Source organism: Bacillus sp. MYb209, from assembly GCF_002975175.1.
Classification (GTDB): Bacteria; Bacillota; Bacilli; order Bacillales; family Bacillaceae_G; genus Bacillus_A.
In genome coordinates, this window is sequence record NZ_PCNZ01000002.1 from 57,672 (window position 1) to 106,209 (window position 48,538).

A 48,538-nucleotide genomic window follows, 5' to 3' on the forward strand; every position below is an offset into this window, starting at 1 on the left:
ACGAAACAGATGCACAATCAATGTGAGAATATACAATAATAAAATTTGCCAGACTTCGTTTAAGTTTGTATGCTTAAGCGGAGTCTTTTTTCTTTTCGTGAGGCACAAAAAAACAGGGGATTTACAATTGCGAAGAATCTCTGCAATTGCATCTAGATGTATTGTAATATAAAATAGTTGAACAGGAGTTTAATTTGTTATGGAGGTGCTATGTCTAGTATGAATACGAATGAAAGAATTGTGCCCCTCCTACCATTAAGAGGCATTCTCGTATATCCAACGATGGTTCTGCATCTTGATGTAGGACGTGATAAATCGATACAAGCACTAGAGCAGGCGGCAATGGATGAAAATATCATCTTTTTAGCGATGCAAAAAGAAATGAATATCGACGATCCGAAAGAAGATGACATATATAGTGTAGGTACAGTGGCGAAAGTGAAGCAAATGTTAAAATTGCCGAATGGTACGCTTCGTGTCCTTGTAGAAGGTTTACATAGAGCAGAAGTAGTAGAGTTTATCGAAGAAGAAAATGTGGTACAAGTTTCTATTAGAACAGTAACTGAAGAAGTAGAAGATGATTTGGAAGAGAAGGCTCTTATGCGTACGTTACTGGAGCATTTCGAACAATATATTAAAGTTTCGAAAAAAGTTTCAAATGAAACATTTGCAACGGTAGCTGATGTAGAAGAACCCGGAAGACTAGCTGATTTAATTGCTTCTCACTTACCGATTAAAACGAAGCGGAAACAAGAGATTTTAGAGATTGTATCTGTGAAAGAACGACTACATACACTTATTTCAATTATTCAAGATGAACAAGAGTTACTTAGCCTAGAAAAGAAAATTGGACAAAAAGTGAAACATTCAATGGAGCGCACGCAAAAAGAATATTTCTTACGTGAGCAAATGAAGGCGATTCAAACTGAACTTGGTGATAAAGAAGGCAAGGGCGGGGAAGTTGAAGAACTTCGTGAGAAAATTGAACAGTCGGGAATGCCTGAAGAAACAATGAAGGCTGCACTGAAAGAATTAGATCGTTATGAAAAGTTACCTGTAAGTTCTGCTGAGAGTGGTGTCATTCGTAATTATATTGATTGGTTATTAGCTCTCCCGTGGACAACAGCAACAGAGGATATGATTGACCTCGCTCATTCGGAAGAAATTTTAAATAAAGATCATTACGGTCTTGAAAAAGTGAAAGAGCGAGTACTTGAATATTTAGCTGTACAGAAGTTAACGAATTCATTAAAAGGACCAATTCTTTGTCTAGTAGGACCTCCTGGGGTTGGAAAAACTTCGTTAGCACGTTCTATTGCAACATCGTTAAATCGTAATTTTGTACGTGTTTCTCTTGGTGGTGTGCGTGATGAATCTGAAATTCGTGGTCACCGTCGTACATATGTAGGAGCGATGCCAGGACGTATTATTCAAGGTATGAAAAAGGCGAAAACAGTTAATCCAGTCTTCTTATTAGATGAGATTGATAAAATGTCTAACGATTTCAGGGGAGATCCATCAGCGGCGTTACTTGAAGTGTTAGATCCAGAACAAAACCATAACTTCAGTGATCATTACATTGAAGAGCCATATGATTTATCGAAAGTTATGTTCGTTGCAACTGCTAATACACTTGCAAGTGTTCCGGGCCCATTGCTTGACCGTATGGAAATCATTTCGATTGCTGGTTATACAGAACTTGAAAAGGTGCACATTGCTCGTGAGCATTTATTGCCGAAACAATTAAAAGAGCACGGTTTGCGAAAAGGTAATTTGCAAGTGCGTGATGAAGCGCTTCTTGAAATTATTCGTTATTATACACGCGAGGCTGGTGTTCGTACGTTAGAGCGTCAAATTGCAAAAGTTTGTCGTAAAGCAGCAAAAATTATCGTTACAGCAGAACGCAAGCGCATTGTTGTAACAGAGAAAAATATTGTTGATTTACTTGGTAAGCATATATTCCGTTATGGTCAAGCTGAAAAAACAGACCAAGTTGGTATGGCAACAGGTTTAGCTTACACAGCAGCGGGCGGCGATACACTTGCAATTGAAGTGTCTGTAGCGCCAGGAAAAGGGAAATTAATTTTAACAGGGAAACTTGGGGATGTTATGAAAGAATCCGCACAAGCAGCGTTTAGCTATATTCGTTCTCGTGCAGAAGAACTTCATATTGATCCGGATTTCCATGAGAAAAACGATATTCATATTCATGTTCCAGAAGGAGCAGTTCCAAAAGATGGACCGTCAGCAGGTATTACGATGGCAACTGCACTTATTTCTGCACTAACAGGTATTCCTGTAAGTAAAGAAGTTGGTATGACAGGTGAAATTACACTTCGTGGTCGTGTATTACCAATTGGTGGTTTGAAAGAAAAAACATTAAGTGCTCACCGTGCGGGATTAACAAAAATTATTTTACCGGCGGAAAATGAGAAAGATTTAGATGATATTCCAGAGAGCGTAAAAGAAAACCTTACGTTTGTGCTTGCATCTCATTTAGACGAAGTATTGGAGCACGCATTAGTAGGAGTGAAACAATGAAAGTAACAAAAGCAGATATTGTAATTAGTGCCGTTAAACCGGAACAATATCCAGACAGTGATTTACCAGAAATCGCCTTAGCAGGTCGTTCTAATGTCGGGAAGTCTTCCTTTATTAATAAAATTTTAAATCGTAAAAAGTTAGTACGTATTTCTTCTAAACCAGGAAAAACGCAAACGCTGAACTTTTTCTTAATCAATGAAATGATGCATTTTGTTGACGTTCCAGGTTATGGATATGCGAAAGTATCTAAAACGGAGCGCGCGGCATGGGGCAGAATGATTGAGACTTACTTTACAACACGTGAGCAATTAGACGCAGCTGTATTAGTAGTTGATTTACGTCACCAACCAACAAAAGATGACGTGATGATGTATGATTTCTTAAAGCATTATGAAATCCCAACAATTATTATTGCAACGAAAGCCGATAAAATTCCGAAAGGGAAATGGCAAAAGCATTTAAAAGTTGTAAAAGAAACGCTTGCTGTTGAAATTGGGGATGAAATCGTTCTATTCTCTTCTGAAACAGGACTTGGAAAAGAAGAAGCATGGAAAGCAATTCATAAAATGACAAAAACAAAAAACGCGTGACGAATGTCGCGCGTTTTTTTTATTTACTAAAATTTTAGCGTACGTTTAATGTAACTTCAATATTTCCTCTTGTTGCTTTAGAGTAAGGACATACACCGTGAGCGGCTTCTACAAGTTCTTGTGCTTCGGCATGAGAAACACCAGCAACATGTATGTCAAGTACAGCAGATAGTCCGAAACCACCATCTGTATCTTTACCGATAGAAACCTGTGCAGTCACTTCTGTACTTTCCACTTTCACACGTTTTGTACGAATTACAAGTTGCAATGCGCTATCAAAGCAAGCTGCATAACCAGCTGCAAATAATTGTTCTGGATTTGTTGCCTCTCCGCCTGCGCCACCTAGTGCTTTTGGCATTTTTACATCAAGATTTAATATGCCATCATCTGAAACTACCTTACCGTTTCTTCCGCCTGTTGCTGTTACTGAAGCAGTATATAATTTATTCATGTTTATTCCCCTTTTCAATCATTAATTTTTTTCATTGTTCCAATTAATGTGTTTAATTGGATTAATAAAGAATGATATTCTTGCTCTGTAATTCCTAATTTTGTAGCCATCGTTGTCGGTAATGAACAAGCTATTTCTTTTAAATCTTTACCTTGTTCTGTTAATTCAATACAAACTTTTCGCTCGTCTTCTTTTGAACGAACACGTTGTACAAGTTTTAATGATTCCATCCGTTTTAACATAGGTGTTAAAGTACCAGAATCTAAAAATAGACGTTCCCCAATTTCTTTTACTGTTAGTCCGTCTTGTTCCCAGAGTACGAGTAAAGTAATGTACTGGGGATACGTAATGCCCATTTCTTCTAAATAGGGGCGGTAAAAACGGGTAACCTCTCTAGAACAAGCGTAAATAGAAAAACAAAGTTGGTTATCTAGATGCAAAGGATTTTCTTTCATAAGCAACTCCTTGTGTTTTTTAATTTTGCACAATTTAATTTTGTAAAATCAATATAACGAAAAAGAAATACAATGTCAAATGCATTGCATTGAGAAAGTGAATACTATATTTTGGAACAATCATACATATTTTCCTTCATGATGAAAGAAGATAGAAAAGATGATGTTATAATTAATATGGAATAGTTTCCATCACTTGATTATGAGGACTTTTTTTGGTAACGTACAAATAGAGTTGTTATTTTATAATCATTATAAAGTAGAGAGTTCTTTATTAATCTTACTGAAGCTCCTTTATTACATATGGAGAATAAATAAAAAATAATCAGTTGTTCACACGATTGTCAGATTTATAAGAGGAAAGTTGTATTATGATAGTAGATAAAGTGATAAAACGGGTGAAGGGGGACATGCTGCGTGCATATTCTTGTTGTTAGTGTAAATTATCGAACAGCCCCTGTAGAATTTCGTGAGAAACTCACATTTCAGGCAGCAGAGCTAGAGCAAGCAATGACTACATTACAAAACCAAAAGAGCGTGCTAGAAAATGTCATTGTATCAACTTGTAATCGCACTGAGATTTACGCTGTTGTCGATCAATTACACACGGGACGGTATTACATTAAGAAGTTTTTAGCTGATTGGTTTCAGCTTGAAATAGAAGAAGTCGCACCATACTTGTCTATTTTTGAACAAGATGGCGCAATAGATCATTTATTCCGCGTAACGTGTGGTTTAGATTCTATGGTTGTTGGAGAGACACAAATTTTAGGTCAAATAAAAGATAGCTTTTTAGAAGCACAACAAGTAAAAGCGACAGGTACAATTTTTAATGAGTTGTTTAAGCAAGTGGTTACGTTAGCAAAACGTGCGCACTCAGAAACAACGATTGGTGAAAGTGCGATGTCTGTTAGTTATGCTGCTGTTGAGCTCGGAAAGAAAATATTTGGCGATTTAACAGATTGTCATGTACTTATTCTTGGTGCGGGTAAGATGGGTGAACTTGCACTGCAAAACTTATACGGAAGTGGAGCTCGTAAAGTAACAGTTATGAATAGGACGCTTACGAAAGCGGAAGTGATGGCTGAGAAATATATGGGACATGCAAAGCCTTTAAGTGAATTGCAATGTGCATTATTAGAAGCGGATATTTTAATTAGTTCAACGGGTGCATCAGAATATGTCATTACGAAAGAAATGATGACAAAAGTAGAGAGAATGCGCTCTGGTCGTCCGTTATTTATGGTTGATATTGCAGTACCACGTGATATTGATCCTGCGATTGATGAATTAGAAGGCTCTTTCTTATATGATATCGACGATCTGCAAGGTGTAGTTGAAGCAAACCGTGCTGAACGTTTAAAAGAAGCAGAGAAAATTCAATTTATGATTGAAGAGGAAATGGTTTTATTTAAAACGTGGTTAAGTACGCTTGGTGTTGTGCCGTTAATATCGGCTCTTCGTGATAAAGCGCTAGCAATTCAAAGTGATACGATGGAAAGTCTTGAGCGAAAAATACCAAACCTTAGTGATCGTGAGAAAAAAGTAATTAGTAAACATACGAAAAGTATTATTAATCAATTGTTAAAAGACCCAATTTTAGTAGCTAAAGAACTAGCTGTTGAAGAGGGAGCTGGCGAAAAATTAGCTTTATTTGCGAAGATTTTTGATTTAGAAGTGGAAGAAGCGGGAAATACGGAAGAAGTAGAACATAAAAGAGCGTGGACACCATCCGTTCCATCTTTATAACTTGGAAGGATGATCGGATGAGTTTTTTAAATAACAGTATTATTTATCATATTGCAATTATTTTATATGCTTGTAGCATTAGTTTATATTTTATAGATTATTTTCAAAGTAACCGAAAGGCGAACCGATTTGCTTTTTGGTTACTTTCGATTGTATGGGTATTGCAGTCTATCTTTATGTTGCTGAGGGCTACAGATTCAGAAACGAATCCTATTTTAACTTTATTGTCAGGGATTTATTTTTATGTTTGGTTATTGATTACGATGTCATTAGTCATTAATCGATTTATGCGCATTGACTTTTTAGTCTTTTTTACAAATGTTGTAGCATTTGGCGTAAGCGCTTTTTCTATTTTTACACCGCTCGGAAAGATGTCGCCAGTACTTGCAGAGCAATTAGTTTCAGAACTTGTATACGTGCATGTCGGTATGGCGATTATTTCTTATGCAACGTTTACTGTATCGTTTATTTTTTCTATTATGTATTTATTGCAATATCGGCTATTAAAAAAGAAAAAATGGAATGCGAGATTAAGAAGATTAGGAAATTTACCGAAGCTTGAATCTATGTCTTACGGATTAAATTTATTTTCTGTTCCATTTTTCTTATTAGCAATTATATTAGGATGCATATGGGGATATACAAAATTGGATAATTTCCATTGGTATGATACGAAAGTAATCGGGTCTTTTGTCGTTCTATTTGTATATTGTGCAGGCTTATATTTACGAGCGGCAGATGTGTTGCAAGGTAAGAAAATTGTGCAGTGGAATATCGGGGCATTTCTCGTAATGCTAGTTAACATTTTTCTATTAAGCAGTTTATCTAATTTCCACTTTTGGTATTTATAATGAGGAGAGAGAATTATGCGCAAAATTATTGTAGGTTCACGAAAGAGTAAACTAGCATTAACACAAACAAATTGGTTTATCGATCAATTAAAAGCGCTTGGTTTACCATATGAATTTGAAGTGAAAGAAATCGTCACAAAAGGTGATGTTATTTTAGATGTTACTCTTTCAAAAGTAGGCGGAAAAGGTTTATTTGTAAAGGAAATTGAACACGCGTTACTTACGAAAGAAATTGATATGGCTGTACATAGTATGAAAGATATGCCAGCTGTACTTCCAGATGGATTAACGATTGGTTGTACACCAAAGCGCGTTGACCCTCGTGATGCTTTTATTTCTAAAAACGGAGAATCGTTTAAAGACTTAGCAGAAGGCGCGATCTTAGGGACTAGTAGTTTGAGACGTAGTGCACAACTACTAGCTGCGAGACCAGATTTACAAGTGAAATGGATTCGCGGGAATATCGATACACGCTTACGTAAGTTAAAAGATGAAGATTACGATGCAATTATTTTAGCGACAGCTGGATTACAGAGAATGGGCTGGGACGGAGAAGTTATTACAGAACATTTAGATGAAACGTTATGTGTACCAGCCGTAGGACAAGGTGCATTAGCGATTGAATGTCGTGAGGATGATAAGGATTTACTTCAGTTGTTAGCACATATTAATGATGCAGTAACAGAAAGAACAGTGGCTGCTGAACGAGTATTTCTTCATAAACTTGAAGGTGGATGCCAAGTTCCAATCGCTGGATATGCAACTCTTAAAGAAAATGATGCAATCGAATTAACAGCGCTTGTCGGTTCTATGGACGGTTCTGTTTTATTGAAAGAGATAGTAGTAGGCATTGATCCGAAGCAAGTTGGATTAGAGGCTGCGGACCGTTTAATTAAACAAGGAGCAAAAGAGCTCATCCTTGCTGCAAATAAGGAGCAACAATAAATATGGATGCTCTCGCTGGCAAAATAGTATTGATTACACGTGCCCAGCATCAAGCGAAACAAATGAGTGTAGCAGTGAAAGAAAGGAGCGGAATTCCATTGGAAATTCCGCTTTTGCGTATGGAAGGCACATCTCATAGGCAAATTCAACGTATAACAAGGCAACTACATTCGTATGACTGGGTTATTTTTACGAGTAAAAATGGTGTAGCTTTTTTTCTAGATGGTTTGAAAAAGAAAATACCATTAACTATTAAAATCGCTGCGGTAGGCGTGAAAACAAAATTAGAGTTAGAAAAAAGGGGCTATCAAGTTCATTTTGTTCCGACCTCATTTGTTGCAGAAGCATTTGCCGAAGAGTTTCTAAAAGAATTAAGTGGAAACGAGCGTATTTTATTTCCGAAAGGGAATTTAGCAAGAGATGTAATCCCGGTTAAACTTAGGGAGTTTGGTGTTTTTCTAGATGAGCTAATCGTATATGGTACGAAGGTGAATGTAGAGAAAAAACAAGAACTTATAGCAGCATTGAAATTAGGGGAAGTAAATATTATTACATTTACGAGCCCGTCAACTGTTGATAGTTTTGTTCGTTTACTTGAGGGTACAAACTGGAGAGAATGGACGAAAAAATGTACAATTGCTTGTATAGGACCTATTACGGAAAAAGAGGCGAACCTTTATTTTCCACATGTTATTGTGCCGAAAGAGTACACTGTAGAAGCATTACTACAATGCATTTGTGAATCTATAAAGTGAAACTTTAATTAGTGGGGGGGGTTCATCCCCACTAATTATTAGCCTTCACCAATCGGGCGTTTACGGGCAGCAGGGCTTCCACCTAACTTCTTTGCTCCAGCTGAATTTTGAGGTGGATGTTTTACTGCCCGTTAACGCGGGATAAAATAAAAGAATGGGGATAGAAATCTATGAATTCTTTACAATTTAATCGTCATCGTCGTCTAAGACAAAGCGGGGGCATGCGTGCACTTGTGCGTGAAACATTTTTACATACAGAAGATTTTATTTACCCTATTTTTGTATTAGAAGGAGAAAATACTCGTAATGAAGTTCCTTCTATGCCAGGCGTATATCAAATGTCTTTAGATTTATTGCAAGCTGAAATGCAAGAGGTCGTTGATTTAGGTATTCGTTCTGTTATTGTATTTGGTTTACCTGCTGAAAAGGACGAAGTTGGATCATCGGCATATTGTGAGCATGGAATTGTACAGCGTGCAATTAAGCAAATTAAGGATGAGTTCCCAGAGCTAGTAGTAGTTGCAGATACATGTTTATGTCAATTCACAAGCCATGGTCATTGCGGTGTTATTGAAGATGGCGTTATTTTAAATGATGAGTCTCTTGCAGCTCTTGCAAAAACAGCTGTAAGTCAAGCGAAAGCAGGGGCGGACATTATTGCACCATCTAACATGATGGACGGATTCGTAACAGCAATTCGCCATGCATTAGATGAAAATGGTTTCGCGCACGTACCAGTTATGTCGTACGCTGTGAAATATTCATCAGCATTTTACGGACCGTTCCGTGATGCAGCACACGGTGCACCGCAGTTTGGTGACCGTAAAACATATCAAATGGACCCAGCGAACCGTATGGAAGCATTCCGTGAAGCAGAATCAGATGTAATGGAAGGGGCCGACTTCTTAATTGTAAAGCCAGCTCTTTCTTATTTAGATATCGTTCGTGATGTGAAAAATAACTTTAACTTACCAGTCGTTGCTTATAACGTAAGTGGTGAATATTCGATGATTAAAGCAGCAGCGCAAAATGGTTGGATTAATGAAAAAGAAGTTGTACTTGAGAAATTAATTAGTATGAAACGCGCAGGAGCAGACTTGATTATTACGTATCATGCAAAAGATGCAGCAAGATGGTTACAAGAAGGAGGCGCTAAATAATGAAAAAGTTTGATAAGTCGATTGCGGCGTTTGAAGAGGCTCAAGATTTAATGCCTGGAGGCGTAAATAGCCCTGTTCGTGCTTTTAAGTCTGTTGGTATGAATCCGCTGTTTATGGAGCGCGGAAAAGGCTCTAAAGTATATGATATCGATGGGAATGAATACATCGATTACGTATTATCGTGGGGACCTTTAATTCATGGTCATGCGAACGATCGTGTTGTTGAGGCTTTAAAAGCTGTTGCTGAAAAAGGAACAAGCTTTGGTGCACCAACAGAAATTGAAAATAAATTAGCGCAGCTTGTTATCGAGCGTGTACCATCAATTGAGATTGTGCGTATGGTTAACTCTGGAACAGAGGCGACAATGAGTGCACTACGTTTAGCTCGTGGTTACACTGGACGTAACAAAATTTTGAAATTCATTGGTTGTTATCACGGCCATGGTGATTCTTTATTGATTAAAGCAGGTTCGGGTGTAGCGACGCTAGGTTTACCAGATAGTCCTGGTGTACCAGAGGGTGTAGCGAAAAATACGATTACAGTAGCGTACAACGATTTAGAAAGTGTAAAATATGCTTTCGAACAATTCGGTGATGACATCGCTTGTATAATTGTAGAACCAGTGGCAGGGAATATGGGTGTTGTTCCTCCACAACCAGGATTTTTAGAAGGACTTCGTGAAGTGACAGAGCAAAACGGTGCACTACTTATTTTTGATGAAGTAATGACAGGATTCCGTGTTGCTTATAATTGTGGACAAGGTTACTACGGTGTAACTCCTGACTTAACTTGTTTAGGTAAAGTAATCGGTGGTGGTCTACCGGTAGGAGCATACGGTGGTAAGGCAGAGATTATGCGTCAAGTTGCACCAAGCGGACCGATTTATCAAGCTGGAACATTATCGGGTAATCCACTTGCAATGACAGCAGGTTATGAAACGTTAGTGCAGTTAACGCCAGAATCATATGTGGAATTTGAGCGTAAAGCAGAAATGTTAGAAGCTGGACTACGTAAGGCGGCTGAAAAGCATAATATCCCGCATCACATTAATCGTGCAGGTTCTATGATTGGTATTTTCTTTACAGATGAGCAGGTTATTAATTATGATGCAGCAAAATCTTCAAACTTAGAATTCTTTGCAGCTTACTATCGTGAAATGGTAGAACAAGGTGTATTTTTACCACCTTCTCAATTTGAAGGTTTATTCTTATCGACAGCACATAGTGATGCAGATATTGAGGCGACAATTGCGGCGGCCGAAATTGCAATGTCAAAATTAAAAGCATAATTTCTTAGAGAAAATCGCTCTCCATAAGGGGAGTGATTTTTTTTATTCATAAAGTAGGCCGTAGATACATAAATCTGTAATGACATATAGTTTGGGAGGGGGAAAAGAAGTGGCAACAGATCATTCATTACGATTTTCGTTAAAAGAATCTGTTTGGTTCCAAAAGGGACAGGAAGTCGAAGAACTTTTGTCAATTTCGTTAGATCCAGACGTTGAGATAGAAGAGCTCGATCATGAAGTTATCGTGAGAGGGCAATTAGATTTAACGGGAGAGTACGTTGCAAGGCAAGATGATTCAGCTTATTCATTAAGAGAGCTATCACCAGCAAAGGCAATTGATTATGTAGAAACAAGGGAAGACGGGGTTAATGAGCTTGTCCATTCCTTTCCGCTCGAAATATCAATTCCAAGAAATCGAGTGAAAGTAATTGAAGAATTATATGTATCAATCGAGGAATTTGATTATGAATTAAAGGAAACTGGTTGCTTACAACTGTTAGCGGATATATCTATTACAGGTTTATGTGACGAGGAAAGAACCGAGGATGAAGAGGAAGAGACGGTTTATGCCGAGTTGGAAGCTGATTCAGCTGAAGAGGATGAAAGTAGACCTGCGCCGCACGAAGAGGTACCAGCCTATAAAGAATCAGATGGATGGGAAGATTATGCATTTGAACCGTTTCAGCTAGAAGAAAGAAAAGAGCAAGAAATAGAAGAAGAGGCATTAGAAGAACATGAACTTGTGGAGCGTGAAGAGGAGAAAGAAACGACGCCGCAATTTGAATTGTTCGGGCGGAAAAATTTCAAGAAAGAAAAAGCGAAAAAGCAGGAAGAGCCAGAGGAAGAAGCATATTCACAGCGAGATGAAAATGCACTTTATTTAACGAAATTATTTACGAAAGAACCAGAAGAAGAATTTACGAAGTTAAGAATGTACTTCGTACAAGAAGGAGATACAATTGAATCGGTTGCAGAACGTTATGAAACGACTGTACAAAACTTATATCGTGTAAATCAATCAGAAGATATATATTTAACTACAGGGCAAATTATATATATTCCTGTTTCGAAAGCAACGGCGAAATAAGTGAGTGAGTTTTTTCACTCACCTCTTTTCTTTTCCTAGAAGCTATGTTTTGAATAAGAAAGGGTTATTCGTATGGATATTGAATTACGAAATCGCTATGAACCCATTGTGAGGCAATATAGATTGGACACTCAGCATATGGAAGAGCACGGAAGTGTAATGAAAATTTATACGAATCAAGGTCCGTATGCGTTAAAGAAAATACAAGATAGAAAATTAGAGCGGAATAATTTTTTGCACCATATTCAATATTTGAAGGAGAAAGGTTTTTCGAATTATGTACCTATCTATCATACGACGGACGGGAATTATGTTTTAAGTGATGGGACGTATAGTTATTATTTAATGCCTTGGTTAGAACGTGCGGAAGGAAATGGCGAAGATAATGATCAATACCATAAGATGTTTCAAACGCTCGGGACGTTGCATCAAAAAACGGTGAAAGAGGAGACTTATACAGAAGAAGATTTAGAAAAACATTATACAAATATATCCGACCGTTGGGAGAATGATGGTGAGATATTAGAAGAGTTTCTTTTAGAATCTGAAGCGAAGTGGTATATGTCCCCATTTGAATTACAATATTGTACGTATTATCACCATGTTATGAGAGCGCGTGAGTTTGCAACGAAACAATTAAGTGAATGGCATGATGCAATGAAAGAAAAGGAAAAAACACGTACTACTTTCGTTCATGGAAATGTATCGCTTAATCACTTTTTATTTGATTATGAACGAAACGGTTATTTTATTAGTTTAGAAAAGTCTCAGTTTGCTACACCGGTACAGGATATCGTCAGCTTTTATTCAAGGTCTTTGAACACATATCCAATTGCGCGGAGTGACCGCTTTGAATGGTATCAAATGTATCAAAAAAATTTTCCATTTACGAAAGAGGAGCAGCTTCTTATGTTTGCGTATATGACGTACCCGTCGCATTTTATTCGGCAAATTCAGTCGTATACGAAAAGAAGAAAGAGTCGTAATGAAGAAAATGAGCTTCGCGGGGTGAAAATTCTGCAGCAATCGCATTGGCTCATTAGTAATACAGAATATTTCCTTTCGCAATTACAAGCTGCCCAGCAAGGGAACGGATAAAGAAGATAAGTAGGGAGAACCCTGCTTATCTTTTTTTATTAGTTCCATAAAGAGATAAAGGTCGTAGTTTCAAATTTATCTTGACGAATAAGGTTTCGTTTTTTACACTATTGTATATAATAATTAACAATCACATAAATGCATTGAAGGGGAAGAGTATAACATGAAACGTCTTCAGAGAGGGGAACCATTGGCTGGGAGGTTCTCTAGATAGTTATGTTAGAAGGTAGCCCTGGAGCATCTTTTCTGAACGGAATGATTCTTATTAGGAAAAGACGGATTTGTCCGTTATCAAATTAAGAGTATAAGCAAATTCTGAATTTGTTTGTAAATAAAGGTGGTACCGCGATGTCCCTCGTCCTTTTTTGGATGAGGGGCATTTTTTATTTCAAGGAGGGAAAATAATGTCAAACACGGAAAAGAATTTACCAACTAAATATGATCATATGTCCGTTGAGGAAGGCCTTTACAAGTGGTGGCTTGAAGGCAAATATTTCGAAGCAACAGGAGATGAGAAGAAACAACCATATACAATTGTAATTCCACCTCCGAACGTAACTGGTAAGTTACACTTAGGTCATGCTTGGGATACGACGCTTCAAGATATTTTAACTCGTACAAAGCGTATGCAAGGTTACGATGTATTATGGCTTCCAGGAATGGACCATGCCGGTATCGCAACGCAAGCGAAAGTAGAAGGAAAACTTCGTGAAGAAGGTATTTCACGTTACGATCTTGGCCGTGAGAAATTCCTTGAAAAAGCTTGGGAATGGAAAGAAGAATACGCTTCTCACATTCGTCAACAATGGGGGAAAGTTGGTTTAGGACTAGACTATTCTCGTGAACGCTTCACATTAGACGAAGGTTTATCTAACGCTGTTAATAAAGTATTCGTTCAATTATATGAAAAAGGCTTAATTTACCGCGGTGAGTATATCATCAACTGGGATCCAGCAACACGCACAGCTCTTTCTGATATTGAAGTAATTCATAAAGAAGTTCAAGGTGCATTCTACCATATGAACTATCCGTTAACAGACGGTTCTGGTCACATTCGCCTTGCAACTACTCGTCCAGAAACAATGCTTGGTGATACAGCGGTAGCAGTTCATCCAGAAGATGATCGCTACAAACATTTAATCGGAAAAACAGTTACACTTCCAATCGTAGGCCGTGAGATTCCGATTATTGCTGATGAATACGTAGAAAAAGACTTTGGAACAGGCGTTGTAAAAATTACACCAGCTCATGACCCGAATGACTTTGAAGTAGGTAACCGTCATGACTTACCACGTATCTTAGTAATGAACGAAAATGGAACGATGAACGAAAAAGCTGGTAAGTATAACGGTATGGATCGTTTCGAATGCCGTAAAGAGTTAGTGAAAGACTTACAAGAAGCTGGCGTATTAGTAGAAATCGAGCCTCATATGCACTCAGTAGGTCATAGTGAGCGTAGCGGTGCAGTTGTTGAGCCTTATTTATCAACACAATGGTTCGTAAAAATGGCTCCACTTGCTGAAAAAGCAGTAGAGCTTCAACAAAAAGAAGAAGAAAAAGTAACGTTCGTACCAGAGCGTTTTGAAAACACATACTTACGCTGGATGGAAAACATTCATGACTGGTGTATTTCTCGTCAGTTATGGTGGGGACACCGCATTCCAGCTTGGTATCATAAAGAAACTGGTGAAGTATACGTAGGTACAGAAGCGCCAGTAGATCTTGAAAACTGGAATCAAGATAATGACGTGCTTGATACATGGTTTAGTTCAGCATTATGGCCATTCTCAACACTTGGCTGGCCGAATGAAGATGCAGCAGACTTTAAAAAGTTCTATTCAACAGATGCTTTAGTAACTGGTTATGACATCATCTTCTTCTGGGTATCTCGTATGATTTTCCAAGGTTTAGAGTTTACAGGAGAGCGTCCATTTAAAGATGTATTAATTCACGGTTTAGTTCGTGATGAGCAAGGACGTAAAATGAGTAAATCTCTTGGTAACGGTATTGATCCGATGGATGTTATCGAGAAGTACGGTGCAGATGCGATGCGTTACTTCTTATCAACAGGAAGTGCACCAGGTCAAGATTTACGTTTCAGCATGGAAAAAGTAGAATCTACTTGGAACTTCATTAATAAAATTTGGAACGCATCACGTTTCGTATTAATGAACATGGATGACATGAAGTATGAAGAAATCGATTTAACTGGTGAAAAATCAGTTGCGGATAAGTGGATTTTAACTCGCTTAAACGAAACAATCGAAAGCGTAACACGTAACATGGATAAATATGAGTTCGGTGAAGCTGGTCGTTCATTATACAACTTCATTTGGGATGATTTCTGTGACTGGTACATTGAAATGGCGAAACTTCCACTATACGGTGAAGATGAAGCAGCTAAGAAAACAACTCGTTCTATTTTAGCTTACGTATTAGACCAAACAATGCGTCTATTACATCCATTCATGCCATTTGTAACAGAGAAAATTTGGCAGCATTTACCGCATGAAGGCGAGTCTATTACAGTAGCAGCATGGCCAACAGTTCGCGAAGATTTACAAGATAAAGAAGCGGCAGCAGAAATGCACCTTCTAGTTGATATCATTCGCTCTGTTCGTAACATCCGTGCGGAAGTAAATACGCCAATGAGCAAAAAAGTTCAAATGCAAATTAAAGCAAAAGACGAGGTAGTACTAGCTCAGCTTACGAAAAACAGCTCTTACATTGAGCGTTTCTGTAACCCAAGTGAACTAACAATTAAGATTGATTTACAAGCGCCAGAAAAAGCGATGACTGCAATCGTATCAGGTGCAGAGTTATTCTTACCATTAGCTGATCTTATCAATCTTGATGAAGAGAAAGCGCGTCTTGAAAAAGAACTTGAGAAGTTCGATAAAGAAGTAGAACGTGTACAGAAGAAACTTTCAAACCAAGGATTCGTAGCGAAAGCTCCTGCAGAAGTTATTGACGGAGAGCGTGCGAAAGAGCAAGATTATCTAGAAAAACGCGAAGCAGTTCGTCAACGTCTAGCTGATCTTGAAAAATAAAGTGAAACTTTAATCAGTGGGGGTTTTGTTCATCCCCCACTGATTATTAGCCTTCACCAATCGGGCGTTTACGGGAAGCACGACTCCCGCCCAACTTCTTTGCTCTAGCTGAATTTTGAGGTGGGAGTCTTACTGCCCGGCAAATAGCGGGATAAAAATATTTTTCAGAGACTCACTATATTGGTGAGTCTCTTTTCTTTGCGTATAATAGAATTACGAAGTTTGTCTTTTGAAAGGGGAATAGCAAACGTGATACATACATACGAAGAAGCGATAAGCTGGATTCATAGCCGATTGAAATTTGGGATAAAACCAGGACTAGAAAGAATGCAATGGATGTTAGAAGAACTCGGAAATCCAGAGCGTCATATAAAATGTGTTCATCTTGCGGGCACAAATGGAAAAGGTTCAACTTTAACATATATGCGCTACATGCTAGAAGACGCGAAATATAAAGTAGGATCGTTTACATCGCCTTACATAGAAACATTCAATGAACGTATTAGTGTAAACGGAATACCGATTGCAGATGAAGAGATTGCAGAACTTGTAAATATGGTAAAGCCAGTCGTTGAAAAATTAGATGAGACGGACTTAGGAGAAGCGACTGAGTTTGAAATTATTACAGTAATGGCAATTTGTTATTTCGGTAAAGTTAATTTCTGTGATGTTGTTTTATTTGAAACGGGGCTTGGGGGAAGATTTGATTCTACAAATGTTATTCATCCGGTTCTCACGATTATTACGAATATCGGTCACGATCATATGCATATTTTAGGCAATACACTAGGAGAAATTGCATATGAAAAGGCAGGGATTATTAAGTCTGGTGTTCCAGTTATTACTGGTGTGAAAAATGAAGAAGCATTACAAGTAATTCAAAAGGTTGCTAAGGAAAATCATGCAAGCTTATATGAACTTGGAAAACAGTTTACAACACTACATAAACATTCTAATGAAGAGGGGGAACACTTTGATTTTGCTTGTCCATTCGCCTCGTTTGAAAATGTTCGGATTTCAATGAAAGGTATTCATCAAGTAGGCAATGCAGCACTAGCGCTTATGGCAGTAATGTATTTAAAAACATATTTATCATTTTTAATTGATGAAGAGGAAATAAAAGCTGGCTTACAAGAAGCATACTGGATTGGTCGATTTGAAAAGTTACAAAGTAATCCAGATATTATAATAGATGGTGCTCATAATCCAGAAGGTATTGAAAGTCTTGTAAAAACAGTAGAGGCACATTATAAAAAGAAGAATGTAATAGTTTTATTTACTGCTCTTGGTGACAAACAGTTACATAACATGGTAGGGCAATTAGAAAAAGTTGCTGATGAAATAATATTTACAACGTTTGCCTTTGATCGTGCCATTTCTGCTGACAAGCTTGCATCGTATTCGCAACAAGAGTCAAAATTAGTTTTTGAAGATTGGAAAGAGGCAATTGATACAAAGGTTGAAATGATAGGAGAACATGATGTTTTTATCATAACAGGTTCTCTGTATTTCATTTCCGAAGTTAGAAAATATATTCGCGAGAAAAACTAGATAGTCTTTGCTATCTAGTTTTTTGTTCTACAAATGAAGTCAAATGCATACATATAAGATAATAATATAGGGTTATTTGACGAATTCCTCTGACAAATATCTCGTTTTTTTGTGGAATGAATATGATATGATGCGGACAACGACAAGAGGTGAGGTGTGAGTGTATGGACAAGCAATCACGAACGATCTCGGTGAAAGTAAATGGAACAGAAGCGAAGTATGAGGAAAAAAAGAAGGATGAGTTTGACTGGATGGTAGCAGAAAGTGAAAGGTCACAAAATGTTGTGCCTTTTAAAAAAACAAAGACTCTGCCTATGGAACAGTACAGAAAGAAATGGAGCAATACAATAATCGCAATCGTTGCAACTGCAATTATTATTGGTACGGCGTTTGGAATGGGAATGCTGCATGTACTTAAAGGACAAGGGACGACGGGGGGAAGCGAAGTAACAGCTTCGAAGCAGACGGGGAATGAAGAACTAAAGGTGGGTGGAACGGCAGAACAAACACCAACACCGAAAGAGGAAAAACAAAAAGCACAAGTAGGAGCTGCATTAGAACCAATGAAACTATTTTTCGTTCAAGGAGGGCTTTATTCCTCTGAAGAAAAAGGACAGGCTGCTATTGAAGAGTGGAAAAGTAATGGGGGCGTGGCTACTTTGAAACCGAGTGGTGATAAGTATGCGTTAGTTGTTGCTATTACGAGCGATGAACAGGCTGTTAATCAATTAATAGATCAGTATAAGCAAGATGGTGTTTCAGTTTTGAAAAAAAATTGGGATATTACAGATAAAGTATTGCTCAAAAATGATAAAGAAGTAGGAATGTTTTTAGCGAAAGTGCAGCCATTATATACTCATTTAGCAAAATATGTGTCCAGCGTACAAACTAGTGGAAAAAGTAATCCAAAAGATGTAGAAGCGATTCAAAAAGAGTGGAAAGCTATTGAAAAGGAAGGCAAGAGTATGAAGCGTGAAGATGCGAAGAAGCTTTATACGTATACGTCAGTAGCGGTGCAAACGATTAAGGAAGGGAAGAGCGATAAGGAATCTGTAGCTAAATTAAATCAAGTTATTATTGATGGATTACTTTCGTACGAAAAAATGGTTTCACAAAAAGTAAAATAATAAGATAATGAGATGAAGGGGAAAGAAGTACATATACTTCTTTCTTTTCTTTTGAATTTAGAGCAAAGTGCTTTCTGTATGGGCAGCATATAATCGTATTTAAAAAGAACTATTATTTTGTTTAGAGAAAATGATATTTCTAGAATTTGTGGGGAAACTATTCCTTTGATACGATTGATTTGAATTATTCTGCTTCATGTGAGAAGGGAAGGAGAAAATATGAGGGAAATTATTTTAGCTTCAGGATCACCAAGGAGGAAGGAACTGCTTGAATTAGCAGATGTGCCATTTGAAATCGTTGTTAGTGAAGTAGAAGAGACGATTGGTGCATATTCATCACCTTCTGATATTGTTATGTCGCTTGCTTTGCAAAAAGCATCTGCTGTGGCAGAAAACCATAGTGATCACGTTGTACTAGGTGCAGATACAATTGTTACATATGATTCGCGTATTCTTGGAAAGCCGTCTAATGAGGCTGAGGCGAAAGAAATGTTACGATTATTATCGGGGAAAACACACGAAGTATACACAGGTGTTGCAATTATATCGAAAGAAAAAACGGTAACTTTTTATGAACGTACAGAAGTAACATTTTGGGAATTAACAGAAGAGGAAATAGACGTATACGTTGCATCGAAGGAACCACTTGATAAAGCAGGAAGCTATGGAATTCAAGGTAAAGGGTCTATTTTTGTTCAACATATTCAAGGGGACTACTACAGTGTAGTTGGCTTGCCAATTGCGCGTCTTGTCCGTGAATTAAAACAGCTTGATAGCGATGTAACCCATGCGTAAAATTGCATGGGGTTTTCTTTAGGAGAAATCGTAAAAAAAGGGGTGGAGAGATGAACGGTATTCGTGATGTTGTGAGAGAAGAACAGCCACGGGAGCGTTTATTGTTAGAAGGAGCAGGAAGTTTATCGAATCGAGAACTTCTTGCAGTTTTACTCAGAACGGGTTCTAAAGAAGAAACGGTGTTAACGTTATCAGATAATATTCTACATCATTTTGACGGCTTACGAATGTTAAAGGATGCAACGTTAGAAGAGATGATGAGCATTCATGGTGTTGGGATTGCAAAAGCGTCGCAGCTTATGGCTGCTTTTGAATTAGGTAGAAGAATGGTACGTTTAGAATATCAAAATAGATATAGTATTCGAAGTCCAGAAGATTGTGCGAGTTATATGATGGAAGAGATGCGTTTTTTGCAACAGGAGCATTTTGTTTGTTTATATTTGAATACGAAAAATCAAGTTATACATAGGCAAACGATTTTTATTGGAAGTTTAAATACGTCGATTGTGCACCCAAGGGAAGTTGTGCGCCCATAAGGGCATTTAGAAAATCTGCTTTGGCAAAGCAGTAGGGAAATATCATAATCTTTACCCTATCATCAGCCAGCTTATCCGTAAGGGAAACCGAGCGGGGAGTGTAGCATGCTGGCAAAGCCATAAGTTGTCTAGTTACCAAGACACGACTGAATGGCGAGATGAAACTCATAGACAAGGATGAAAGCTGGATTGCTTAAATGATAGCTCAAGGGGGACTACTGGGACCTTCAGCGGGAGGTAACGATAAACGCTGAATAGAATAAGCAGGTTCCTTAAAGGTTTCGAGGAACCTGAAATGATACTATTCTAACCAACTTCTGTATGGAAGTAACGAGCGAAAGTCATATCCGAAACTATGAATGCCTAAGTTTCTAAATGACTAAATGGGGATTGCCTAAGTTGGAACGCCACAAAGGCTATGACAAATGTGTCTTAATATCCAATAAGGCAACGGAACTCTCGTAGTAGTCCGAGGTAGGGAAAGCCTATTACATGGCGAAGGAGAGTAGTTTATCTAGTTTAATGCAAAATTGGGAAGGAGCGTGAGGCTCTATGAGAAATCCAAAAGTAGTATTAAGCAGTCTAACTTCCAAGGCGATTGAAGAAAATTACACATTTAAGCGATTATATCGGAATCTATATAACATTGAATTTTTCTTAGACGCATATGCCAAAATCTATCCTAATAAAGGAAGTAACACCAAAGGTGTAAATGAAGATACTATAGACGGCATGAGTGTAAAAAGAATAGATACTCTTATTGAAAAGCTTAGAAATCAAACATATCAACCTAATCCCGCAAGAAGAACTTATATTCCAAAAAAGAATGGGAAACTAAGACCTTTAGGATTACCAACCTTTGAGGATAAATTAGTTCAAGAAGTAGCTAGAAAAATTCTTGAAAGTATCTACGAACCTGCATTCTCTGAAAACTCACATGCTTTCAGACCAAACAGAAGTTGTCATACGGCTCTTAAGCAAATTAAACATACCTTTACTGGCACTCGCTGGTTTATCGAAGGTGACATAAAGGGATTCTTTGATAATATTGACCATCACACTCTTATCAACATCTTGAGAAGAAGAATCGAGGATGAAAAATTTATCAACTTGATTTGGAAATTTCTACGTGCTGGTTATGTGGAAGACTGGGTATTTCATAAAACATTCAGTGGAACTCCACAAGGTGGTATCATTAGCCCAACTCTCTCTAATATTTACCTTAATGAATTGGATAAATACATTGAAGAATATACATCGATATTCAATAAAGGTGATAAACGCAGACATAATCTAACCTACCATAATCTAGCATCGAAAATAACTTATCATAAACATAAGAATAAACGTGAATGGTCAAATTTAAACAAAGAAACTAGAGCTGTAAGAGCCAATGAATTGAAAGAACTCTACAAAAAGTTAATCAAACATGACAGTAAGGATCTGTTTGACCCGAATTATCGTAGAATGAAATATGTGAGATATGCAGATGATTTTCTTATTGGTGTTATAGCAAGCAAAGAAGAGGTAGAAGAAATCAAGAAGGATTTAACGATTTTTCTAGCTGATAAACTAAAACTTGAACTAAGTGCGGAAAAGACGCTGATTACACATAGCAAAAAGAATGCGAGATTTCTTGGGTATGATATAAGAGTAGCTAGGGATTGGCAAACAATGAAAATGCCTAACGGCACACAAAAAAGGAAATTTAATTTTCAAGCCAAACTCTTTGTACCTCACGAAAAATACATCAAAAAACTCATTGACCTTGGTGCATTAAGCCTCGGGAAAAATAATCAATGGAAACCGATTCATAGACCGTATTTACTCCGTAATGATGACATAGAAATCATAAGACAATACAATGCCGAAATAAGAGGACTGTACAATTATTATCGACTAGCTAGTAATGTGCATGTTCTGCAATCTTTCCGTCAAACCATGAAATACAGCATGATAAAAACTTATGCTAATAAATATAAAAGTACCGTTAGCAAGATAATCAATAAATTTTCTATAAACGGAAACTTTGGTATTCGCTACAAGACGAAAGATGGGCAACGTATTGCATACTTCATAGAACAAAAAATGGAAAATAATACAAAGACTAATAATGAAGAGGTTGATATAGAACCGATTACAGTTCAATTTGGTGGCAAAACAAGTCTCATTGAGCGCCTTTTAGCTGAAAAATGTGAATGGTGTGGTATAGATAATGTTCCATTAGAAATGCACCATGTCAACAAACTTAAGAATCTAAAAGGAAAAAAACGATGGGAACAAACCATGATTGCAAGAAATCGAAAAACAATCGCAATGTGTGTGAAATGCCACTATGACTTACACAATGGGAAGTTAGATTGATAAATGGAAAGCCGTATACTCTGAGAGGAGTACGTACGGTTTGGAGGGGAGTTCTTGGAAACCTGCTTAAGAAACTAAGTAAGGCGCCGGGTTCTTACCCTACTTTAAAGAAGCGTTCCGTCGGGCAGCAGCCTCTATTATATGTCTTCATAACCATCCCTCAGGAGATCCGGCGCCGAGCCGTGAAGATATTGAAGTTACAAAACGATTAGTAGAGTGTGGTCGAATTATCGGAATTGAAGTACTTGATCATATCATAATAGGTGACCATCAGTTCGTGAGTTTAAAGGAAAAAGGTCATATTTAAGACTATTCTTTTTACTTATTTTGTTTTATAATGTGATTTATGAGTTTTTTGTAGAAAATTATCTACAAAAAGGATGCAGATATAAAAAAAACGTACTGTTTTTATAAATATAAAGTAAGAAAAATGAGTCCGTGAAAATAAGAAGGGAAGATAAATGATATGTTTGGATTTGGTGGATTTACTCGCGATCTTGGAATAGACTTAGGAACAGCGAACACGCTTGTATATGTGAAAGGGAAAGGTGTAGTTTTACGTGAACCTTCAGTAGTAGCATTACAAACTGATACGAAACAAATCGTTGCGGTAGGTAGCGATGCAAAACAAATGATTGGTCGTACACCAGGAAACGTAGTGGCACTTCGCCCTATGAAAGATGGTGTAATTGCTGATTACGAAACAACAGCAACAATGATGAAATACTACATTCAACAAGCTCAAAAATCAAATGGATTCTTCTCACGTAAACCATACGTAATGGTATGTGTACCATCTGGTATTACAGCTGTAGAAAGACGTGCGGTAATCGATGCGACTCGTCAAGCTGGTGCTCGTGATGCTTATCCAATCGAAGAGCCATTTGCAGCAGCAATTGGTGCAAACTTACCTGTTTGGGAGCCGACTGGTAGTATGGTTGTTGATATCGGTGGTGGTACAACAGAAGTTGCAATTATTTCTTTAGGTGGTATTGTAACAAGTCAATCAGTTCGTGTTGCTGGTGATGATATGGACGACTCAATCATTCAGTACATTAAGAAGAGCTATAACTTAATGATCGGTGAAAGAACAGCAGAAGCATTAAAATTAGAAATCGGTTCTGCAGGCGAGCCAGAAGGTATCGAGCCTATGGAAATTCGCGGTCGTGATTTAGTAAGTGGTTTACCAAAAACAGTACTAATTCAACCAGAAGAAATTGCAGATGCATTAAAAGATACAGTAGATGCAATTGTAGAATCAGTTAAAAATACGTTAGAAAAAACTCCACCTGAATTAGCAGCGGATATTATGGACCGTGGTATCGTATTAACAGGTGGTGGGGCATTACTACGTAACTTAGATAAAGTGATTAGTGAAGAAACAAATATGCCAGTTCTTGTTGCAGAAAATCCATTAGATTGCGTAGCAATTGGAACGGGTAAAGCATTAGATAATATCGACCTTTTCAAAACTGCTGCTCGATAATATTGCAAAATAAAAATCAATGAAATTAAGAGGGTGTGAACGTGCCACAGTTTTTCTTAAACAAAAGATTAATTGTTTTGTTAGTTAGTATTATTCTTCTCGTGGCATTGATTGGAATCTCATTGAAAGAACGGAACAGTTTATCATGGCCAGAGCAGTTTATAAAAGATACTGTCGGTGTTGTAGAACGTGTATTCCAAAAGCCAGCGAATTATGTTGCCGGATTCTTCGAGAACGTAGAAGATGTAAAGCGCACGTATGAAGAGAATAAAGAATTAAAAGCAAAATTAGATAACTATGCAAAGTTATCAGGTGAAGTAAAGCAATTAGAGGATGATAAAAAGAAATTACAAGAGTTAACTGGTAAAAAAGAGTTGCCTAGCGATTATACTGAAATTCCAGCTACTGTTGTTTCTCGTAATCCAGATAAATGGTACGATTTAATTGGAATTGATAAAGGGGCACAGCAAGGAATTAAAAAAGATATGGCTGTAGTAACTTCACAAGGTTTAGTTGGACGTGTGAAAAGTGTATCGCAGTTTACATCATCAGTAGAGTTGTTAAGTTCTATGAGCCGAACAAATCGTGTTTCTGCTATTGTAAAAGGGCAAGAAAATATCTTTGGTTTAATCGAAGGTTATGACAAAGAAAAACAATTGCTTCTTTTCACAAAGATTGGTTCTGATGCAAAAGTAGCTAAAGATCAACTAGTTGTAACGTCTGGACTTGGGGATATTTTCCCGAAAGGGCTTGTGATCGGAACAATCGTTGATGTTCAGCCAGATCCATACGGTTTAACAAAGACTGCTTATGTAAAACCTGCAGCTGATTTAAATGACGTGGAGCATATTACGGTTGCCAAACGCCATATGCCTTCGGCGCCGTTAGAATAGGAGGGGAAGAAGAGATGATGAAGATTTTAAAAAGAGCAGCTCTTCCTCTTTTGCTCCTTTTTGTTTTTTTATTTGAAAATATGTTCTCTACTGTTGTTCCAACAGACGTCTTTTGGAAAGAGAGTATAGCAGCACCTCATTTCTTTATAATTGTGTTATGTTTTATTACGGTGTACTATAGTCCGGTTCAAGGGATTTACTACGGACTATTATTTGGTTTCTTATTTGATACCGTATACACAGAACTTGTCGGTATATATATATTTGCTTATCCGATTTTAGCTTATTTAGTTTATAGTGTGATGAAGGTATTACAATTGAATTTATTTATTGTCGCTTCTATCGTACTGGCTGGCATTGCAGCATTAGAGTATTATGTGTATGGGTTTTTAACTTTGTTAGGACGTACTCACATGTCAGCATCTGTCTTTTTCACAGATCGTCTCCTTGCTACTTTATTGCTAAATGGAATTTTCCTATTAATAGTTTGTTTCCCACTGAGACGATATTTAGTGCGTCTTTCAAAAGCGATAGAAGAAAAAGAAAAAAGGATTTTCTAATTTTATGTCGAATTGAATCGGTGGGGTGAACTTTAGTGGAAGAAAAAAAGCAACAAAATGTAACGATAAAAGGGACAAAAGATGGAATAACACTTCATTTAGATGATTGCTGTTCATTCTCTGAACTACTAAAAGAATTGGATGAAAAGCTTTCTACACATTACTATGAGGGTGACGGACGTTCTTTAATTGAAGTGCGTGTTAAAGTAGGAAATCGCTATTTAACAGAAGTACAACAAGAAGGGATTCGTACGTTAATTCGCAATAAGAAGAACCTTGTTGTAGAATCAATCGAAAGTGATGTTATAACAAAAGCAGAAGCAATATCTTGGAAAGAAGAAACAGAAATTGTCCCTATTTCCAAAATTGTTCGCTCTGGACAAGTGTTACATGTAAAAGGAAATTTATTATTAATTGGAGATGTTAATCCAGGCGGAACGGTTATCGCTGGGGGGAATATTTTTGTCGTGGGATCATTAAGAGGAATTGCACATGCGGGGTATGATGGAGATTCAGAAGCTGTTATTGCTGCATCTATTATGAACCCTATGCAACTCCGAATTAGTGATGTGACAATGCGGGCTCCGGAAGAGAAAGAAGACGGAGCAGAGGCGGCAGAATGTGCGTACATTAATGAGAACAATCACATTGTTGTCGATCGCCTGCAACTTCTCACTCATCTTAGACCTAATTTAACAAAGTTAGAAAGGGGAATTGTATAGCTGTGGGAGAGGCAATAGTAATTACATCTGGAAAAGGCGGAGTAGGTAAAACTACAACGTCTGCGAACATTGGTACAGCCCTTGCGTTATCTGGAAAAAAAGTGTGTTTAATTGATACAGATATCGGTTTACGCAATTTAGACGTAGTAATGGGGCTGGAAAATCGTATTGTATTTGATCTTGTTGATGTCGTTGAAGGGCGTTGTCGTTTACCTCAGGCTCTTATTAAAGATAAGCGTTTTGATGATCTTTATTTATTACCTGCAGCACAAACGAGCGACAAATCGGCGGTAACACCTGAACAAATGGATGAATTAATACAAGTATTACGTCAAGATTATGATTACATATTAATTGATTGTCCTGCGGGGATTGAGCAGGGATTTAAAAATGCTGTAGCAGGTGCGGATAAAGCAATCGTTGTAACAACACCAGAAGTATCCTCAATGCGTGATGCGGATCGTATTATCGGGCTTTTAGAGAAAGAGGATATTGAACCACCGAAACTTGTCATTAACCGTGTGCGTAGTCATATGCTTCATGAACAGGATATGTTAGATGTTGATGAAATCGTACGTACACTGTCAATCGAGCTTCTTGGGGTTGTCGAGGATGATGATGAAGTTATTCGTGCTACGAATACAGGTGAACCTGTAGCACTGCAACCTAGTGGGAAAGCAGCAATAGCTTATCGTAATATTGCAAGACGCTTATTAGGTGAGAATGTACCATTACAAGCATTTGAACAAGAAAAAGTATCGGTATTTACAAAGATGAAAAATTTCTTTGGAATCCGTTAAAAGCACTTCGCATAAATGCGGAGTGCTTTCTTTTTTCTTCGCATGAATATCTTCCTTCTATAACTCATACATATGTACAAACTGTATATAACTGTTTCTATTTGAATAAGGCTAACGAAAGAAAGGAGACCGTATGAAGAATAGAAGAGTGGAAGAAATTAAAAAGCGGATTGCGAAAAGGAAAGCAGAGCAAGAATTGCTAGAAGAAGAGCGGTATTTTGCGGGAGGAGATTTTGATAGCGAAACGGTCTTTATTGAAGAGGGGGAGAAGGAATTTCATCCTCTATTTCGAAAAGAAGTTTTTCTCTTCAAAGTTTTGCTATCAGCAATATTAGTTCTTTCAGTTGCTATTTTATTTAAGAACGCACCTTCTTCTTTTGATGGTACTAGAGCTGTTACAGAAAAAGTTATGCAAGAAGAATTTCAATTTGCTACTATATCGAAATGGTATGAAAATCAGTTTGGAAAACCTCTCGTGTTCTTTTCTCCAAATGAGAAAAAAGAAGAGGCTATTCAGCAAAAGGATTATGCGATTCCTGCCTCTGGAAAGGTGATGCAAGGATTTCAAAAAAACGGCCAGGGTGTATTTGTTCAAACGGCTACAAATGCAACTGTGGAGTCAGTAAATGAAGGTATAGTTGTTTTTGCGGGCAAGAAAGAGGAACTTGGAAATACAGTTCAAATTCAGCACGCTGATGGCACGGAGTCTTGGTACGGAAATTTAAACGATATGTCAGTGAAGTTATATGATTACGTTTCGAAAAAACAAAAAATCGGAACGGTGAATAGTGACGAAAATAATAAAAACGGTAAATTTTATTTTGCGATGAAAAAGAATGAAAAATTTATTGATCCTATTCAGGTGATTTCATTTGATTAAATATAGAGATGTTTTCACGAAAATTTCTGTGCATCCGTTGTTTTGGGTTATTATTGTCATTGGTATTTTTACGGCGCGTTTTAAAGAGTTACTATTGTTATTTTGTATCGTTCTCATTCATGAACTTGGGCATGCTTTTGCCGCAGCGTATTATAATTGGCGTATTAAACAAATTCAGCTTTTGCCGTTTGGTGGCGTAGTTGAGATGGAGGAACATGGGAATAAATCGTTAAAAGAAGAATTAATTGTCGTTATGGCGGGGCCAATTCAGCATATATGGATGATTGCGGTCGCTTACATTTTGTATCAAGCAGGCTGGGTAACTGATGATTTGTACCATTTCTTTGTATGGAATAATGTCATTATTTTAGGGTTTAATTTATTGCCTATTTGGCCACTTGATGGCGGAAAAGTATTATTTAATGTATTATCATATCGTTTTCCCTATTTACAAGCACATGAAAAGATGATGAAATTGTCATGTGTTTTTTTTAGTGTAATATTAGGATGGCAGTTACTTTGGAATAGTAATAACATTATGATGTGGGTATTACTCGTTTTTCTAGCGATTTCTTTATATCAAGAATGGAAACAAAGACGGTACGCATTTATGCGTTTTTTATTAGAACGTTATTATGGGAATAAAAGAGATATTGAAAAAATAGCACCTATTGAGGTGAAAACGGAAGATCATTTATATACGATTTTCACAAAATTTCGCAGAGGATATAAGCACTCTATTATCGTCCATGGAAAATATAAAGAGCATTACACATTGGACGAAAATGAATTGTTGTATGCGTATTTTGCTGAAAAACGAACAACTTCATCTATTGAAGAATTAATTGGTTAGTGTTGACGACGACACTAACCTTTTATATTGTAAGGAAAAGAAGTGAAAAGTGAGGAAATAATTTTGAAGACGTTATATATTAATTACACTGGTTTGGAAAAGCGTGTTGCGATAGAAGAGAAACAAAAAATTGTCGAGCTTTTATGGAAACGGAATGAAGAGCAGGAGATTGTCGGACATATTTATGTTGGGCGTATCGTAAGAACAATTGCTGGGATGAACGCAGCCTTTGTAAATATCGGATTAGAAAAACATGCATATCTTTCGTATGATGATGTACCATCTTCATATCGCATACATGAAGGGCAGGCGATACTTGTACAAGTTGTGAAAGAGGCAATTGATACGAAAGGGCCAAAATTAACAGCGAATATAGAATTTACCGGAAAATATGTCGTTTACATGCCGTATGATGACATGCGCGCTGTTTCTCGGAAAATAAAAAATAATAAAAGAAGACAACAGTTACTCGAAATTGAAGTAGAAGGAACGGGTGGATACATTTTCCGTTCTGCTTCTGAAAAAGGAGAAATTGAAGAAATACAAGCCGAAATGCAAGGGTTGCAGCAGTTATATGAAGAGTTAAAAAGAAAAGAAGATCAAGGGAAGGCGCCCTTACTACTTCATCAACCAGCGACGTTTTTAGATCGTGTATTTCAGGAGAACCCAATTGAAACGATTGAAAAAGTAGTTGTAGATACGAGAAGTATAGTAAAAGAATTAGAAGAAAAAGTAGGGAAAGAAAGAGTATCCTTTTATAATGAAAAATCTTCGATGTTTAACCATTTTGGAATAGATCGTGAAATCGAGAAAGCACTTCAAAAAATTGTGTGGCTACCAAATGGTGCCTATCTAATTGTAGAACAAATGGAGACGATGACTGTAATTGATGTGAATACAGGTAAATTTACTGGAAAACAAAATTTACAAGATACCGTATTTCGCACAAATGAAATGGCTGCTGAAGAGATTGCTCGTCAATTAAGACTTCGTGATATTGGCGGGATGATATTAATTGATTTTATTAATATGAAAAGACGGGAAGATAAAGAGAAGGTAAGAGAACGCCTCATAGCTGCTATGCAAGATGATCGCACATATACAAGAGTGCTTGGGTTTACAGAGTTAGGTATTTTAGAGATGACGCGAAAACGTAAGAAGCATTCGTTACGTGACGTATTATTAGAAGAATGTGTACCTTGTAAAGCGACGGGGTATGTTATGTCTTATGAAACAATTGCATATGAGCTAGAGAGAGAGTTAATTACATATGGCAATATAGAAGATGAAGCAGTATTAATCGCTGCACCAAAAATTTTGCAAAAACATTTTTTACAAAAAGAATTACAAAAAAATATTCCAGTTGAAATTTATTTCAAAGATGATATTATCGAAAAGTACGCTATTATCCGTTTTGGAAGTAAGAAAGAAATTGTAGAACGGAAAAAATAGTTAGCAGAACATTCATTGACAATAGTCAATGATTCATGGTAACATCTTTATGTTATAGTTTATAGCACCTAAACTGCTATATGCTACAACCGCACAAGACAGGTTCCTTAAAGGCATTTTATGTCTACCTCGTTTTTGGCGAGTCTTAGTAATTAAGAGGAGGTGCAAGTATGTACGCAATTATCGAAACAGGTGGAAAACAAATTAAAGTTGAAGCTGGTCAAGCAATCTACATTGAAAAATTAGATGTTGAAGCTGGTGAAACTGTTACTTTTGACAAAGTTCTTTTCGTTGGTGGCGAAAACGTGAAAGTTGGTAGCCCAGTTGTAGAAGGTGCAACAGTTACTGCGAAAGTTGAAAAACAAGGTCGCGCTAAGAAAATCATCGTTTTCAAATACAAAGCGAAAAAGAACAATCGTAAGAAACAAGGTCATCGTCAACCTTACACTAAGCTAGTAGTTGAAGCTATCAACGCTTAATTCTGGTTAAGATGATTAAGATTACGATAAGTCGCACGAAACTAGGAAGTATCCAATCATTTAAAATGACTGGACATGCCAATTATGCGCCACATGGACAAGACCTTGTCTGTGCTGGAACTACAGCGGTCGTGTTTGGTTCTATAAATGCAGTGGAAGAACTTTGTAAAGTGCAGGCAACTATTGAACTCGGAAGTGATGGCGGATTCTTAACGTATGAATTGCCTAATGATTTAGACGTTCATGCAGCAGAAAAAGCACAGATACTTTTAGAAGGATTGGTTGTTTCGCTTAAGACGATTGAACTTGATTACGGAAAGTATATCCGTTTAATAGAAAAAGTGCAGGAGGTGTAACGTATGTTAAGATTAGATCTTCAGTTTTTCGCATCTAAGAAAGGTGTAGGTAGTACAAAGAACGGTCGTGACTCTCAGTCAAAACGTCTTGGTGCTAAACGCGCAGATGGTCAAACGGTTTCAGGTGGTTCAATTCTTTACCGTCAACGCGGTACAAAAATTTATCCAGGTGTTAACGTTGGTCGTGGTGGCGATGACACTTTATACGCGAAAGTTGACGGCGTAGTACGCTTTGAGCGTCTTGGTCGTGACCGCAAACAAGTGAGCGTATATCCTGTTGCTCAAGAAGCATAAGAACTCACGGAAAACTCTAACCTGAGTGCAGGTTAGAGTTTTTCTATATTAAGGGGTATCTAAATGAATGAAAAATGGACAATTATAGATGCGTTGCGCCATTCAAGACATGATTGGCTCAATCGTTTGCAGATGGTTAAAGGAAATCTTTCCCTTGGAAAAGTGGAAGAGATTCATAGGCTCATCGATCGTTTTGTCCAAGAAGCCAGACAAGAATCCAATCTGATAGGGCTATCAATGCCTTTATTTTCAGAGTGGATTTTAACATATAATTGGAAACAGCAACCGTGCTTATTGGAGTACGAAGTATTAGGAGAATTACATAACTTATCTCATATCGATGAGACTGTATGTACATGGACGAATCAATTTTTCTTAATGCTTCAGCATAGTTTAGACGTATATGTTGAAAATTATGTTTGTATCACAATTGAATGTGACGCGGATAATGCTCGTTTCTTTTTTGATTTTCGTGGAAAGCTAACGAATGTAGAAGAACTACAGAACTGGCTTGCGAACCAAAACAATAAATGGTATTCCATTTCTTATGCAGTACGAGACGAAGAAGTCTCGGTTGTATTACAACTAATCGAAAAAAGTGTGGTGAGATAATGTTTGTAGATCAGGTCAAGATATATGTAAAAGGCGGCGACGGTGGTAACGGAATGGTTGCGTATCGTCGTGAGAAGTATGTTCCAAAAGGTGGCCCAGCAGGTGGCGACGGTGGTAAAGGTGCAGATGTTGTTTTTGTTGTTGAGGAAGGCTTACGTACATTAATGGACTTCCGCTACCAACGTCATTTCAAAGCTGATCGCGGTCAGCACGGAATGAGTAAAGGTCAGCACGGTCGTAAATCTGAAGATTTAATCGTAAAGGTTCCACCAGGAACAATAGTGAAAGATGAAAAAACAGGTCAAATTCTTGCCGATTTAGTAACACATGAACAAACAGCTGTAATCGCAAGAGGTGGCCGTGGTGGCCGTGGTAACTCACGTTTCGCAACAGCAACGAATCCAGCGCCTGAAATCGCTGAGAACGGGGAACCAGGTCAAGAACGTGATGTCATTCTAGAACTTAAAGTGCTAGCAGATGTTGGACTTGTTGGATTCCCAAGTGTAGGTAAATCTACATTATTATCTGTTGTATCATCAGCGCGTCCGAAAATTGCAGAATATCACTTTACAACAATCGTTCCGAATCTTGGTGTTGTTGAAACTAGTGATAACCGCAGTTTCGTTATGGCTGACCTTCCTGGACTAATTGAGGGGGCACATTCCGGTGTCGGACTTGGACACCAATTCTTACGTCATATCGAGCGTACACGTGTTATTGTGCATGTTATTGATATGTCTGGTTTAGAAGGACGTGACCCATATGAAGATTATGTCACAATCAATAATGAACTAAAAGAATACAATATGCGTTTAACTGAGCGTCCACAAGTTGTTGTTGCAAACAAAATGGATATGCCAGATGCAGAAGAAAACTTACAAGGATTTAAAGAGAAAGTGGGAGACGAAGTAAAAATCTTCCCAATCTCAGCTGTAGCGAAACAAGGTGTTCGTGACTTGCTATTTGAAGTAGCGAACTTGTTAGAAACAACACCAGAATTCCCAATGTACGATGATGTAGAAGAATCTGAAGCAAGTGTAATGTACAAATTTGAATCTGAAGCTAATTTTGAAATTACACGCGAAAGTGATGGTACATTTGTCATTTCTGGTTATGACATTGAGAAAACATTCAAGATGACAGACTTCTCACGTGATGAATCTGTACGTCGATTTGCTCGTCAAATGCGTGGTATGGGTATCGATGAAGCCCTTCGTGCACGTGGTGCTCAAGATGGAGATATTGTAAAAATTCTTGAATATCAATTTGAATTTATCGATTAAGACTGCCGAAATATGGCGGTCTTTTTTTTTCGCTATTTGAGTCCAGTAAAGATCCGATTCGCATAGGTGAACCATAAGTCGATATAGGAAAAAATCCCCATTGATTAAAGTTTCAATTTATAATAGAAAAAGAAGTGACTTTAGGAGAATATTTTATGGGGAGAAAAGGAACATGTATAAAATATTAATTGTAGAAGATGATGAAAAAATTGCAGAAATATTAGAGGAGCATTTAGAAAGGTATGGATATCAATCTTTCAGAGTAAGCGATTTACGGCATATAAAAGATGAGTTTGTAAAAGTAAGTCCTCATCTTGTGTTACTTGATATTAATTTACCATACTTTGATGGCTTCTACTGGTGCCGCCAAATCCGCATTGTATCGAATGCGCCAATTATTTTCGTTTCTGCAAGGACAGGGGAAATGGATCAAGTGATGGCGATTGAGAATGGCGGGGATGATTATATTACAAAGCCGTTCCATTTAGATATCGTAATGGCAAAGGTGAAGAGTGCACTTCGCCGCGGGTATGGTGAGTATGCTTTGGCCGCGGAAAGTGATTGTTTAGGTGTTAATGGATTGTTATTATTTCCATCACAGCACACAGTAGAGTGGAAAGGGCAACAAACTGAACTTACAAAAAATGAATTTTATTTATTAGAATGTTTAATGAAACAAGCGAATCAATACGTGACACGTGAAGAGCTGTTAGAGGCCTTATGGGATGAAGTAGCTTTTGTTGATGATAATACATTAACTGTGAATGTAAAGCGTGTAAGGAAGAAATTAGAGGAGTTAGGTATTAAAAATGCAATTGTAACGAAACGTGGATACGGTTATGCGCTTCTTACAGAGTGGGGCGAAGGGCATGAAGGCTAAAAGTTACCTCATAGACCGCTTTTCTTTAATTCTTTCTTATATTGTAAGCCTTTGTTTATTTGGACTCGTATTGCAGTTACAAAGTCTTTTAGAAAAAAGATCAATTGATTGGAGTACGTGGTTATACGGACTGTTATTAGGGACAGTTGTGTTTACTGTATACCTCATTTACGATTACCGAAAACGAAGTGTGTTTTTAAAGAGAATCGAAAAATATGTTGCTGGCGGAAATACATTACATGATTCTTTACTTATTGATACTTCGTATACGGTAGAGCAAGAGATGGTCGTTGAGTCTTTTACGTTGCTAAGACAGCAATATATGAATGAAGTTCATAAACAGCATGCAAAAGAACAACAGCAAATGATATTTATGAACCAATGGATTCATCAAATGAAAACACCAGTATCCGTTATTGAATTATTGTTACAGAAATATGGTAAGGAACACCGTGAAGCAAGGAGAACGATTGAAAGTATTCGTGAAGAAAATAACCGTATTTTAAATGGGTTAGATTTAGCGTTACATATGGCGAGGTTAGATCAGTTTTCAAAAGACTATAAAGTAGAAGTAGTAAATGTTATAGATGTCATTCGAGATATTATTAATGAAAATAGAAAGTCTTTCATTCAATCTTCTGTATTTCCGAAAGTGATGTTTGAAGAAGATACTTGTATGGTTGCATCTGATAGAAAATGGCTGAGTATTGCTATAGGTCAAATTGTTGTAAATGCAATTAAGTATACAAAAATTTCAGAAGCAGAGAAAAAAGAAATTCAATTTCAAATTGAAGAGAAGGATCAAAAGGTGTTACTGCATATTCGAGATAATGGAATTGGTATTCCAGAGCAAGATGTAAAGCGTATATTTGATCCGTTCTTTACGGGAGTAAACGGCCGTAAAACGAGGGAAGCAACTGGAATGGGTTTATATATTACGAAGGAAATTTGCGGTAATTTACATCATGGAATTTATGTACAATCAACAGAAGATGAAGGGACAACATTTACGTTCCAATTTGCAAAAGATGAAGAATATCATACATTAATGAGAAAAATGACAAAATTGTAAGATAACAAAACGTTTTGTAAGGGAAATCACTCGTTTCTTTTTCTTATTTTTCTTATAGTAAATGTAAGAAGAAAACACATAGGGGGATTAGAAATGAGTGTTCTTGAAGTAAAAGGGTTAACGAAGGTGTACCAATCGAAAGGTTCAGTAGCGACGACTGCTTTAAATGATATAAATTTTAAAATTGAAGAAGGCGAATTTGTAGGAATTATGGGGCCTTCAGGGAGTGGTAAAACAACGCTTTTAAATTTATTAGCGACAATTGATAAGCAAACTTCAGGTCATGTACTTGTAAATGGTGAAGAAATTAATCAAATGCGTGCTGCAAAATTGGCGGAATTTCGCCGTACACATTTAGGATTCATTTTCCAAGATTTCAACTTACTTGATACGTTATCCATTAAAGAAAATATTATTTTGCCGCTTGTAATGGCGAAGAAATCTGTAAAAGAAATTGATGCGAAAGTACTTGAAATTGCGAGGTTTTTAAACATCGAAGAAATTTTAAATAAAAAAGTATACGAAGTATCAGGCGGACAACAACAACGTGCAGCTGCTGCAAGGGCGATTATTCATGAACCAACGTTAATTTTAGCAGATGAGCCAACTGGAAACTTAGATTCTAAGTCAGCTAAATCATTAATGGGAGCACTTCAAGATTTACATGAGCAAAAGAAAGTGACAATTGCAATGGTAACGCACGATCCGGTAGCAGCTAGCTATTGCGAACGTATTCTTTTCATACGCGATGGAGAAATTTTCTCGGAAATCCATAAAGGGAGAACGAAGCAAGCCTTTTTCCAAGAAATTTTAGACGTACTTGCGATGTTAGGAGGAGAATATCATGAACTTTCGCCAGCTCGCGCTTAATAACGTAAAAGGAAATTGGCGTAATTATAAAGCATTCCTTATTAGTAGTTGTTTATCGATCGTAGTATTTTTCATGTATGCTTCCTTCATTTATCATCCAGATGTCGTAAGCGGTAATATTAGTATGAGGACGATGATTACAAAAGGATTAGAATCGATGAATTATATTGTAGTCATCTTCTCAGCACTCTTTATTTTATATGCAAATTCAACGTTTTTACGAGCAAGAAAAAAAGAATTCGGTTTATTAACATTAATAGGTGGAACGAAGGCACAACTTGGCCGAATGATTATATTAGAGCAACTGATGTTAGGTAGTATTGCAATTGTAGTAGGTATTGGGATTGGAATGCTTTGTTCAAAACTTTTCTTCCAAGCACTCAGTGTCTTACTAAAAATTGATAAAACACTGCCGCTTGTGTGGAATGGAAAAGCAGTTCTTATTACAGCTGGCGTATATTTTATCCTCTTTTTAATCCTATCATTGTTTAGTGTTTGGACAGTAGGGCGCTTGCAAATTATTGATTTATTAAGAGAAGCAAGAAAACAAAAAGTAGAGCCTTTTGCATTTACATGGTTAGGTGTAGTCGGTATAGGCTGTATTATTGCGGCGTATATACTCTGTTTCCAAGTAACAATTATGAATTTTATTATGTATTTCTTACCAATTGTAGGACTGACGATTGGCGGAACGTATTTACTATTTACGCAAGGTAGTACAGTCGTATTAAAAGCATTGCAAAAAAGAAAACAATCTTTTTATACGTATCCAAATATGTTTGTACTTAGCAATCTTATTTATAAAATGAAAGATAATGCTCGTTTTCTATTTGTCATTTCTATCATTACAGCAGTTGTTTCTTCAGCAGTTGGTACGCTTTATGTATATTTTGAAAATATGAGTGCGAAAACGGTAGACCTTACGCCACATGCTATTTCATATGAAGAAAAGGGTATAAATACGCATACCATTATTGACGAGGAAAAAGTACAAGGATTATTAAAAAAGAATGGGTTTGAAGATGCACGAAAAATAAACTACGTAAAACTACCTGCAACGCAGAAAATAACGTTCTTTAACAGTGAACATGAAGTGCCAACAGCGATTGTTTCAGAGAAAGAATATAATGCGGAAGTACGCAAACAAAAAAGGGAAGAAGTTAGAGAAGTTCATAATGCACCAGGTAGTGCGACGATGATCATGAGTGATATGACAAATGATCTAGTGAAGATAGATCGTACGAAGCCATATGAAATTGCAATTAATGGGCAAAAACAGTCTGTGCAGTTAAATGAACCAACTTCATATTCTGTTTTTAATGATGACGAATATCTTATTGTGAATGATCAAGATTTTGAGAAATATGCAAAGCTCGTACCAGACGGAGAAAAGACGAAATATTATGGTTGTTATATTGAAGATTGGAAAAGTACCGAAAATCTTGTGCTAGATTTAAAAAAGGAAATTGCGCCAGAAAAGCAAGGAGAACTGAAAAATTCAGTGTTTGCTTATAAAGATATAAGAGAATCCGGAGCGATTACAATGTTCATCGGTTTCTTCGTAGCAGTACTGTTCTTCTTCTTCGCTTGTAGCATGACATACTTTAAATGGTTTAATGATAAAGAACAAGATCGTATTCAATTTAAGTCATTAAAAAGAATTGGTATGACAGATAAAGAAATTCGTAAAATTGCAATTCGACAAATGGGTGTTATCTTCTTTATCCCAATTTTAATCGGTACAATTCATAGTGGATTTGCCCTTCATACGTTAGGGAAAATGCTTTATATTGATTTATGGAAATCAGGTGCGATTGTAATTGGAGCATATATTTTAGCTTCTGCCATTTACTTTATGATCGCTCAAAGAGGATATTTAAAACACGTAAAAAGCTAGGGAAACCTCTAGCTTTTTACCTATGTAGTAAGTTACAGGAGGACGGTAGATGAACATTAGGCAACTAGCGATGCAAAATATAAAGGGGAATTGGCGTAATTATAAAGTGTTTTTCTTAAGTAGTTGTTTTGCAATATTTGCGTCTTTTGCATACATGTCTGTTATTGTACATCCGTATATGCAAGAGACAATGTGGTATCAAAATGTACGCTGGGGACTTATCATATGTAACATTATAATTATTTCTTTTTTCGTCGTATTTATTTTGTATGCTACTTCTATTTTCATAGAAGCACGTAAGAAAGAATTAGGACTATATATGTTAATGGGAGCAACGAAATCTAACGTAATAGGAGTGATTATGACCGAGCAAATATTAATTGGGATTTTCGCTAATATTTTCGGTATTGGGCTTGGAATGATCTTTTTGAAACTCTTTTTTATGGTATTTAGCATGTTACTTCGCCTTCCGAAAGAACTCCCTGTCATATTTGACGTGAGAGCGATTGGTGTGACTTTTGTTACATATATGGTCGTATTTATTTTCTTATCTTTTATAAGTGCTTTACGTATATGGAATATAAAAATCATTCGGTTATTAAAAGAATTTCGTACGGATAAAAGAGAAGCGAAAACATCAAAGTGGCTTTGTTTATTTGGTTTTGTTTGTTTAGGGGTGGGGTATACGCTAGCGCTACAAGTGACGATGCCAACGATAGCATTATACTTTTTTCCTGTTGTTATATTAATTTCTTTTGGAACGTATTTCTCATTTACACACGGCGTTACACAAATATTAGAAATGATAAAACGAAATAAAAAGATTATGTATACATATCCGTATTTGTTTATAGTGAATCAATTATCACATCGAATGAAGGAAAATGGTCGCTTTTTCTTCATGCTGTCTATGGCAACGACGTTTGTAGTTACTGCAACAGGTACAGTGTTCTTATATTTTTCTAGTATGCAAGATATGTGGCGGGACGGAGGAGTACACTCATTTTCGTACATAGAAAAAGGTACTTCTACTCATGAAGTCTTTGAGGAAGGTGCGGTTGAAAAATTACTGCATCAATATGGATATGATGATTTTCAATATATGAGTTTTGTTGGAGTGTATGCATCTTTTCAGTCCAATAAGGGAGAAACAGAAGTGGCACCGCTTATGAAGGAAAGTGAATACAATCAAGAGGCGCGAAAACAAAAACAGAAAACGTATCATCCTAAAAAAGGAACAGTTACGCTTGTTTATTATAATAAACGCAATCATCCAAATGTATATAATCAAAAAGAGATTCAATTACAAGTAATGAATCAAACGTATCCATTCGCATTTAACGGTCAGAAAGAAGGGGTACAATTTAACTATCACCCCGCGTACATTAATGGTCTGTTTTTCGTCATGAATGATGAAGATTTTGACAGTATAGCAAATACAATTCCGGATTCTGAAAAAATGATATATAGAGGCTACACATTGCCAAATATCGAAAATACGAAAGGATTAAATGCAGATTTACGGAAACATATGAAACAAGATACGAATGATGCGTTTCGAAGTAATATGGAGTTATATGTGAATATGAAAGAGTTCGGTGATATAACTCTATTTGTAGGCTCATTCATTAGTATATTATTCTTCCTTACTTCATGTAGCATCGTATATTTTAAATGGTTTCATAATATTGCATCGGATCGTAAGCAGTACGGGGCACTCTCTAAACTTGGAATGACGAAGGAAGAAGTGTGGAAGATTTCTCGTTGGCAATTGTGTATGCTATTTTTTGCGCCAATTATAGTAGGGAGTATGCATAGTGCTGTTGCGTTATATACGTTTCATAATACTGTCTTTATGGACGGTTCATTAAGAAAAGTAGGCTTGTTCATTCTGTTTTATATTTCTGCATGTATCATCTATTTCTTCTTCGCTCAAAGAGAATATAGAAAACATATAGACTAGTGAAGACTAGTATTTTTTAAATATTCGAAATTTACATAGAAGAATATAAAAAATTATGGTATAACAGTAAGAAAACGAAAAAGAGGGGAAAAGACGATGATTCGAGTAGGATATTTAGGACCAGAGGCAACATTTACAAATATGGCGGTGAGTCGTTTTTTTCCGGAAGCAGAGCATGTACCGTATCGAACGATTCCTGATTGTATTGATGCAGCTGCAAATGAAAATGTAGATTTCGCAGTTGTACCATTAGAAAACGCCATAGAAGGTTCAGTTAATATAACAGTTGACTATCTCGTACATGAGCAACCACTTTCCATTGTAGGAGAAATTACGGTACCAATTCAGCAACATTTACTTGTACACCCACAGTACGAAGAAGTGTGGAAAGAAGTATACGCTGTACATTCTCATCCGCATGCCATTGCACAGTGTCATAAATTTTTAAATGAGGAATTAAAAGGCGTAACAGTTCGAGATATGACATCAACAAGCGCTGCTGCGCAATATGTGAAAGAACATTCTGAAGAAAAAGTTGCCGCCATTGCAAATGAAGCAGCGGCAGAAAAGTACGGATTAACAGTTGTAAGACGTGACATTCATACGCATAAAAACAACCATACGCGTTTCCTTGTTCTGCATAAGAAAAAGAAAGCAGTACTCCCAAACAACGGAGAAAATCGCGGAGAGAAAACGACGCTTATGATAACGTTACCTGCGGATTATGCAGGAGCGCTATATCAAGTGTTATCAGCTTTCGCATGGAGAAAATTAAACTTATCAAAAATCGAATCTCGCCCTATGAAAACAGGTCTTGGAAATTACTTTTTCTTAATCGATGTCGATAAAGCATACGATGACGTATTATTGCCAGGTGTAACGATGGAACTTGAAGCACTCGGTTTTTCTGTTACTGTTCTGGGGAGTTATTCTTCTTATTGGTTGTAGTGATAAATAAAATCCCACCTGCAAAGGGTGGGATTTTTTATTTTAACTTCGCAAGACGATCCGCTAACTGCCCACGCCAAACATCAGCTAGTTCTGGAACCTCAAGAATTTTTTCAAGGCCAACTTTATCTTTTCTATTATGAAAATATATTTCGTTAGAGAAAAGAACAGATACATTGCTTGGATGACGCTCTAATAATGTGATTTTAGAATCTTTACGCACGGTACCTTCTTGTAGAACTCGGCATAAGTATCCAGTATATCCAGTTGCTACAATACGTGGCAAAATACCAGGAATGCCAAGACGTTTTGAAATCGTACTACAAGGTACTCGAGCTTGTGTTACTTGAATGATCGCGTCGCCTAATTGATATGTATCTCCGATGCAAATATCACGTTCTAACATATTTGTTACTGTAATGTTTTCGCCAAATGTGGAAGCTGGAAGTGTTGTTTGAAATTCTTCTTCCCATAGTGAGTAATGTTCATACGGATAAATACAAACAGCGCGGTCAGGTCCACCGTGATGTTTTAAATCGGCTACATCATCACCAAGGAATCCATCCTTTGAGAGGAAAGCTTCTTCTATAGGCTCTTTACATATACCAGTGATCATTTCTTTATCTTCGTTATATTTCATTTGTTTCGGTTTACCGGTGCTAAAGTGAACGAGTTCAATTCCCATATTTGATCTCCTTTACAATTGATTACAATATTATATCATTAAAAAAGCACAGAGAATGATGAAAACCTCTGTGCTTTACATTAATAAACGAGAAATCCAGCGCGGTCTAGTGCATCACAAGCCGCATCTAATTTCTCCTTAGAATCTGCTTCAATTGTATGTAAGTGAATACCATCTGTTAGTTGCGAAAGATAGGAAGCATTTGTGTTTTCGATTTTTTGTAAATATTGCTCTACATCAAAGCGATTACTTACCATAATCGATGCTGTTAAGTCGCCGTATACAGGATGCTCAACTTTTACGTCTTTAATCGTAACGCCGTGGTCAACTAACATGGTAAGCTCTTGACGTACTTCTGCCGGTTTATGTTGGCATACGATTACGCGTTCGAAAGCTTGTTGTCTTGTTTGTGGTTTTAAATATAAATACCCTTGTGCAGTCGCAATAATTGGTTCATTTCGTGCTTTTAGTAAGGAAATGTCTTGAACGATAACTTGCCTACTTACGTTTGTCTTTTTAGATAGCTCATTCCCAGATAACGGATCATTTGCAGCAAGAAGCCACTTGAGGATGAGTTGTCGTCTTTCTTCGCCTAAAATCTTTTTTTGATCATTTTGTTTCATTATGATTTAACACCTCTATAAAATTGATTTCCAATTGTGTGTAGTGCATGAATAGTTGTATCAATTTGTTCTTTCGTTGTTTGATGTCCAAATGAAAAGCGGACATATTGTTTTGCCTCTTCATACGTTTTTCCAATTGCAAGCATTGTTTTTGAAGGGTCTTGATTACCGACTTGGCAAGCACTTCCAGTTGAAATGGCTATACCATGACGGTTACATTCTAACATTGTATACTGACCTTCTATTCCTTTTATTGTAACCCCAATAATATGTGGTAAACAAGAAGTAGAATGTCCTTTCACTTCAATTTCTAGAGGAAGTGTTTGTAATTGCTCTAAAAAATAGGATCGTAATTGTTTAAAACGAAAGCTCTCTTCCTTTTGATTATTTAATATATGCTCTGCGGCTGTTAAAAAAGCAGCGATTCCAGGAACGTTCACTGTACCAGGGCGAAAGCCTTTTTCATGAGAAGTTCCCGGAAATACTTGTTCCCAGCGAACTTGTGGATTTATATAACAAGCTCCAACTCCTTTTGGTCCGTATATTTTATGGGCTGAAACAGAGAGACTATCGATCTCCATCGCTGTAACGTCTATTGGAAGTTTACCAAATGTTTGAACACAATCCGAATGAAATAAAACATTATATTTTTTTAAAAGTGCTCCGATTTCTGCAATGTTTTGAACGGTCCCGATTTCAGAGTTTCCGTGCTGTATACTTGCTAGAGCAGTATCTTCTGTAATAGCTGCTTCTAAATCTATTAAATGAATTATCCCACTTTTATCAACAGGAATCTCAGTAATAGTATAACCTTGCGATTGTAAGGATTGAAAATAACTTCGAATCGATGCGTGTTCCATAGGTGTCGTAATAATGTGCTTTCCATTTCTAGCATTTAGAAGGGATTGAATCGCAAGGTAGTTAGATTCTGAACCGCCGCTTGTAAAGAATACACCTTGTTCCTTACCCCTAATCATTTCTGCAAATGTTTCCCTACAAACTTGTAATAAAGATGATGCACTTCCGCCGATATCGTGTAAACTTTGTTCATTTCCGAAATATGTTTTTGTTGCTTGTATATATGTTTCTAAAGCTTCTTCGCTCATAGGTGTTGTCGCTGCATAATCTAGATATATCATCATGTAATTTCCTCTCTTCAGTAAGAGTGACATTTGTTTTCGTTTTTAGAAGGGTAGTGAAAATAAGAATTGTAAAAAAACTCTTGTCATTATTTTAAAACTATGTAAATATAGGTGTCAAGACAGTTGAAAAGTGTAAAGTAGGAGGCAACAATTATGCCAAGTGCAGATGTCTTGATTATCGGGAGCGGCGTTGCAGCGCTTCGTGTTGCGAAAGAGCTTTGTCACGAAAAGAATGTGATGATTATCACAAAAAAAACAGGACGTAATAACAATACACATTTAGCTCAAGGAGGAATTGCAGCAGCTGTTGCTACATATGACGATCCGAGTGGGCATTTTGAAGATACATTAGTGGCAGGTTGCCATTATAACAACGAAGAAGCAGTTCGTTATTTAGTTGAAGAGGGGCCGAAAGAAATAAGTAAGCTTATTACAAATGGAATGAAATTTGATGGGGATGAAAAAGGGCTCCACCTTGGCAAAGAAGGAGCGCATCGAAAACGACGTATTTTACATGCGGGAGGAGATGCAACTGGTAAAAATCTATTAGAGCATTTAATACAAGAAGTAGTTCCGAACGTTACTGTCGTTGAGCATGAAATGGTGCTCGATTTTATTATAGAAAATAATAAATGTATAGGGGCTTTAACGCGAAATAGTGAAGGGAAGCTGAAGCGTTACTATGCTGATAATACGGTGTTAGCATCAGGAGGAATAGGTGGTTTGTACGCCTTTACATCGAATGATGAGACAATTACAGGCGATGGACTTGCGATGATATATCGAGCTGGGGGAGAACTTGTTGATTTAGAATTTATACAATTTCATCCGACGATGTTATACGTGGACGGGCGATGTTGTGGTCTCGTTTCTGAAGCAGTCCGTGGTGAAGGAGCTGTCCTTATAAATGGAAAAGGACAGCGTTTTATGATGGATATACATCCCGGGAAAGATCTCGCACCGCGTGATGTAGTGGCAAGGGCTATTCATGAACAACTTCTTGCGGGTGAAAAAGTGTACTTAAACATCGAAACCATTCAAAACTTTGAACAACGTTTTCCGACCGTCTCATCATTATGTAAAAAGAATGGTATTGATATAAAAGAAAATTCTATTCCGGTCGTACCGGGTGCTCATTTTCATATGGGCGGCGTGAAGACGAATTGTGAAGGAGAGACGTCCATTTCAAACTTATATGCGGTCGGTGAAGTGGCTTGTAATGGAGTTCATGGTGCGAATAGATTGGCGAGTAATTCATTATTAGAAGGTCTTGTGTTTGGAAGACGAATAGGAAAACACATTTTAGCTAAACCAGCAGAGGAAAGAAAAAATGTTCTGGAAGAGAGAGGGAAAAGTTTTATAGCTCTTAATGATTTACCGTTGAAAGAAGAAATACAAGAATACATGATGAAGCATGTTGGGATTGTGCGAACTGAGAAAAATTTATCATATGTTAAGAGATGGTTTAGTAGGTACGGTGTGCTAAATATGATATTACAATATGATGCACTTACAAATGAAGAGATAACGCTTATTAATATGTTAACAGTTTGTGAGCTTATAACAGTATCAGCTTTGCAAAGAGAAGACAGTATTGGTGGTCATTATCGCATTGATTATCCAGAAAGAAACAGCGTGGAAAAAGAGATTATTCGAGTGAGAAGAAAACTACAACTTGTTTAATAAGGGGAAGAGGGGTTTTATGAATACGTTAAAAGTTAAGGAAGCATTAAATCGATTTTTTCTAGAAGATATAGGAGAAAGAGATGTAACATCTCAGCTTATCTTTCCCGATAATGCACTTGCGAAAGGAACGTTTCTTGTAAAGGATACAGGCGTATTTGCAGGGCGCTTAGTAATTGAAGAAGGATTTAAATTAATTGATCAGAGAATTGAAGTTGAACTTCATAAAAAAGATGGGGATCTTGTAGAAAAAGGCGAAATAATTGCAACCGTGCAAGGCCCAATCGCATCATTATTAACGGCAGAGCGGGTTATATTAAACGTTATTCAGCGTATGAGCGGGATAGCGACGATGACACGTAAGGCGGTTTTTGCTTTAGATAGCAGTCATACACGCATTTGTGATACGAGAAAAACGATGCCAGGACTACGTATGTTTGATAAATATGCGGTAGTATGCGGGGGCGGATTTAACCACAGATTCGGTTTATATGATGGTGTCATGATTAAAGACAATCATATTGCTTTTGCTGGCTTGATTACAAAAGCTGTTACATCGGTGAAAGAAAGATTGGGACATATGGTGAAAGTAGAAGTCGAAACAGAGACAGAGGCGCAAGTAAGAGAAGCAGTAGAGGCCGGCGCAGATGTTATTATGTTCGATAATCGTACGCCAGAAGAGATTCGTGAGTTTTCAAAAATTGTACCAAGTGCCATCGTTACGGAGGCTTCAGGTGGTATTACAATTGAAGATTTATCAAGATACGGAAAAACCGGGGTAGATTATATTTCACTTGGAGTGTTAACACATTCAGTGAAGGCACTTGATATTAGTTTTAATATTGAGGCTTAATGAGAGTGGTTTAGAGGGGGAGAATCATAAATGGGTATTTTAGAGAAAGTTCAGCCAATCGAAGGAAGGTTACCAGAGCGTTATCAAACGATGTCTACATTAGAGATGGAAGAGCGTGTCCGTGAAATTAAAGAAAAAACGGGGGCATTACTATTTATTCCAGGACATCATTATCAAAAAGATGAAGTGGTGCAATTTTCAGATGCAGCAGGGGACTCACTTCAACTCGCGCAAGTTGCAGCGAGTAATAAAGAGGCAAAATATATTGTGTTTTGTGGTGTGCACTTTATGGCAGAAACGGCAGATATGTTAACGACAGATGATCAAATTGTCATCTTACCAGATATGCGTGCCGGCTGTTCTATGGCAGATATGGCAGATATTGAACAAACAGAAAGAGCGTGGAAAGAGCTCACGAAATTATTTGGGGATACGATGATTCCATTAACATATGTAAATTCAACAGCTGCGATCAAAGCGTTTTGTGGTCGTAATGGAGGGGCAACAGTAACTTCTTCTAATGCAAAACAAATGGTGTCTTGGGCGTTTACACAAAAAGAGCGTCTCGTCTTTTTACCAGACCAACATTTAGGAAGAAATACAGCGTATGATTTAGGTATTCCGTTAGAAAAAATGGCAGTGTGGAACCCGCATACAGATTCGTTAGAGTACGATGGAGATATAGAAGAAATTCAAGTGATTTTATGGAAAGGCCATTGTTCTGTTCATCAAAATTTCACTGTGAAAAATATCAAAAATGTGCGAAAAAATCATCCGGATATGAATATTATTGTTCACCCTGAATGTTGTTATGAAGTTGTTGCCGCTTCCGATTATGCAGGATCAACGAAATATATCATTGATATGATTGAAGCTGCTCCAGCGGGAAGTAAGTGGGCGATTGGTACAGAGATGAATTTAGTGAACCGAATTATTCAGCAACATCCTGATAAAGAAATTATTTCGCTAAATCCGTTTATGTGTCCTTGTTTAACAATGAACCGAATTGACTTACCTCACCTATTATGGGCACTTGAGAACATAGAAAGAGGAGAACAAATTAACGTTATTCGTGTAGAGAATCAAGTAACAGAAGAGGCAGTTCTTGCATTAAATCGTATGTTAGAGCGTGTTTAAAGCAGCGGAATTTCCGTTGCTTTTTTTCGTACATATAATCATAACAAGAATGAAAGAGGCATACATTGTGTTGAGGAAATCATTGCGATTTTTCTATGCTTATTCCACTTCAAATCATATTGAAAATAGAAGAAGTGATAAAAGTAAAAGAAGTTAATGTTGTTTAGAAAGTGTTACTTCAAAGTGTTTTTTACTTATAGATAAGTTATACAGGAGGGGGAAAATTTGAAAATTCATATCGTGCAAAAAGGGGAGACCCTTTGGAAAATTGCAAAAAAGTACGGAGTGGATTTTGAGACGCTAAAAAAAACAAATACACAGCTTAGCAATCCAGACCTAATTATGCCAGGGATGAAAATTAAAGTGCCATCGAATAGCGTTCATGTGAAACAACAGACTGGATCGGGTTCAGCGCCCCCGAAACAATATGTAAAAGAGGTACAGCAAAAAGAGTTTTCATCAACACCAACTCCACTTGGAATAGAAGATGAAGATGAAATTACGTACCAATCAGCACCTATTACACAGCAACCAGCTATGCAACAAACACAAAAAGAAATGCAGGTAAAGCCGCAAAAAGAAATGCAGGTAAAGCCGCAAAAAGAAATGCAGGTAAAACCGCAAAAAGAAATACAGGTGAAGCCGCAAAAAGAAATGCAGGTAAAACCGCAAAAAGAAATACAGGTGAAGCCGCAAAAAGAAATGCAGGTAAAACCGCAAAAAGAAATACAGGTGAAGCCGCAAAAAGAAATGCAGGTAAAACCGCAAAAAGAAATACAGGTGAAGCCGCAAAAAGAAATGCAAGTGAAACCACAAAAAGAAGTACAGGTGCAGCCACAAAAAGAAGTACAAAAAGAGAAACCAGTTGAAAAACCTTCAGTTATTCAAAAACCATCTGTTATAGAAAAACAAAAGCCAACTACGAAGGAGAACACTAAATTTTCCATTAATGTATTGCCACAGCCACCGCAACCACCAATTAAAGCGAAAAAAGAATATAAAATTTCAGATGTAATAAAAAAGGGAAGCGAGTTAATTGCTCCTCAAATTAATAAAATGAAACCTAACAACGTCATTTCTCCGCAAACGAAAAAAGAGAATGTAGGGAACATAGTCTCACCGCAAGTGAAGAAAGAGAATGTAGGGAACATAGTCTCACCACAAGTAAAGAAAGAAAATGTAGGGAATATAGTCTCACCGCAAGTAAAGAAAGAAAATGTAGGGAATATAGTGTCGCCGCAAGTGAAAAAAGAAAATGTAGGGAATATAGTGTCGCCGCAAGTGAAAAAAGAAAATGTAGGAAGCATAGTGTCGCCGCAAGTGAAAAAAGAAAATGTAGGGAATATAGTGTCGCCGCAAGTGAAAAAAGAAAATGTAGGAAGCATAGTGTCGCCGCAAGTGAAAAAAGAAAATGTAGGGAATATAGTGTCGCCGCAAGTGAAAAAAGAAAATGTAGGAAGCATAGTGTCGCCGCAAGTGAAAAAAGAAAATGTAGGGAATATAGTGTCGCCGCAAGTGAAGAAAGAGAATGTAGGGAACATAGTCTCACCAAACGTATCAAAAGAAAGTGTTATGATCCCGCAAGCAATACCGCCTAATATTCAAGTACCGAACATAATGTCAATAATGGATAACAATCAAATGCCAAATATAATGCCGATAATGGATAACAATCAAATGCCAAACATGATGCCGATAATGGATAACAATCAAATGCC

The 48,538-nt window shown here is 37.1% G+C and carries 43 protein-coding genes, 3 pseudogenes and 2 other annotated features (1 of these 48 running past the window's edge); of the genes and pseudogenes, 41 read left to right on the plus strand and 5 right to left on the minus strand.

Features of this window, described 5'->3' with window-relative positions; all coding sequences use genetic code 11:
• From lonB to ysxC, 3 genes are all read left to right on the plus strand, one after another.
• A protein-coding gene (gene lonB / locus CQZ94_RS03855; protein ID WP_142395745.1) for an ATP-dependent protease LonB crosses the window boundary here: on the plus strand, positions 1-26 show its end. 1,645 nt of this gene lie to the left of the window's left edge; 26 of the gene's 1,671 nt are visible here — the last part of the coding sequence; its start codon lies beyond the left edge, outside the window; it ends in the stop codon at positions 24-26.
• A gap of 184 nt (positions 27-210) precedes the next feature.
• Positions 211-2,541, plus strand: a complete 2,331-nt coding sequence (gene lon, locus CQZ94_RS03860) for an endopeptidase La (RefSeq protein WP_105584357.1) — start codon at positions 211-213, stop codon at positions 2,539-2,541.
• Entirely contained in the window at positions 2,538-3,134 is a 597-nt protein-coding gene (gene ysxC, locus CQZ94_RS03865; protein ID WP_105584358.1) for a ribosome biogenesis GTP-binding protein YsxC, read from the plus strand. Before lon ends, ysxC begins: the two co-directional genes overlap by 4 nt.
• Positions 3,135-3,168: 34 nt before the next feature.
• Here ysxC and CQZ94_RS03870 read toward each other — a convergent pair whose 3' ends face one another.
• Entirely contained in the window at positions 3,169-3,585 is a 417-nt protein-coding gene (locus tag CQZ94_RS03870) for an organic hydroperoxide resistance protein (RefSeq protein WP_105584359.1), read from the minus strand.
• Between the two features lie 14 nt (positions 3,586-3,599).
• Positions 3,600-4,040, minus strand: coding sequence for a MarR family winged helix-turn-helix transcriptional regulator (locus CQZ94_RS03875; RefSeq protein ID WP_105584360.1), 441 nt, complete (start codon positions 4,038-4,040; stop codon positions 3,600-3,602).
• A gap of 417 nt (positions 4,041-4,457) precedes the next feature.
• Between CQZ94_RS03875 and hemA the strand changes: the two genes are divergently transcribed.
• The 34 genes and pseudogenes from hemA to pheA all read left to right on the plus strand — a co-directional run bounded on the left by hemA (position 4,458) and on the right by pheA (position 40,697).
• On the plus strand, positions 4,458-5,789 hold the full coding sequence (gene hemA / locus CQZ94_RS03880) for a glutamyl-tRNA reductase (protein WP_002034196.1): 1,332 nt from the start codon (positions 4,458-4,460) through the stop codon (positions 5,787-5,789).
• Between the two features lie 17 nt (positions 5,790-5,806).
• The gene (locus CQZ94_RS03885; RefSeq protein ID WP_105584361.1) at positions 5,807-6,640 is read left to right on the plus strand and encodes a cytochrome c biogenesis protein; all 834 of its coding nucleotides are present in this window, start codon (positions 5,807-5,809) and stop codon (positions 6,638-6,640) included.
• Between the two features lie 15 nt (positions 6,641-6,655).
• Complete coding sequence (hemC, locus tag CQZ94_RS03890; protein WP_105584362.1) at positions 6,656-7,585, plus strand: hydroxymethylbilane synthase; 930 nt, start codon at positions 6,656-6,658, stop codon at positions 7,583-7,585.
• 2 nt (positions 7,586-7,587) lie between these two features.
• Positions 7,588-8,340 carry a uroporphyrinogen-III synthase gene (hemD, locus tag CQZ94_RS03895; protein ID WP_105584363.1) on the plus strand — a complete coding sequence of 251 codons (753 nt, stop codon included), beginning with the start codon at positions 7,588-7,590 and terminating at the stop codon, positions 8,338-8,340.
• A gap of 170 nt (positions 8,341-8,510) precedes the next feature.
• Positions 8,511-9,500, plus strand: a complete 990-nt coding sequence (hemB, locus tag CQZ94_RS03900) for a porphobilinogen synthase (protein ID WP_002015358.1) — start codon at positions 8,511-8,513, stop codon at positions 9,498-9,500.
• Positions 9,500-10,789 carry a glutamate-1-semialdehyde 2,1-aminomutase gene (gene hemL / locus CQZ94_RS03905; RefSeq protein WP_105584364.1) on the plus strand — a complete coding sequence of 430 codons (1,290 nt, stop codon included), beginning with the start codon at positions 9,500-9,502 and terminating at the stop codon, positions 10,787-10,789. Before hemB ends, hemL begins: the two co-directional genes overlap by 1 nt.
• Positions 10,790-10,868: 79 nt before the next feature.
• Positions 10,869-11,876, plus strand: coding sequence for a stage VI sporulation protein D (gene spoVID / locus CQZ94_RS03910; RefSeq protein ID WP_181149431.1), 1,008 nt, complete (start codon positions 10,869-10,871; stop codon positions 11,874-11,876).
• A 72-nt stretch (positions 11,877-11,948) separates the two neighbouring features.
• Positions 11,949-12,974 (plus strand): spore coat protein YsxE, encoded by a 1,026-nt coding sequence (gene ysxE / locus CQZ94_RS03915; protein ID WP_105584366.1) that lies wholly within the window; start codon positions 11,949-11,951, stop codon positions 12,972-12,974.
• Positions 12,975-13,108: 134 nt separating this feature from the next.
• Positions 13,109-13,340, plus strand: a binding site (T-box leader).
• Between the two features lie 38 nt (positions 13,341-13,378).
• A complete protein-coding gene (locus CQZ94_RS03920) occupies positions 13,379-16,024 on the plus strand; it encodes a valine--tRNA ligase (protein ID WP_105584367.1) in 2,646 nt (881 codons plus the stop codon).
• A gap of 249 nt (positions 16,025-16,273) precedes the next feature.
• The gene (locus CQZ94_RS03925) at positions 16,274-17,575 is read left to right on the plus strand and encodes a bifunctional folylpolyglutamate synthase/dihydrofolate synthase (protein ID WP_105584368.1); all 1,302 of its coding nucleotides are present in this window, start codon (positions 16,274-16,276) and stop codon (positions 17,573-17,575) included.
• A 164-nt stretch (positions 17,576-17,739) separates the two neighbouring features.
• Complete coding sequence (locus CQZ94_RS03930; protein ID WP_105584369.1) at positions 17,740-18,702, plus strand: stage II sporulation protein B; 963 nt, start codon at positions 17,740-17,742, stop codon at positions 18,700-18,702.
• Between the two features lie 219 nt (positions 18,703-18,921).
• Positions 18,922-19,497 carry a Maf family protein gene (locus CQZ94_RS03940; RefSeq protein WP_105584370.1) on the plus strand — a complete coding sequence of 192 codons (576 nt, stop codon included), beginning with the start codon at positions 18,922-18,924 and terminating at the stop codon, positions 19,495-19,497.
• Between the two features lie 50 nt (positions 19,498-19,547).
• Positions 19,548-20,027 (plus strand): annotated as a pseudogene (gene radC, locus CQZ94_RS03945) (RadC family protein); the annotation flags it as partial.
• A 558-nt stretch (positions 20,028-20,585) separates the two neighbouring features.
• A complete protein-coding gene (locus CQZ94_RS03950) occupies positions 20,586-22,397 on the plus strand; it encodes a reverse transcriptase/maturase family protein (RefSeq protein ID WP_105584371.1) in 1,812 nt (603 codons plus the stop codon).
• A 103-nt stretch (positions 22,398-22,500) separates the two neighbouring features.
• Positions 22,501-22,704 (plus strand): annotated as a pseudogene (radC, locus tag CQZ94_RS03955) (DNA repair protein RadC); the annotation flags it as partial.
• A gap of 159 nt (positions 22,705-22,863) precedes the next feature.
• Positions 22,864-23,883, plus strand: coding sequence for a cell shape-determining protein MreB (gene mreB, locus CQZ94_RS03960; protein WP_000466738.1), 1,020 nt, complete (start codon positions 22,864-22,866; stop codon positions 23,881-23,883).
• Positions 23,884-23,924: 41 nt separating this feature from the next.
• Positions 23,925-24,776, plus strand: a complete 852-nt coding sequence (gene mreC, locus CQZ94_RS03965; RefSeq protein WP_105584372.1) for a rod shape-determining protein MreC — start codon at positions 23,925-23,927, stop codon at positions 24,774-24,776.
• Positions 24,777-24,790: 14 nt separating this feature from the next.
• On the plus strand, positions 24,791-25,336 hold the full coding sequence (gene mreD / locus CQZ94_RS03970) for a rod shape-determining protein MreD (RefSeq protein ID WP_105584373.1): 546 nt from the start codon (positions 24,791-24,793) through the stop codon (positions 25,334-25,336).
• 35 nt (positions 25,337-25,371) lie between these two features.
• Positions 25,372-26,058, plus strand: a complete 687-nt coding sequence (minC, locus tag CQZ94_RS03975; protein ID WP_105584374.1) for a septum site-determining protein MinC — start codon at positions 25,372-25,374, stop codon at positions 26,056-26,058.
• 2 nt (positions 26,059-26,060) lie between these two features.
• Positions 26,061-26,858 carry a septum site-determining protein MinD gene (gene minD / locus CQZ94_RS03980; RefSeq protein ID WP_000503308.1) on the plus strand — a complete coding sequence of 266 codons (798 nt, stop codon included), beginning with the start codon at positions 26,061-26,063 and terminating at the stop codon, positions 26,856-26,858.
• 133 nt (positions 26,859-26,991) lie between these two features.
• Positions 26,992-27,738 carry a M23 family metallopeptidase gene (locus CQZ94_RS03985; RefSeq protein WP_105584375.1) on the plus strand — a complete coding sequence of 249 codons (747 nt, stop codon included), beginning with the start codon at positions 26,992-26,994 and terminating at the stop codon, positions 27,736-27,738.
• Complete coding sequence (locus tag CQZ94_RS03990) at positions 27,731-28,591, plus strand: M50 family metallopeptidase (RefSeq protein WP_105584376.1); 861 nt, start codon at positions 27,731-27,733, stop codon at positions 28,589-28,591. The genes CQZ94_RS03985 and CQZ94_RS03990 overlap by 8 nt, the downstream gene beginning before the upstream one ends.
• Before the next feature lie 63 nt (positions 28,592-28,654).
• The gene (locus tag CQZ94_RS03995; protein ID WP_105584377.1) at positions 28,655-30,043 is read left to right on the plus strand and encodes an Rne/Rng family ribonuclease; all 1,389 of its coding nucleotides are present in this window, start codon (positions 28,655-28,657) and stop codon (positions 30,041-30,043) included.
• Positions 30,044-30,120: 77 nt separating this feature from the next.
• Positions 30,121-30,199: a sequence feature (ribosomal protein L21 leader region), on the plus strand.
• A 14-nt stretch (positions 30,200-30,213) separates the two neighbouring features.
• Entirely contained in the window at positions 30,214-30,522 is a 309-nt protein-coding gene (gene rplU, locus CQZ94_RS04000; RefSeq protein WP_000270907.1) for a 50S ribosomal protein L21, read from the plus strand.
• Positions 30,523-30,533: 11 nt separating this feature from the next.
• A complete protein-coding gene (locus CQZ94_RS04005; protein WP_070144990.1) occupies positions 30,534-30,878 on the plus strand; it encodes a ribosomal-processing cysteine protease Prp in 345 nt (114 codons plus the stop codon).
• A gap of 3 nt (positions 30,879-30,881) precedes the next feature.
• Positions 30,882-31,172, plus strand: a complete 291-nt coding sequence (gene rpmA / locus CQZ94_RS04010) for a 50S ribosomal protein L27 (protein ID WP_000944957.1) — start codon at positions 30,882-30,884, stop codon at positions 31,170-31,172.
• A gap of 63 nt (positions 31,173-31,235) precedes the next feature.
• Positions 31,236-31,784 carry a sporulation initiation phosphotransferase B gene (locus CQZ94_RS04015; RefSeq protein ID WP_105584378.1) on the plus strand — a complete coding sequence of 183 codons (549 nt, stop codon included), beginning with the start codon at positions 31,236-31,238 and terminating at the stop codon, positions 31,782-31,784.
• Complete coding sequence (gene obgE / locus CQZ94_RS04020; RefSeq protein WP_105584379.1) at positions 31,784-33,067, plus strand: GTPase ObgE; 1,284 nt, start codon at positions 31,784-31,786, stop codon at positions 33,065-33,067. The genes CQZ94_RS04015 and obgE overlap by 1 nt, the downstream gene beginning before the upstream one ends.
• Before the next feature lie 172 nt (positions 33,068-33,239).
• Positions 33,240-33,947 carry a response regulator transcription factor gene (locus CQZ94_RS04025; RefSeq protein ID WP_002112034.1) on the plus strand — a complete coding sequence of 236 codons (708 nt, stop codon included), beginning with the start codon at positions 33,240-33,242 and terminating at the stop codon, positions 33,945-33,947.
• Positions 33,937-35,019 (plus strand): HAMP domain-containing histidine kinase, encoded by a 1,083-nt coding sequence (locus tag CQZ94_RS04030; RefSeq protein ID WP_142395746.1) that lies wholly within the window; start codon positions 33,937-33,939, stop codon positions 35,017-35,019. The genes CQZ94_RS04025 and CQZ94_RS04030 overlap by 11 nt, the downstream gene beginning before the upstream one ends.
• 93 nt (positions 35,020-35,112) lie before the next feature.
• Complete coding sequence (locus CQZ94_RS04035) at positions 35,113-35,889, plus strand: ABC transporter ATP-binding protein (protein ID WP_002015381.1); 777 nt, start codon at positions 35,113-35,115, stop codon at positions 35,887-35,889.
• On the plus strand, positions 35,864-37,786 hold the full coding sequence (locus CQZ94_RS04040; protein ID WP_105584381.1) for an ABC transporter permease: 1,923 nt from the start codon (positions 35,864-35,866) through the stop codon (positions 37,784-37,786). The genes CQZ94_RS04035 and CQZ94_RS04040 overlap by 26 nt, the downstream gene beginning before the upstream one ends.
• A gap of 49 nt (positions 37,787-37,835) precedes the next feature.
• Positions 37,836-39,749 (plus strand): ABC transporter permease, encoded by a 1,914-nt coding sequence (locus CQZ94_RS04045; RefSeq protein WP_105584382.1) that lies wholly within the window; start codon positions 37,836-37,838, stop codon positions 39,747-39,749.
• 96 nt (positions 39,750-39,845) lie between these two features.
• Positions 39,846-40,697, plus strand: coding sequence for a prephenate dehydratase (gene pheA / locus CQZ94_RS04050; protein ID WP_105584383.1), 852 nt, complete (start codon positions 39,846-39,848; stop codon positions 40,695-40,697).
• Between the two features lie 37 nt (positions 40,698-40,734).
• On the opposite strand, the gene CQZ94_RS04055 is transcribed toward pheA, so the two are convergent.
• From CQZ94_RS04055 to CQZ94_RS04065, 3 genes are all read right to left on the minus strand, one after another.
• On the minus strand, positions 40,735-41,382 hold the full coding sequence (locus CQZ94_RS04055; protein ID WP_105584384.1) for an MOSC domain-containing protein: 648 nt from the start codon (positions 41,380-41,382) through the stop codon (positions 40,735-40,737).
• An 80-nt stretch (positions 41,383-41,462) separates the two neighbouring features.
• On the minus strand, positions 41,463-42,005 hold the full coding sequence (locus tag CQZ94_RS04060; protein WP_105584385.1) for a transcription repressor NadR: 543 nt from the start codon (positions 42,003-42,005) through the stop codon (positions 41,463-41,465).
• Positions 42,005-43,147, minus strand: a complete 1,143-nt coding sequence (locus CQZ94_RS04065; RefSeq protein WP_105584386.1) for an IscS subfamily cysteine desulfurase — start codon at positions 43,145-43,147, stop codon at positions 42,005-42,007. Before CQZ94_RS04065 ends, CQZ94_RS04060 begins: the two co-directional genes overlap by 1 nt.
• A gap of 153 nt (positions 43,148-43,300) precedes the next feature.
• On the opposite strand from CQZ94_RS04065, the gene nadB reads away from it, so the two are divergent.
• From nadB to safA, 4 genes and pseudogenes are all read left to right on the plus strand, one after another.
• A complete protein-coding gene (gene nadB, locus CQZ94_RS04070; protein WP_105584387.1) occupies positions 43,301-44,830 on the plus strand; it encodes an L-aspartate oxidase in 1,530 nt (509 codons plus the stop codon).
• 19 nt (positions 44,831-44,849) lie between these two features.
• Positions 44,850-45,683, plus strand: a complete 834-nt coding sequence (gene nadC, locus CQZ94_RS04075; protein WP_105584388.1) for a carboxylating nicotinate-nucleotide diphosphorylase — start codon at positions 44,850-44,852, stop codon at positions 45,681-45,683.
• Positions 45,684-45,713: 30 nt separating this feature from the next.
• Positions 45,714-46,820 carry a quinolinate synthase NadA gene (gene nadA / locus CQZ94_RS04080; RefSeq protein ID WP_105584389.1) on the plus strand — a complete coding sequence of 369 codons (1,107 nt, stop codon included), beginning with the start codon at positions 45,714-45,716 and terminating at the stop codon, positions 46,818-46,820.
• 225 nt (positions 46,821-47,045) lie between these two features.
• Positions 47,046-47,202, plus strand: a pseudogene (safA, locus tag CQZ94_RS32330) (SafA/ExsA family spore coat assembly protein); the annotation flags it as partial.
• Positions 47,203-48,538: the final 1,336 nt, after the last annotated feature.

Coding starts and splice junctions, on each gene's coding strand:
- lon (WP_105584357.1), top strand. CDS start 211: ATGTCTAGTATGAATACGAATGAAAGAATTGTGCCCCTCCTACCATTA.
- CQZ94_RS04015 (WP_105584378.1), top strand. CDS start 31,236: ATGAATGAAAAATGGACAATTATAGATGCGTTGCGCCATTCAAGACAT.
- CQZ94_RS03875 (WP_105584360.1), bottom strand. CDS start 4,040: ATGAAAGAAAATCCTTTGCATCTAGATAACCAACTTTGTTTTTCTATT.
- CQZ94_RS04060 (WP_105584385.1), bottom strand. CDS start 42,005: ATGAAACAAAATGATCAAAAAAAGATTTTAGGCGAAGAAAGACGACAA.
- CQZ94_RS04055 (WP_105584384.1), bottom strand. CDS start 41,382: ATGGGAATTGAACTCGTTCACTTTAGCACCGGTAAACCGAAACAAATG.
- ysxE (WP_105584366.1), top strand. CDS start 11,949: ATGGATATTGAATTACGAAATCGCTATGAACCCATTGTGAGGCAATAT.
- CQZ94_RS04030 (WP_142395746.1), top strand. CDS start 33,937: ATGAAGGCTAAAAGTTACCTCATAGACCGCTTTTCTTTAATTCTTTCT.
- CQZ94_RS03870 (WP_105584359.1), bottom strand. CDS start 3,585: ATGAATAAATTATATACTGCTTCAGTAACAGCAACAGGCGGAAGAAAC.
- CQZ94_RS04065 (WP_105584386.1), bottom strand. CDS start 43,147: ATGATGATATATCTAGATTATGCAGCGACAACACCTATGAGCGAAGAA.
- CQZ94_RS03920 (WP_105584367.1), top strand. CDS start 13,379: ATGTCAAACACGGAAAAGAATTTACCAACTAAATATGATCATATGTCC.
- hemB (WP_002015358.1), top strand. CDS start 8,511: ATGAATTCTTTACAATTTAATCGTCATCGTCGTCTAAGACAAAGCGGG.
- CQZ94_RS04040 (WP_105584381.1), top strand. CDS start 35,864: ATGAACTTTCGCCAGCTCGCGCTTAATAACGTAAAAGGAAATTGGCGT.
- hemL (WP_105584364.1), top strand. CDS start 9,500: ATGAAAAAGTTTGATAAGTCGATTGCGGCGTTTGAAGAGGCTCAAGAT.
- CQZ94_RS04005 (WP_070144990.1), top strand. CDS start 30,534: ATGATTAAGATTACGATAAGTCGCACGAAACTAGGAAGTATCCAATCA.
- nadB (WP_105584387.1), top strand. CDS start 43,301: ATGCCAAGTGCAGATGTCTTGATTATCGGGAGCGGCGTTGCAGCGCTT.
- rplU (WP_000270907.1), top strand. CDS start 30,214: ATGTACGCAATTATCGAAACAGGTGGAAAACAAATTAAAGTTGAAGCT.
- rpmA (WP_000944957.1), top strand. CDS start 30,882: ATGTTAAGATTAGATCTTCAGTTTTTCGCATCTAAGAAAGGTGTAGGT.
- CQZ94_RS03885 (WP_105584361.1), top strand. CDS start 5,807: ATGAGTTTTTTAAATAACAGTATTATTTATCATATTGCAATTATTTTA.
- ysxC (WP_105584358.1), top strand. CDS start 2,538: ATGAAAGTAACAAAAGCAGATATTGTAATTAGTGCCGTTAAACCGGAA.
- nadC (WP_105584388.1), top strand. CDS start 44,850: ATGAATACGTTAAAAGTTAAGGAAGCATTAAATCGATTTTTTCTAGAA.
- mreB (WP_000466738.1), top strand. CDS start 22,864: ATGTTTGGATTTGGTGGATTTACTCGCGATCTTGGAATAGACTTAGGA.
- nadA (WP_105584389.1), top strand. CDS start 45,714: ATGGGTATTTTAGAGAAAGTTCAGCCAATCGAAGGAAGGTTACCAGAG.
- mreD (WP_105584373.1), top strand. CDS start 24,791: ATGATGAAGATTTTAAAAAGAGCAGCTCTTCCTCTTTTGCTCCTTTTT.
- obgE (WP_105584379.1), top strand. CDS start 31,784: ATGTTTGTAGATCAGGTCAAGATATATGTAAAAGGCGGCGACGGTGGT.
- CQZ94_RS04035 (WP_002015381.1), top strand. CDS start 35,113: ATGAGTGTTCTTGAAGTAAAAGGGTTAACGAAGGTGTACCAATCGAAA.
- hemD (WP_105584363.1), top strand. CDS start 7,588: ATGGATGCTCTCGCTGGCAAAATAGTATTGATTACACGTGCCCAGCAT.
- spoVID (WP_181149431.1), top strand. CDS start 10,869: ATGACATATAGTTTGGGAGGGGGAAAAGAAGTGGCAACAGATCATTCA.
- CQZ94_RS03940 (WP_105584370.1), top strand. CDS start 18,922: ATGAGGGAAATTATTTTAGCTTCAGGATCACCAAGGAGGAAGGAACTG.
- CQZ94_RS04025 (WP_002112034.1), top strand. CDS start 33,240: ATGTATAAAATATTAATTGTAGAAGATGATGAAAAAATTGCAGAAATA.
- CQZ94_RS03950 (WP_105584371.1), top strand. CDS start 20,586: ATGAGAAATCCAAAAGTAGTATTAAGCAGTCTAACTTCCAAGGCGATT.
- pheA (WP_105584383.1), top strand. CDS start 39,846: ATGATTCGAGTAGGATATTTAGGACCAGAGGCAACATTTACAAATATG.
- CQZ94_RS03985 (WP_105584375.1), top strand. CDS start 26,992: ATGAAGAATAGAAGAGTGGAAGAAATTAAAAAGCGGATTGCGAAAAGG.
- CQZ94_RS03930 (WP_105584369.1), top strand. CDS start 17,740: ATGGACAAGCAATCACGAACGATCTCGGTGAAAGTAAATGGAACAGAA.
- hemC (WP_105584362.1), top strand. CDS start 6,656: ATGCGCAAAATTATTGTAGGTTCACGAAAGAGTAAACTAGCATTAACA.
- CQZ94_RS04045 (WP_105584382.1), top strand. CDS start 37,836: ATGAACATTAGGCAACTAGCGATGCAAAATATAAAGGGGAATTGGCGT.